Below are 56,674 nucleotides of genomic sequence, written 5' to 3' on the forward strand. Positions count from 1 at the left end.
CCGCCCCCAGATCCACCGGTACGCCGTCCGCGGCGCGCGTCGCCGACGCCTGCGCCCGCGCCAACCGCCGCCCCGCGTACCCGACGAGTTCGCGGAGGGGCTGGGCGATGGCGCGGCAGGCGGCCAACTCCGGGCACGTGCCCACGACCACCGCCGTACCAGCATCGCGGAGCCGGGTGATCGCCGCCGACAGCTCCGCCGCGGCCTGGCTCGGCGCCGTCGCGTGCACCACGTCCGCGCCGCCGACCAGGATGACCGCGAGATCCGGCGGCTCCACCAGCAACGTACGGGCCACCTGCGGGTCCAGGTCGCCGCTGCCCGAACCGGAGACCGCGGCGCTGGTCAGCTCCACCCGTACGCCGGTGGCGGCCAGCCGCTCCGCCAGGTGCCCGCCGACCGTGTCCTCGACCCGGTCCACGCCCACCCCGGCTGCGGTGGAATCACCCAACATGGCCAGTCTGAGTACGGGTGCGTGCGTCGGCCCGAACGTCGCCCGCATGCCCGGACCGACCGCGGGCTGCCCGTACCGTCGGCCGAGGGCCATCGCGGTCTCGACCGCCAGGATGCCGGCGGTGACGAGCACGGACGCCGCCGTCGACACCAGGACACCCCTGCCGACGATCCTGGCCACCCGTACAGCCTTCATCCCGCACTCCCGTCTGTCGCACCGGGCGGCGGGGGCGCCGGATCCGTCAGGTCTGCTCCGCCGCCGGCTCGCTGACCATTGTCGCCGGTTTCCGCGGATCGGTGGGCCGGGCGGCGAGCAACCTGACCCGCCTGCGCAGCTGCGCCCACCGTCCGCCGACCGGGGCCTCACTCGCCGCACTCACCTCCGTACCGGCGCGGTCGGCGGCCGCGACCGCCGCCTCCGGCAGCGAGTGCAGCATCCGCACCGGCTCCGGCCCGACCGGCTCGCCCAGCCCGCCGACCACGGACGCCACCGTCGGCAGGATCGCCGCCACGGCCTTCGCGTACCCGGCGGGGGAGGGGTGGAAGTGGTCGGCGGAGAACATCTCGTCCGGCGCGGCGAGGAAGTCGGGGCCGAGCAGGTCACCGAGCGACACGGTGCGCGCACCCGCCTGTACGGCGCCGATCGTCTGCGCGGCGGCCAGCTCCCGGCTCCACCGCCGGCAGATCCAGCGCAGCGGCTGCCGGATCGGCCGGATCGTGCCGAGGTCCGGGCAGGTGCCGACGACGACCTGGGCGCCCGCCCCGCGCAGCCGTTCCACCACCCGGGACAGGTGCCGCACCGCCACCGGCGGCCGGGTCATGTGCGTGACGTCGTTGCCGCCGACGAGCACCACCGCCACGTCCGGCCGTACGTCGAGGGCCTGGTCGAGTTGCGGGTGCAGGTCGGCGCTGAGCGCGCCGACGACGGCGAAGCAGTGCAGGCGGACCGGCCGGTGCAGGATGTCGGCGAGCCCGCTGGCCAGCAGCGCGCCCGGCGTCTGCCGGGGCAGCTCGGCGCCCATCCCGGCGGCGCTGGAGTCGCCGAGCACCGCCATCGTCAGCGGCGCCCCCTCGTACTCCGTGCCGTAGTCGCCGTCGCACTCGGGGACCGGATCCTCCGGGATCCGGATCGCCCAGCGGGCCAGCTTCGCCTCGCCGATCAGCACGCCGGTCGCCGCCGCACCGAGCAGACCGAGACCGCCGCCACCATAGGCTGCGGCGACGGCGATCCTGCGGGCCCGGGACGCTCGACTCACACCCACCACCTCGCTCCGGTACGCCTCAGTCGATCTCTCTCAACGCTAACCGGAAGGTGCGACAACGTCCTGTCAGTTGGCTCTCAAAGCGGACGTCAGCCCTGCCGGTCCGGCCCGGCCGACTCCAGCGTCACGCGGACGACGACCCGGCGCTGGTCGCGCATCGCCTGCCGGTACTCGTCCCAGTCCGGGTGCTCGCCGGAGATGCCGCGGTAGTACTCGACCAGCGGTTCCATCGCGTCGGGCAGCGACACGACCTCGGCCGTACCGGAGACCTGGATCCAGCGTCCGCCGTAGAAGCCGTCCGGCAGGACGCACAGGAACACCCGCGGGTCGCGCCGCAGGTTCCGCGTCTTGAACGCCGTCTCCCGGGTACTGATCACCGCGTGGCCGGCCGCGTCGACGCCGACGGTGACCGGGCTCAGCTGCGGGGTGCCGTCCGCCTTCACGGTGGCGAGTACGGCGTGGTGCTGCTCGCGCAGGACGGCGCGTGCCTCGTCGAGATCCATACCGTCCACATTGCCTCGCGGCGGGTCGGATGTGCGAGGTGTTCACGATTCGGAGGTGCCAAGAGGTGCACGGACCGGGCACCATGGGTACTCCCGACCCGGGAGGTGGCCGATGACGACAGGCGCGCAACCGAAACGCAACGGTTTCGTGGCGCTGGGCAGGGCGCTGTTCGCGCGGGGCGGCCCCGGCATGGGGCGCCGGCTCGGCGCGATGCCCCGCATGTTCGGTGCCCGGTTCCGCGGGCGGTACCAGGGGATGAGCTGGGGGCGGTTCGCCGCGCTGATCGTCGCCGCGGTGTACATCGTGTCGCCGGTCGACCTCGTGCCGGAGGCGTTCCTGCTGGTGTTCGGACTGGCCGACGACGGTGTCGCGCTGGCCTGGCTGGCGGGTGCGCTGTTCGACGAGGCGGAGCGGTTCCTGGCGTGGGAGGACTCCCAGGCCAGGACGTACGGGGGTCCGGGTGCCGGCCAGCAGCACCCCGGCCACGGCGCGCCCGGCCCGCAGCACGCGCCCGGCCCGCAGTACGCGCCGGGCCCGCAGTACGCGGCACGGGAGCCGCACATGTCCGGCGGCCCGATGCCGGGGTTCAGCGCCGAGACCCCGTGAGTTCGGCGCGGTCGTCCTGCTCCACCGGTACGAAGAAGCCCTTGGGGGCGGGGCCGGCCGCGCCCACCCGGTTCATCCGTTTCGGCACCGCCCACCCGCGGTAGGGGAGGGCGGTGCCGTCGGTGAGCGGCTGGTGCACCTCGGCGAACCGCCCGTTCGGCAGCCGGGTGATGATGCCGGTCTCGATGCCGTGCGCCAGCACCTCCCGGTCGTGTTGCTGGAGGCCGAGGCAGATCCGGTGCGCCAGCAGGTACGCCAGCGGCGGCAGGACGAGGATGCCGATGCGGCCGGCCCAGGTCATCGCGTTCAGGCTGACGTCGAACTTCTGCGCGATCACGTCGTTGCCCCCGGACACCGTGAGGACCAGCCAGAACGTCACGGCCATCGCGCCGAGCCCGGTCCTGGCCGGTACGTCGCGGGGCCGCTGGAGCAGGTGGTGTGCCGCCCGGTCGCGGCCGAACCGCTGCTCCAGGAACGGGTAGAGCAGCCCGCCGAGCACCATCGCGGTGGGCACCGGTACGGCGGCGAAGAACACCGCGGGCACCGTGTACCCGTGGCCGAGCAGGCCGAAGCGCAGCTCCCAGGCGGGGAACAGCCGTACGAGCCCGTCGAGGAACATCACGTACCAGTCGGGCTGCGACGCCGACGACACCACCGCCGCCCGGTACGGGCCGAACAGCCATACCGGGTTGATCTGGACGAGCCCGGCGAGCAGGGCCAGTACGCCGAAGACCATGGCGAAGAAGCCGCCGCCGCGTGCCGCGAACCCGGGGAACATCCGGTGTCCGACCACGTTGTGCTCGGTCCGGCCGGGCCCCGCGAACTGCGTGTGCTTCTGCCGTACGAGCAGGGCCAGGTGCAGCGCGACGAGCGCGAGGACGACGCCGGGCAGTACGAACACGTGCAGGATGTAGAACCGGCCGAGGATCACGTCACCCGGGAACTCGCCGCCGAACAGCGCGAACGACGTCCACGTACCGACGAGCGGGATCGACGTGACGATCGCGTCGATGATCCGCAGGCCGGTGCCGGACAGCGCGTCGTCGGGCAGCGAGTAGCCGAGGAGCCCCTCCGCGAAGCCGATCCAGAACAGCAGGAACCCGACCATCCAGTTGAGTTCGCGGGGCCGCCGGAACGCGCCGGTGAAGAACACCCGCAGCATGTGCACCACGATCGCGGCCATGAACAGCAGCGCCGACCAGTGGTGCAACTGCCGCAGGACCAGCCCGCCGCGTACGTCGAAGGACAGGTCCAGGGTCGACGCGTACGCGCCGGACATCCGTACGCCGGACAGCGGCACGTACGAGCCGTGGTAGACGACCTCGGTCGACGACGGGCTGAAGAAGAACGCGAGGAACGTGCCGCTCAGCAGCAGGACGAGGAACGAGTACAGGGCGATCTCGCCGAGCATGAACGACCAGTGGTCGGGGAAGACCTTGGTGAGGATCCGGCGGTACGGGCCGGCGAGGGCGAGCCGTCGGTCCGCCCAGTCGGCCGCGCGTCCCGGGGTCGGGCGGTGCCGATCTTCTATCACGCGTAGAAGTTACTACGAAATGTAGAAGAAAGGAACACCGGTCCCCGCTCGGGCGCCCCGAGCGCTCGTTAAGCTCAGACCTGTCACCGGCGGCGGCCGGATTCCCGGCACGATGAAGGAGCACAACGGCGTGCGGTACTACGAGTCGGTCGTCGACCTGATCGGCGACACCCCGCTGGTCCGACTGCGCAACGTGATCAGCGAGCGCACCCGGGCCACGGTGCTGGCGAAGGTGGAGTACTTCAACCCCGGCGGCAGCGTCAAGGACCGCATCGCGGTCCGGATGATCGAGGCGGCCGAGGCATCGGGCGAGCTGAAGCCCGGCGGCACGATCGTCGAGCCGACCAGCGGAAACACCGGCGTTGGGCTGGCCATCGTCGCGCAGCAGCGCGGCTACCGGTGCGTCTTCGTCTGCCCGGACAAGGTCAGCGAGGACAAGATCAACGTCCTCCGGGCGTACGGGGCGCGCGTCGAGGTCTGCCCGACCGCCGTCGCCCCCGAGGACCCCCGGTCGTACTACAACGTCTCCGACCGCCTGGTCCGCGAGATCCCCAACGCGTGGAAGCCCGACCAGTACTCCAACCCGAACAACCCGCGCTCGCACTACGAGACGACGGGCCCGGAGCTGTGGGCGCAGACCGACGGCCGGATCACCCACTTCGTCGCGGGCATCGGCACCGGCGGCACCATCTCCGGCACCGGCCGGTACCTCAAGGAGATCTCGAACGGCGTGGTGAAGGTCGTCGGCGCCGACCCCGAGGGCTCGGTCTACTCCGGCGGCACCGGCCGGCCGTACCTGGTCGAGGGGGTCGGCGAGGACTTCTGGCCGGACGCGTACGACCGGGCGGTGTGCGACGAGATCATCGCCGTCTCCGACTCCGACTCGTTCGAGCTGACCCGGCGGCTGGCCCGCGAGGAAGGGCTGCTCGTCGGCGGTTCCTGCGGGATGGCGGCGGTGGCCGCGTTGCGGGTGGCCGAGCAGGCCGGGCCGGACGACGTGGTCGTCGTCCTGCTGCCCGACGGCGGCCGCGGCTACCTGTCGAAGATCTTCAACGACGGCTGGATGTCGCACTACGGCTTCCTCAGTACGGGTGGCGGGTCGGCGACGGTCGGCGACGCGCTCGCCGGCAAGAGCGGCCGGCTGCCCGAACTGGTGCACGTACACCCGACCGAGACGCTGCGCGACGCGATCGACGTGATGCGGGAGTACGGGGTCAGCCAGATGCCGGTCGTGAAGGCGGAGCCGCCGGTCGTCACCGCCGAGGTCGTCGGCTCCGTCAAGGAGCGCGACCTGCTCGACGCGGTGTTCACCGGCGCCGCGCACCTGCACGACCCGGTCGAGGGCCACATGTCGTCGCCGCTGCCGCTGGTCGGCGCCGGCCAGCCGGTCGGCGCGGCGATCGCGCTGCTGGAGGCCGACGACGCCGCGCTGGTCCTGGTCGACGGCAAGCCGAAGGGCGTGCTCACCCGCCAGGACCTGCTGACGTACCTGTCGACTGCGTGACGGGTCCGTTCACCGCGGCCGAGCTGTCCGCGCTGTCGGCCACGCTCGGCCGCGACATCACCGGTACCCGCCCGCTGACCGGCGGGTACCGGAACGTCACCGTGCTCGCCGAGACCGCCGGCCCCGACCGGTACGTGCTGCGCCGGTGCACGGACGCGGCGGTGTGCGCGGTCGAGGCGGCGCTCGCCGACCGGCTCCGCGCCACCGCCGTACCGGTGCCGGAGCTGGTGTTCGCCGACCCGGCCGGCGCGCTGCTCGGCACACCGTTGCTGGTCAGCCGCTTCGCCCCCGGTACGCCGGGGGACCGGGTGCCCGCCGCCGACGCGCCCGGACTGGCCCGCGCGATGGGGGAGACGCTCGCCGCGATCGGCGCGGCGGTCCCGTTCGAGGAGCCCGGCCTGCTCGGCCCCGACCTGGTACCCACCGGCGGACCGCTCGCCACCGACCTCGTCGCGTACGCGGACCGAACGCTGGCCGCGTCGCACGCCAGCACCGCGTTCGACGGTACGGAACTGGCGGCGTTGCGCGCACTGGTGGCGCGGGAGGCGCCGCTGGTGGAGTCGGTCGCGGCGGACGCCGGGCTGGTGCACGGCGACTACAACCCGAAGAACGTCCTGGCCGAGCCGTACCGCGGCGGTTGGCGGCTCACCGCGGTCCTCGACTGGGAGTTCGCGCTGTCCGGCACGCCGCTGTTCGACGTGGGCAACGCGCTGCGGTTCGCCGCGCCCGCCGTCGCCACCGCCTTCACCACCGGGTACGTCGACGCCGGTGGCGTACTGCCGGCGGACTGGCGCCCGGTCAGTCGCGCGCTGGATCTGTTCGCGCTGCTGGACTTCCTGACCCGTCCACCGGATCACCGGTACTTCCGGAAGTCGGTGTCGCTGCTGCGGGATCGGCTGTGACGTCGAGCCGGTAGCCGACCTCAGCCGGGTACGGCGGGTGGTGCGCCCGGCCGGTCGAACCGTCCGGCATCCAGCCGCGCCGCTCGTACAGGGCGCGGGCGGTGGGGTTCGCCTCCAGTACCCAGAGCCGCGCCACCGCGTGCCCCTGCTGCCGGACCAGGTCGACGGCCGCGTCGAGCAGCCGCCCACCGTACCCGCGGCGCCAGTGCTCGGGCCGCACGTACAGCTGGTCGATCCGGTCGCCCTTGACGGTCACGAAGCCGACCGGCTCGTCGTCCCCGACCGCCACCAGCACCTGGTACGCCTTGTCGGTGAGGATGCGCCAGCACTGCGCGGCGACCTGCTGCTCGGGGAACGGGTACCGGTCGGGCGGGAACAGCTCCCCGTACGCGGCGGTCGACGCGGCATGCTGGATCGCGTACAGGTCCTGGGAGTCGGCGGGTTCACCGGCGCGCAGCCACATGCGCCGAGACTACTGCCTGCGCGACACCACCCCGCCGGGCGCGCCCGGGTGCCGCGACCCGCCGGCGCGCCGGCCACCGACCGGGGGCCGCGACCATGGCCACGGCCGCCGTGCCCGTCGACCGCGTCACCGGTGTCCGGCCGCCCGGACCGCCGGCCGGACACGGCGAACGGGCCGACCCGTGCGGGTCGACCCGTTCGATGAATCCCACCCCGGTGCCCCCGGGAACCCGTGCTCAGGCGTTGAGGTACGGGTTGCTGTCGTCCGAGTAGTTGACCTCGTGGTACTGGCCGTCGGAGCCCTCCGCGACGGCGGTGTCGTACGACCCGTCGCCGTTGGTGTCGGCCGCCGCGTACTCGACGTTGCCGCTGGAGTCGTAGCTCACCGCCACGTCGGCGGTGCCGTCGTGGTTGGTGTCGGCCTCGCCGTAGTCGACGGTGCCGTCGTTGTTCGAGTCCTCGAACTGGTAGTCGGCCTGGCCGTCGTGGTTGGTGTCCACGAGGTACTCGGTGCCGTGGTCGGTCTGCTCGACCTGGATGTCGTCCGCCTGGCCGTCGCCGTCCACATCAGCCTGGTACTCGTCGCTCACGGGGTTCCTCCCTGAATCACTGCTCTGCTTGTGGGCCTTGCTTTTCGTACTGGTTCTGCTTGGTCTTGCCTGCCCCTGTGCTGCCGTTGAGAAGAACCGTACCTTCCGGTCACCACACTGCTCATCCCGTCTTCGTGCCACGCGTTCCGGGCCGGTGGTGACCCTCCGGGCCGGTCACGTCACCCGACGGGCGGGCGGTTGACAAAGCGTGATGCCCCGACATCGTCGGGGCATCACGCCTGGTGGGAACCGCCCAGGGACCGCGGAACCGGGCGCCGGGTCCACTGTGGACGGTCAGTCGGCGCGGGCCACGCCGATCGGGCAGGACAGCCCGTTGGGCCCGTGGTTGCAGTAGCCGTACGGGTTCTTCGCGTCCGACAGGTACTGCTGGTGGTAGTCCTCGGCGTAGTAGAAGTCGGTCAGCGGCGCGATCTCGGTGGTGATCTCGCCCAGCCCGGCGCCGGTCACCGCGGGCTGGAACGCCGCCCGCGTACGCTCCGCGGCCTCGGCCTGCTGCGGCGTCGTCGTCAGCACCACCGACCGGTACTGCGAGCCCACGTCGTTGCCCTGCCGCATGCCCTGCGTCGGGTCGTGGTTCTCCCAGAACGCCTTCAGCAGCTCCTCGTACGACACCGTGGTCGGGTCGTACACGACCTGGACGACCTCGGCGTGCCCGGTGCCACCCGAACACACCTCCTCGTACGTCGGGTTCGGCGTGCTGCCGCCCGCGTACCCGGCCGCCGTGGAGTACACGCCGGGGATCCGCCAGAAGATCCGCTCGGCGCCCCAGAAGCAGCCCATCCCGAACACGGCCGTCTCGTACCCGGTGGGCCAGGGGCCGCGCATCGGGGTGTCGAGGACAACGTGCCGGTCGGCGACGGGCAACGCGTCGGCGCGGCCGGGTAGGGCCTCCTCCGGGGTGGGCAGTGTGGTGGAACGACGGAACAGCGACATGGTGCACCCTCCTCTGTCCCGCTCAACGGGTCACGGCCGGTCGGTGTTCCCGTCCACCAGCGCGGTACGGATGCGGTCGGCGTAGTCGGCCGCTTCGGTGTCGTCCGCGTACTTCGTCCGGGGCCAGAAGAAGCCGCGCAGCCCGTCCTTCCGGTTCCGCGGTACGACGTGCACGTGCAGGTGCGGCACGCTCTGGCTGACGCGGTTGTTCAGCGCCACGAACGAGCCGGCCGAGCCCATCGCCCGCTCCACCGCCGCCGTCACCCGCTGTACCGTCGCGAAGAACCCGCCGAGCGCGTCGGCGGGCATATCGGTCAGGGTCTCCCGGTGCTCCCGCGGTACCACCAGGACATGGCCCTTGAACAGGGGTCGGGCGTCGAGGAAGCCGACCGCGTCCGGGTCGTCGAGGACGTGCTGGGCCGGTACGTCGCCGGCCACGATCGAGCAGAAGAGACAGTCCGCCACGGCCCAAGACTACGGGCCGTTAGGCTCGGTCCATGACGTACAGCTTCGAGACTCTTGCCATCCACGCCGGGCAGGAGCCGGATCCCCGCACCGGCGCGGTGATCCCCCCGATCTACGCCACCTCCACGTACGCCCAGGACGGCGTCGGTGGCACCCGCGAGGGCTACGAGTACTCGCGGACGAAGAACCCGACGCGGCTGGCGCTGGAGGAGTGCCTGACGGCGCTGGAGGGCGGTCGGCGCGGGTTCGCGTTCGCGTCCGGCATGGCGGCCGAGGACACCCTGCTGCGTACGGTGTGCCAGCCCGGCGACCACGTGGTGATCCCGGACGACGCGTACGGCGGCACGTTCCGGTTGTTCAGCAAGGTGGCGGCGCGCTGGGGCCTGTCCTGGACGGCGGCCCGTCTGTCCGATGTGGACAGTGTACGGGCGGCGATGACGCCGCAGACCAAGCTCGTCTGGTGCGAGACGCCGACCAACCCGCTGCTGTCCATCGCCGACATCCCGTCGCTGGCCGCGGTCGCGCACGAGCGCGGCGCCCGGCTCGTCGTCGACAACACGTTCGCCTCGCCGTACCTGCAGCAGCCGCTGACGCTGGGCGCCGACGTGATCGTCCACTCGACCACCAAGTACCTGGGTGGGCACTCGGACGTGGTCGGCGGCGCGCTGATCGTCACCGACCCCGGGCTCGCCGACGAGATCGCCTTCCACCAGAACTCGATGGGCGCGGTGGCCGGCCCGTTCGACTCCTGGCTGACGTTGCGCGGCACCAAGACCCTCGCCGTACGCATGGAGCGGCACTGCGACAACGCCGAGCGGATCGCCGCGTACCTGACGGGGCACCGGTCGGTGTCCGCGGTGCTGTACCCGGGGCTGCCCGAGCACCCGGGGCACGAGGTGGCCGCCAAGCAGATGCGCCGGTTCGGCGGCATGATCAGCTTCCGGCACGCCGGTGGCCGCGACGCCGCCGTACGGGTCTGCAACAACGCGAAGCTGTTCACGCTGGCCGAGTCGCTCGGCGGCATCGAGTCGCTGATCGAGCACCCGGGGCAGATGACGCACGCGAGCGCGGCCGGCTCGCCGCTGGAGGTACCGGACGACCTGGTGCGGCTGTCCGTCGGCATCGAGCACGTCGACGACCTGCTCGCCGACCTGGACCAGGCCCTGTCCTGACCGGAGTGCGCGGGCGGCCCGGCCGCCCGCGCGTCACTCCCGCGGTCGCCGTACGAGGACGAGCGCGGCCACCGCGAGCGTGCCGATCCCGGCCGGTACCACCACGGTGCGCAGGCCGCCGGCCCCGGCGTACAGGGTGCCGAAGAGGGCGACGCCGAGGACGCTGCCGGCCTGCCGGAGCGTGGTGAACGCCCCGGACGCGACGCCGGACCGGGACGCGTCCACACCGTCCAGCACGGTGCCCGTCAGCGCCGGTACGAGCAGGCCCAGTCCACCGCCCAGCGCCACGAGCTGCGCGGCCATCGCCGGGTAGCCGGCGTCCCCGGTGACGACGAGCCCCACGTACCCGAGGGTCATGACGAGTGCGCCCGCGGCGACGAGCCGGGCCGGGCCGACGCGGTGCGCGAGCCGGGCGGCCGTCACGTTGCCGACCATGATCGCCGCCATCATCGGTACGAACGCCAGCCCGGTCGCCGACGGCGTGAGGTGCCGCTGGAGGTACAGGCCCAGGACGAAGACGAGGCCGTAGAAGCCGACGTTGACGAGCAGGCCGCCGAGCATCGCCGCCCGCACCGGCCGTACCCGGAACACCGGTGCCAGCGCGGCGTCCCGCGTCGCCCGCCGACCGAACACCACCGCCGCCGGTACGCCGGCCGCGACGAGCGCGAGTACGAGGGGATCGGTGCCGCCGCGGGTGCCCGCCTCGATCGTGCCGGCGGCCAGGCAGGTCAGCGCCACCACCGCCGCCACCTGCCCGTACGGGTCGAGCCGGGTCGCGGAGCGCGGCGACGGCCGGGCGTACCGGGCGACGAGCCAGCCGCCGACCGCGCCGACCGGGACCGTGCACAGGAACACCGAACGCCAGCCGAACGCGTCGGTGAGCAGGCCGCCGAGTACCGGACCGCCGGCGAGGGTGGTGCTGGCGCCGGCCGCCCACAGCGCCACGGCGCGGGCCCGCTCCCGCGGCTCCGGGTACGCGTGGTGCAGCAGGCTCAGCGCGCAGCCGCCGAGCAGCGCGCCGCCGACCCCCTGCGCGGCGCGGCCGGCGATCAGCGGGCCGAGCCCGGGTGCGAGCGCGCAGCCGAGCGACGCCGCGGCGAACACCGCGAACCCGGCCAGTACCATCCGCCGCGCCCCGTACCGGTCGCCGAGGGCGCCCGCGGTCAGCATCAGCGCCGCGAACACCACCGTGTACGCGTCGACCACCCACTGCCCGCCCGGTACGCCGCCGCCGAGTTCGGCGGTGATCGGGCGGACCGCCACGTTCACCACGCTCACGTCGAGCTGGATCACGCCGAACGCCATGCTCGCGGCGACGAGTACCGGCCAGCGGCGCTCGCCGCCGTGCCGCCGGGACACCTGACTGGCCGGTACGGTCGTGGTCATGCCGGCGACCCTAGGGCCGCAACGGTTCGGCGCCGGCCGAACGGACGCCCACCGTACGGGAATGCGGTGTTCCGCATGGTGGGCCGTGGTTACCGTCGCCGGATGGACATCGAAGAGGCGCAACGGTTCGCGGCCGACTGGGAAGCCCGCTGGAACTCCCACGATCTGGACCGCGTACTGGAGCACTACGCCGACGACGTGGTCTTCCGCTCGCCGTACGCGGTGGCCGTGATCGGTACCGACACCGTGCGCGGCAAGGCCGCCCTCCGCGAGTACTGGACGGAGGGGTTGAGGCGGTTGTCGGACCTGCGGTTCACCGTGCAGAGCGTGCAGGTCTGCCTGGACACCGTGGTCATCAACTACCGCAACCAGACCGGCCAGCTCGTCAGCGAGGTACTGACGCTGCGCGACGGTGCCGTGGTGAGCGGTTTCGGCGCGTATTCGTAGCCGACGGACGCTCCGGTCCTGTCCCGGTCTGACCGGGTTGTCCGCGACCTGAATGTCCGTGCCCGGGCCGGGACTGGCACGATGGATCCGCTGCCGGGAGGGGGCGGATCATGGTGTGGGTCGGTGCGACGGCATCCGGGATCGCCAACGCGGTGCGCCGGGGGGACGCGACCGCCGGCGAGGTGGTCGACGCGCACCTGCGCGCGCTCGCCCCGGCCGACGACCGGCTGCGCGCGTTCCGCGAGGTGCGCACGGTGCCCGCGCTCGGCGAGGCCGGCATCGTCGACGACCTGCCCGACCTGGGTGGTCTCGCGCTCGCCGGCGTACCGGTCGCGGTCAAGGAGAACACCCCGATCGCCGGCGAGACCCGCTGGTACGGTTCGGCCGCGGCCAGCCTGCCGCCCGCCGAAGCCGACCACGAGGTCGTACGGCGGCTCCGCGGTGCCGGCGCCGTCGTGCTCGGGAGTACGCGGATGCCGGAGTTGGGGCTGTTCGCGGTGACCGACGACGGGACCGGCATCACCCGTAACCCGTGGGACGAGGAGCGTACGCCGGGCGGGTCGTCCGGCGGGTCGGCCGCCGCCGTCGCCGCCGGCATGGTGCCGCTGGCGCACGGCAACGACGGTCTCGGCTCGCTGCGCATCCCGGCCGCCTGCTGCGGGCTGCTCGGCTTCAAGCCCGGTCACGGCGTGGTGCCGGCCGACATCGGCGAGACCGACTGGTTCGGCATGGTGGAGAACGGCGTGCTCGCCACCACCGTCGACGACGCCGCGCTCGGCTTCGCGGTGCTCGCCGACCAGGTCGGCCGCCGGTACACGACGCCGCCGCGGCTGTCGGTCGCCGTCTCCCTGCGCAGCCCGGTCGCCGGCGTCTTCCCCGACACCGCCGTACGGGACGCGGTCGGCCGGGTCGCCCGGCTGCTCGTCGGCGCCGGCCACGACGCGCGCCGCGCCGACCCGCGGTACCCGGTGGGTCTGGTGAAGGCGACGCTCGCCCGCTGGTTCGCCGGGGCGTACGCGGACGCGGCGCCGTTCGAGCGGGCCGAGTTGCAGCGGCGGACCCGGTGGCACGCCGCGATCGGTTCCGTCGCGTTCGGCCGCGGCATGGTCCGCGAGCAGGACGCGACCCGGTGGTACGACGAGTGTCTCGGCTTCTTCGAGCGGCACGACCTGCTGCTCACCCCGGTACTCGCCGGCCCGCCGCCGCCCGCCCGCCGCTGGTCCGAGCGCGGCTGGCTGGCCAACGTCATCACCTCGACGCGGTACGCGCCGTACGCCGCGCCGTGGAACGTGGCGGGGTTGCCGGCGCTGACCGTACCGGCGGGGACGCGGCCGGACGGGCTGCCCGCCGCCGTGCAGCTGGTGGCGCCGCCGGGCGGCGAGTGGCTGCTGCTCGCCGTCGCCGCCCAGATCGAGGCCGCCGCCCCGTGGCCGCGGCACGCCCCCGGCTGGCCCCTCGACCCCGCCTGACCGTACTGCCGGCCGGCGCCGCGGACAGGTCGCCGGAGGTGCCGACCCGGTCGCCGGTACGCCGAACCCGGCACCCACGCGGGCACCGGGTTCGGCTCAACCACAACGGATTCGGGTGCCGGCCCCGTGGCCGGCGGGACGGCGGTCAGCTGAAGGGCTTGGTCACCATCAGCACGATGATCGCGATGAACAGCAGCGCGACGAGGCCGCCGATGGCGCTGACCCGGGCACGTACGGAACTGAGGCGGGCGTGCTCGGCCAGCTCGGACGCGGTCGCGCTGACCGTCTCCTCCGGCTCGTCGCCCTTCGCCGGCTTCGGCGCGTCCGGTACGCCGGCGGTCAGCAGCTTCGCCGCCCGCCGCAGGTCCGGTACGAGGACGGCGAGCACGAGGACCAGGGCGATCACGTACAGCGTCATGGAGATCGTGATCCAGGGGTCACCGAGGCTGAACCGGTTGCTCTTGCTGCCGGCCACGCCGAAGCCGAGCAGGAACACCACGATCGAGGCGAGCCCGTAGACGGTGGTCTGGCGGGCGGCGTCGCCGACGGCGGACGCGTCCCGCTTGCGGATCGAGCGCATCGCCGTCATCGGGATCATCGCCAGCGGCCCGATCAGGAAGATCGCCAGAAGCACGTGCAAGGTCAGCAGCAGCGTGAACATGGCATAGAGCGTACGTGCCCGACATCGCGGACGGGTGCGCCGGACGGCAGCGGCGGGGCGTGTTAGCGAACCGCTAGCGGCGGGTCGGGCGCCGTTAGGGATCCGTCAGCGGATCTGGCCGCCGCCCGGCGCCGGCGGAACCGTGGGATCCGTGTTGGACATCCTCTTCATCGCGCTGACCGTCGCGTTCTTCGGTCTCCTCGCGCTCGTGGCCAAGGGGGTCGAACGGCTGTGAAGGCTGAGGACCTCGTCGGCCTCGTCATCGTGGTCGCGCTGATCGGTTTCCTGGTCCGCGCCCTCCTCTTCCCGGAGAAGTAACCCCCCATGAATCCCACCCTCGCGGCGGTGCTCTCGGTGGGGCTGCTGGTCGCGGCCCTCGTCGTCGTGCACCGACCCCTCGGTTCCTACCTGGCCCGGGTGTACTCGGGCACCACCCACCTCAGAGTCGAGAGGCTGCTGTACCGGCTGTCCGGTGTGGACGGTGACGGCGAGCAGCGCTGGCCGGCGTACCTGCGCAGCGTGCTGGCGTTCTCGGCGGTCTCCGTCCTCCTGCTGTACGGGCTCCAGCGCGTGCAGCACTGGCTGCCGCTGTCGCTCGGTCGGCAGAACGTCGCACCGGACATGTCCTGGAACACGGCCGCCAGCTTCGTCACGAACACCAACTGGCAGTCGTACTCGGGCGAGCAGGTGATGGGTCACCTGGTCCAGATGGCCGGCCTGGCGGTGCAGAACTTCGTGTCGGCGGCGGTCGGCCTGGCCGTGGCGGTCGCGCTGATCCGCGGACTGGCGCGCAGCCGTACCGACCGGCTCGGCAACTTCTGGGTCGACCTCACGCGCGGCTCGCTGCGGGTGCTGCTGCCGCTGGCGTTCGTGGCGGCGGTCGTACTGGTCGGCTTCGGCGCGGTGCAGAACTTCACGCACGGGTTCGACGCGCACACCGTGCAGGGCGCGACCCAGCACATCCCGGGCGGGCCGGTGGCGAGCCAGGAGTCCATCAAGGAACTCGGCACCAACGGCGGCGGCTTCTACAACGCCAACTCGGCGCACCCGTTCGAGAACCCGACCTCGTTCACGAACCTGTTCGAGGTGTTCCTGATCCTGCTCATCCCGTTCTCCCTGCCGTACGCGTTCGGCCGGATGGTCGGCGACCGGCGCCAGGGGTACGCGGTGGTGGCGGCGATGGCGGTCATCTGCCTGGGCGCGGTCGTCGCGTCCGGTGTGGTGGAGGCGCACCATCCGGGTGCGGCCCCGACCGCGGCCGGCGCGTCGATGGAGGGCAAGGAGACCCGCTTCGGCGTCCTCGCCTCGTCCCTGTTCTCCGTCGGTACGACGATGACGTCGACGGGTGCGGTGGACTCGTGGCACGACTCGTACACGGCGCTGGGTGGCGGGGTCACGCTGTTCGACATGCACCTGGGCGAGGTCACGCCCGGTGGCGTCGGATCCGGCCTGTACGGCGCGCTCGTGCTCGCCGTCCTCGCCGTGTTCCTCGCCGGGCTGATGGTCGGCCGGACCCCGGAGTACCTGGGGAAGCGGATCGGCGCGCGGGAGATGAAGCTCGTCGGGCTGTACATCCTCGTCATGCCGGCGACGGTGCTGGTGTTCACCGGCATCGCGGTCGTCACGAAAATGGGCACCTCGTCGATCCTCAACCCGGGACCGCACGGCCTCTCCGAGATCCTGTACGCGTACACGTCGGCGGCGAACAACAACGGCTCGGCGTTCGGCGGCCTGTCCGCGAACACCATGTTCTACAACGTGACGACCGGGCTGTCCGTCCTCATCGGACGGTTCGTGCCGATCGTGTTCGTCCTGGCGCTCGCCGGTTCGTTGGCGAAGCAGCAGAAGGTCCCGGCGTCGGCGGGCACCATGCCGACCCACACGCCGCTGTTCACCGTGCTGTTCGTCGGCGTGATCCTGATCGTCGCCGGCCTCACGTTCCTGCCGGCACTGGCGCTCGGCCCGCTCGCCGAGGGGCTGGCATGAGTACGGACCCGAGCGTCGCCGGGCGACGCGCACCGGTACCCGGTGACCGGCGCGGGACGGGCCCGGTCGACACCAAGGAGAACGAGTCGATGTCTACAGTGGACGTTCACAGTGGACGGTCCACATCGGACGGTCCGGCCACCCCGGGCGGACCGCACGGACCCCGCCGTACGACGGGAAGGGCCGGCGGGTTGCTGGATCCGGCGACGCTGGCGCGCTCGCTGCCGGCGGCGCTGGCGAAGCTCGACCCGCGGCACATGGTCCGCAACCCGGTCATGTTCGTGGTGGAGGTCGGTTCGGTCGTCACGACCGTACTGGCGGTCGTCGACCCGTCCGTGTTCGCCTGGGTGATCGCCGTCTGGCTGTGGATCACCGCCATCTTCGCGAACCTGGCGGAGGCGGTGGCGGAGAGCCGAGGCAAGGCGCAGGCGGACTCGCTGCGCCGGGCCCGTACGGACGTGACGGCGCGGCTGCTGGTGGACGACACCGCCGGCGAGCGGGCCGTACCGGGTACCGAGCTGACGGTCGGGGACCGGGTCGTCTGCGAGGCCGGGGACACGATCCCGGGCGACGGCGAGGTGGTCGAGGGCGTCGCGAGCGTCGACGAGTCGGCCATCACCGGCGAGTCCGCACCGGTGATCCGGGAGGCCGGCGGCGACCGGTCGGCGGTGACCGGCGGCACCCGCGTCCTGTCCGACCGGATCGTCGTACGGATCACGACGAGGCCCGGGGAAACGTTCCTGGACAAGATGATCGGCCTCGTCGAGGGCGCGTCCCGGCAGAAGACGCCGAACGAGATCGCGCTGAACATCCTGCTCGCCGGACTCACGATCGTGTTCCTGCTGACGATCGCGGCGTTGCAGCCGATGGCGGTCTACTCGCACGCCCGGCAGTCCGTCATCGTGCTGTGCGCGCTGCTGGTCTGCCTCATCCCGACCACGATCGGCGCACTGTTGAGCGCGATCGGCATCGCCGGGATGGACCGCCTGGTGCAGCGCAACGTCCTCGCGCTGTCCGGCCGGGCGGTCGAGGCGGCCGGCGACGTGTCCACGCTGCTGCTGGACAAGACCGGCACGATCACCATGGGCGCCCGGCAGGCGTCGGAGTTCGTCCCGGTCGGCGGCTGCGACCCCGAGCGGCTAGCGTCCGCCGCGCAGCTCGCCAGCCTCGCCGACGAGACCCCCGAGGGCCGCTCCGTCGTCGTGTACGCCAAGGAGAGGTACGGGCTGCGCGGGCGCGAGGTCACCGACGCGCACTTCGTACCGTTCTCGGCGGAGACCCGGATGTCGGGCGTCGACCTGCCCGACGGCACCCAGGTACGCAAGGGTGCCGCGGCCGCGGTCATGCACTGGGTACGGCAGGGCGGCGGCGAGGTGCCCGACGGTACGTCGGCGGCGGTGGACGCGGTGTCCGGCACCGGCGGTACGCCACTGCTGGTGGCGACGCGGCCGGCGGGCGGCACAGCCGAGGTGCAGGGCGTCATCCACCTCAAGGACGTCGTCAAGGAGGGCATGGCCGACCGCTTCGGCGAGCTGCGCCGGATGGGCATCCGTACCGTGATGATCACCGGTGACAACCCGCTGACCGCGGCGGCCATCGCCGAGGAGGCCGGCGTCGACGACTACCTCGCCGAGGCGAAGCCGGAGGACAAGCTCGCCCTGATCCGCAAGGAACAGGAGGGCGGCCACCTCGTCGCCATGACCGGCGACGGTACGAACGACGCGCCCGCGCTGGCGCAGGCGGACGTCGGCGTGGCCATGAACACCGGGACCATGGCGGCGAAGGAGGCCGGCAACATGGTCGACCTCGACTCCAACCCGACGAAGCTCATCGAGATCGTGGAGATCGGCAAGCAGCTGCTGATCACCCGGGGCGCGCTGACCACCTTCTCGGTGGCCAACGACGTGGCGAAGTACTTCGCGATCATCCCGGCCATGTTCGCCTCGGTGTTCCCGGGCCTGGACCGGCTCAACGTCATGCAGCTGCACAGTTCCACGTCGGCCATCGCGTCGGCGGTCATCTTCAACGCGATCATCATCGTGCTGCTGGTACCGCTGGCGATGCGGGGCGTGAAGTACCGGGCGCGGTCGGCGGCCTCGCTGCTGCGCCGCAACGTCCTGATCTACGGGCTGGGCGGCATCGTCGTCCCGTTCGTCGGCATCAAGCTCATCGACCTGCTCGTCTCGCACATCCCGGGATTGGGGTGACCATCGTGCGTACCGGATGGATCCGCCAGCATGTGGCGGCGCTTCGGATCCTGGTCGTGCTGACCGTGATCCTCGGCCTCGGGTACCCGGTGGCCACGTGGGCGGTCGGCCAGGTGCTGTTCCGGAACCACGCGCAGGGCTCGCCCGTCGAGTCCGACGGCCGGGTCGTCGGCTCCCGCCTGATCGGGCAGAACTTCACCGGCGCGGCGTGGTTCCACCCGCGCGCCTCCCTCGCCGGCGCGAAGGGGTACGCGGCCGGCGGTGACGGCGCCGACGGCAGCGGCGGCTCCAACCTCGGGCCGTCCAACCCCGAGCTGGTCAAGGCGATCCGGGCCCGCCGGGCCGCCGTGGCCAGGGAGAACGGCGTCGCCCCGACCCAGGTACCGCCGGACGCGGTGACGGCGTCGGCGTCCGGGCTCGACCCGGACATCTCCCCGGAGTACGCCGCGATCCAGGTCAACCGGGTCGCGAAGGCCCGGAACGTGCCGGCGGCGGACGTACGCCGGCTGGTCGAGCGGTACACGTACGGGCGGCAGCTCGGGGTGCTCGGCGACCCGCACGTCAACGTACTGGAGCTGAACCTCGCCGTGGCGAAGCTCGGGTGACGCGGCCCCGGCGGTGTGCCGTGACCACGTGTCGCGCCACACCGCCGGTACGGGTGCCGGGCCGGGAACGGGAAGACAGGGCACGATGGACGACGTGGCACGCGGACGGCTGCGGATCTACCTGGGCATGGCGCCCGGCGTCGGCAAGACGTACGCCATGCTCTCCGAGGGGCAGCGCGGCCTGGCCCGCGGCAAGGACGTGGTGGTCGGCGTCGTCGAGACGCACGGCCGGGCGGCCACCGCGAAGCTCCTCGACGGGTTCGAGGTGGTGCCGCGCCGGACCCTCGTGTACCGGGGCGCGGAGTTCACCGAGATGGACCTGGACGCGGTGCTCGCCCGGCGCCCGCAGCTGGCGCTGGTCGACGAGCTGGCGCACAGCAACGTCCCCGGCAGCCGGCACGCGAAGCGCTGGGAGGACGTCGAGGAACTGCTCGCCGCCGGCATCGACGTCATCACCACCGTCAACATCCAGCACCTCGAATCCCTGAACGACGTCATCGAGCGGATCACCGGCGTCGTCCAGCAGGAACGCATCCCCGACGAGGTCGTACGCCGGGCCGAGGCCATCGAACTGGTGGACATGTCCCCCGAGGCGCTGCGGCGCCGGATGGCGCACGGCAACGTGTACCCGTCGGACCGGATCGACGCCGCCCTCGCCCACTACTTCCGCCCCGGAAACCTGATCGCACTGCGCGAACTGGCGCTGCTGTGGGTCGCCGGCCGCGTCGACGAGGCGCTCCAGCGGTACCGGCACGAGCACAGCATCGACACCCCGTGGGAGACCACCGAACGCATCGTCGTCGGGCTGACCGGCGGACCCGAGGGCGACACCCTGATCCGGCGCGGCGCCCGGATCGCGGCCCGGGTCGGCGGCGGCGAACTGCTCGCCGTACATGTGACCCGGTCGGACGGGCTGTCCGGGGCCAGCCCGAAGCAGCTCGCCCGGCAGCGGCTCCTGGTCGAACAGCTCGGCGGCGGGTTCCACCAGGTCGTCGGCGACGATCCGGCGACCGCCATGCTGGACTTCGCCCGCGCCGAGAACGCCACCCAGGTCGTCGTCGGCGCCAGCCGCCGCGGCCGGCTCACCACGTTCCTCACCGGGGAGGGCGTCTCCGCCCGGGTGGTCCGCGAGTCCGGACCGATCGACGTGCACATCGTCACGCACGAGAAGGCCGGCCGGCGCGGCGGTCCCGCGCTGCCCGCCATGTCCGGCGGCCTCACCGTCGCCCGGCAGCTCCGCGCCTCCATCGCCGGAGTCGTACTGCTGGTGGCGCTCACCGCGGTACTCGTACCGCTGAAGGGGCCGCTCAACCTCACCACCGAACTCCTGCTGTACCTGGTGGCCGTGGTCGCGATCGCCCTGATGGGCGGGATGTGGCCGGCACTCGGCGCCGCGGTCGTCGGCACCCTGCTGGCGAACTTCTTCTTCACCCCACCGCTGCACACGCTGACCATCAACGAACGCAACAACATCATCGCGCTCGGCGTGTTCCTCGCGGTCGCGGTGATGGTGAGCCTCGCCGTGCACCGCGCCGCGGAACGTACCCGGCGGGCGGCGCGCGCGGCGGCCGAGGCGCAGACCCTCGCCCGACTCGCCGGCAGCGTACTGCGGGGCGATCACGGGCTGCCGGCGCTGCTGGACCAGATCCGCGAGACGTTCGCGCTGTCCGGGGTGGCGCTCACCGAACGCGACGCCGACGGCGGCTGGCACACCGTACGGTCGACCGGCGAGGTGCCGGACAACCCGGAGGTCCGCGTCCAGGTCGGGGAACGCTTCCTGCTCGTCGGCGCCGGCCGCCTGCTCCCCGCCTCCGACCGCCGCGTACTCGACGCCTTCGCGGTGCACGCCGCCGCCGCCCTCGAACGCGGCCGCCTCGCCGAACGCGCCGCCGAGGCCACCGGGCTCGCCGCCACCGACCGGCTGCGTACCGCGCTGCTCCGGGCCGTCGGGCACGACCTGCGCTCCCCGCTCGCCTCCGCCAAGGCCGCCGTGTCCAGCCTGCGCGGGCACGACGTCGCGTGGAGCGAGGAGGAACGCGACGAACTGCTCGCCACCGCCGACGAATCCCTCGACCGGCTGCACCGCCTCGTCGACAACCTGCTCGACATGAGCCGACTCCAGGCCGGCGTACTGTCCGTCGCGCCCGCCGCCACCGGCGTCGACGAGATCGCCGTACGCGCCGTCGACTCGCTCGGCCCGCTCGCCGCCCACGTCGACGTACGGATCCCCGACGCGCTGCCCGCCGCCCTCGCCGACCCCGTACTCGCCGAACGGGTCGTCGCCAACCTCGTCGGCAACGCCGTCAAGCACAGCCCGCGCGACCGCCCGCCGCTCGTCACCGCCAGCTGCCTCGGCGAAGCCCTCCAGCTGCGCGTCGTCGACCACGGCCCCGGCGTACCACCGGCCGAATGGGACCGGATCTTCACACCGTTCCAGCGGCTCGGCGACCGCGGCACCGGAGTCGGCCTCGGCCTCGCCCTGTCCCGCGGACTCGCCGAAGCCATGGATGGCACCCTGGTACCGGAAGAAACCCCCGGCGGCGGGCTCACCATGGTGTTCACCCTGCCGGCGGTCGCACCCGGCCGGGTTCCCGGGCCCTACCCGTCGGACCCGTTGAGCTAGAAGGCGGACATGCGGGTACTGGTGGTCGACGACGAGCCGCAGATCGTCCGCGCCCTGCGGATCAACCTCACCGCACGCGGGTACGAGGTGGCCGTCGCGCCGGACGGGCGGACCGCGCTCACCGTCGCCGCGCGTACCCGGCCCGACCTGGTCGTACTCGACCTCGGACTCCCCGACATGGAAGGCACCGACGTACTCGCCGGGCTGCGCGGCTGGACCGACGCACCCGTCATCGTGCTGTCCGGGCGCACCGACTCCCTCGACAAGGTCGAAGCCCTCGACGCCGGCGCCGACGACTACGTGACCAAACCGTTCGGCATGGACGAGCTGCTCGCCCGGATGCGCGCCGTCACCCGCCGCTCCGCCCCCGCCACCGCCGAACCCCGCATCCCGATCGGCGAGTACGTCGTCGACCTCGCCGCCCGCCGCGTCGTCGCCGCCGACGAGTCCACATCGGACGGACGACCCGTCGACCTGCGCCTCACCCCCACCGAATGGCGCATGCTCGAAGTCCTCATCCGCCACCCCGGCCAGCTCGTCACCAAACGCACCCTCCTCGCCGAAGTCTGGGGCCCCGGCTACGAACGCGAGGACAACTACCTCCGGCTGTACATGACGCAGCTGCGGCGCAAGCTCGAACCCGACCCGCACCATCCGAGGCATCTGCTGACCGAACCCGGCATGGGCTACCGCTTCCAACCTTGAGGGTTTTGGTCGCGCGGCGGCCCCGTTCGCCCGCTCGCGGCGCCGATCCCAGGCTTGTGTGCTGACGCACACGGCGCCTGTGCTCGGCTTGCGAGCGAACGAACGGGGCTCGCCGCGCTCCTGTCCCCACACATCACCGTTACCGCTTTTCTGGCACGGGGCGCCGATCCGCGGCTTGTGTGCTGACGCACATGGCGCCTGTGCTCGGCTTGCGAGCGAACGAACGGGGCTCGCCGCGCTCCTGTCCCCACACATCACCGTTACTGCTTCCTGGCACGGGGCGCCGATCCGCTTCATGACCCCTGCCACTCCTTCTGGTACGGGGTGGGCGGGGCGGCGAGAATCGTTGGGGTGACACGGTATGTGGGGCCTGCGGGGTACGAGTTCGACGACGCCGTCGGGCGGGTGGACCGGGACGCACTGTGGGCGTTCCTGTCGACGGAGGCGTACTGGGGGCGGACCCGGACGCGGGCGGTGGTGGACGGTCAGGTCGACGGGTCGTGGCGGGTCGTCGGGGCGTACGAGACGGCGTCGGGGCGGATGGTCGGGTTCGCGCGGGCGTTGTCCGACGGCGTGTCCCTGGCGTACCTGGCGGACGTGTACGTGCTGGCCGAGTGTCGCGGGCGCGGGCTCGGGGTGGGGCTGGTCGACGCGATGATCGAGCGGGGTCCGGGCGCGCACCTGCGCTGGATGCTGCACACCGACGACGCGCACGGCCTGTACCGCCGGTTCGGCTTCGCTGAGCCGGATTCCCGCTACCTCGAACGGCCGAAGAACTACCGCGAGTAGGACCAGGCCGTCATCTGTCCATTGTGGAACGGCATGACGAGGTGGAACGGTACCGGATCGGCGTCGAACACCATCGGCAGGAAGAGGCTGTCGCTGGGCCACATCGGCACCGGGTCGGCGGGCGGCCGCGCCGGGTCGACCGGCAACCGGTCCAGCGGTACCCATTCGAGGGTGCCCTCGTCGTTGCCGGCGTGCGGATCGCCGTGCCAGCGCGGGATCCGGAACAGGAAGCCGAACCAGTCCTCGCCGCCCTTGCCGAAGCCGGGCCAGGAGATCGTGCCGCGCAGCGACATCTCGTCGACCACGAGGCCCGACTCCTCGCGGATCTCGCGCCGCATCCCGGCCGCGACGTCCTCGTCCGGTTCGAGCTTGCCGCCGAGACCGTTGTAGTACCCGCGGTGCACGTCGTCGGGGCGCTTGTTGCGGTGGATCATCAGCACCCGGCGTCCGTCCGTGACGTACCCGAGGGTGGCGAGGATGGGGCGCAGCACGCGGAGGATTCTGCCACGGCGCCCCGGCGCGTCCGGATCGCCGTGCCCCATGCTGGGACCGCCCCCGCCCGCCGCCGGCCCCGCCCGCCGCGCCTGCGACGATGCGGACGTGTCAGACAAGACCGTACTGGTCGGCCACGACGAGGTGGCCGCCGCCGCAGCGGAGATGGCCGGCGTCCTGCGTACCACTCCGCTCCAGCCGGTCCGCCCGCTCGCCGAGGCCATCGGCGGCCCGGCGTACCTGAAGTGCGAGCAGTTGCAGCACGGCGGCTCGTTCAAGGTACGCGGCGCGCTGTGCCGGATCGCCCGCCTGACGCCGGCCGAGCGGGCTCGCGGTGTGGTCGCGGCCAGCGCCGGCAACCACGCGCAGGGCGTCGCCCTCGCCGCCGAACGCCTCGGCGCCCGCGCCACCGTCTTCATGCCGGCCGGCGCGCCGCTGCCGAAGGTCGCCGCCACCCAGGGGTACGGCGCCACCGTCGAACTCGTCGGCGCCACGGTCGAGGACGCGCTCACCGCCGCCCGGGCGTACGCGGAACGGACCGGCGCGGTGTTCGTGCACCCGTTCGACCATCCGGACGTGATCGCCGGGCAGGGCACGATCGGCCTGGAGATCCTCGCCCAGTACCCGGAGGTGCGCACGATCCTCGTCGCGGTCGGCGGCGGCGGGCTGCTGTCCGGGGTGGCCGCGGCGGTCAAGCCGGTCCGGCCGGACGTCAAGGTGTTCGGGGTGCAGGCCGCGGGCGCCGCCGCGTACCCGCCGTCGCTGGCCGCCGGCACTCCCGTCAGCCTCGACCGGTACGCCACGATCGCCGACGGCATCGCGGTCGGCCGCCCCGGCGACCTCACGTTCCAGCACGTCCGGACGTACGCCGACGGCGTGGTCACGGTGTCCGACGAGGACATCTCCCGGACCCTGCTGCTGTTGCTCGAACGCAGCAAGATCGTCGCCGAGCCGGCCGGCGCCGCCGGGGTCGCCGCGCTCCAGGCGTTCCCGCACGGCTTCGAGCCGCCCGTCGTCGCGGTGCTGTCCGGTGGCAACATCGACCCGCTGCTGCTCGTCAAGCAGATCGAGTACGGGCTCACCGCCGCCGGCCGGTACCTGCGGTTCACCGTGCTGTTCCCGGACCGGCCCGGCGTCCTCGCCTCGATGCTCGACATCGTCGCCGCGCAGCGCGCCAACATCCTCGACGTACTGCACCAGCGGCGCGACCCGCGGCTCGCGCTCGGCGAGGTCGCCGTCGACTTCTCCGTCGAGACGCGCGGCCCCGACCACGCCCGCGACCTGCTCGCCACGCTGCGGTCCGCCGGCTACCGCATCACCACCACCCGCGGCCCCGCCACCTGACCCGCCCCACGCCCCGCCGCCGTCCGATACACCGCGCGCCCGAATCGGTCGCCTCACCCGCCGCCGCCGTCGTCGTCGTCCGGATCCCGGGTACACCGCGCCCCCGGAACCGGCCGCCGCTGATCCGGCTCATGCCTGGCTGTCGTCGGGATCGGGGCCTGTGTACACGGCGCGCGGCCGGAACCGGAACCGGTGCCGGTACTCCTCGACCGTGTGCCCGATCAGCCCCGCCACCCGGCCGAGCGTGAACACCGCCTCCGCGGTTCCCGGAGCGAGCCGGAACTCGGCCGCGAGTACGCCCAGGGCCAGGTCGCTGGTGGGAGCCGGGCCGCCGTGCCGGCCGACGACCTCGACCAGTTCGTCGAGCAGCCCGCCCAGCGGCGGTCCGCCGGCCGCGTCGGTGACCAGCCGCAGCAGCGCCACCGCGCGCGGATCGGTCCCGGTGTACACCGCGTGCCCGAAGCCCGGAACCGACTCGCCGGCGGCCAACCGTTCGCCGACCAGTTCGGCGACGCCGCGGCCACCGGGTGCGAGGTCGGTGAGTACCGACTCGACGGCGCCGACGACCCCGCCGTGCAGCGCGCCGCCCAGCGTGGCCAGCCCCGCCAGCACCGCCAGGTACGGGTCGGCCCGGACCGACGCGGCGACCCGGGTGGCCAGCGCCGACGCGGCAAGTTCGTGGTCGGCGGACAGCACGAGCGCGGCGTCGAACGCGCGCAGCTCCGGCACCGTCGGCGCCCGGTCCGTACTCGCCGCCCACAGCCGCGCCGCCACCGTCCCGTCGTGCGGCGCGGCCCGGCGCGGCAGCGTGTCGACGAGCGCGGCGATGAGCGCCCGCCCGGTCGCGGCCACCGCCGCGGGCCGCCTGTCGTACCGGAGCGGGTCGGTGGCGGCGACGGCCGCGGCGGTCACCCGGAACCGGTCCGCCGGCCGTACCGCCGCGGGCAGTCCGGTCTGCGCGGCGCGGCCGGCGATCAGCGCCTCCGTCGAGGCCGTCCACTCGGGCGCCGTGTCCGGCAGCGTGCCGGTCCACAGCAGCTCCGCGACCTGCTCGAACCCGGCGCTGCCGGCGAGCCGGGTCGCGTCGCGGCCCCGGTAGTACAGGGCGCCGGCGGGGTCGAGCAGGGACAGTTCGGTGTCGAGGACGACGTCCAGCGCGCCCGCCCGACCGCCGCGCCGGGCCCGCGCCGCCAGCCGCTGCACCTCCGCCCGGTCGAACCTTGACGTACGCGGATCGGCGCCGGGATGCCGGGTGAGCTGCCCCCGGCTGACGTACGCGTACACGGTGGCGGGTTTGACGCCGAGCAGCTGCGCCGTCTGCGCGGTGCTCAGCCAACGGGACTGGTCGGCCATCGGGCGATCATATGTTGATGCGATCAATATTGACAATGTGCCCGCGCCGGACGGAGCCTGACAGGCATGACCGTCGACCTGGCCCGCCGCTTCTCGTACGGGGAGCAGGAGTTCGCGACCTCGCCGCTCTACCAGCGGCTCTCCGGCATCGTCGCCGCCGACGACCGGCTGCTCGCGATCGCGGCGCACTGCCGCGCCGGCCAGCAGCCCACCAACCTCGTCTTCGCCGCCGTCCACTACCTGCTGCTCGGCGCCGACGACGCCCCCGGCCTCGCCGGCTGGTACCCGTCGCTCGGCGGCACCCGTACCCCGGACGACCCGGCGCTGACGGGCGAGTTCACCGACTTCTGCCTGGCGTACCGGGAGGAGTTGACGGCGCTGGTCGCGCGCCGGCTGGTGCAGACGAACGTGGTGAAGCGCTCCGCCGCGCTGCGCGTCGGGCTCGCCGCGATCGACGAACCGGGCCCGGTCACGCTGCTGGAGGTCGGCGCCAGCGGGGGCATCCACCTGGCCTTCGACGCGTACCGCTGCCGCATCGGCGACACCGACCTCGGCCCCGCCGACTCACCCGTGGTGATCACGACGGAGTGGCGCTCGACGCGTCCGGTGCCGACCCGCATCCCGCTCGTCGGCGACCGGCTCGGCGTCGACCTCAACCCGATCGACCTAGCCGACGAGACCGAGCGCCGCTGGCTGCGCGCCCTCGTCTGGCCCGAGAACCTCCCGCAGTACGGGCTGCTCACCGCGGCCACCGCCGTGGTCGCCGACCGCCGCCCGCGGATCGTGGCCGGCGACGCCGTCACCGTCCTGCCCACCCTCGATGCCGTACTGCCCACCGACCGTCCGCTGGTGGTGTGGCACGCCGCCACCCGCGCACACGTACCGGCCGAGCGCCGCGCCGCGTTCGACGCCGCGGTGCAGGCGCTCGGCCGGCGCCGCCCCCTGTACACCGTGTCCCTCGAAACCCCCGAGGACGCGGCTGACTGGCATGCCCGACACGGCCTGTGCTACGCGCTCGAACTGCGCGCCAGCGGAGCCCCCGCCCGCCGGATCGCCGCCGTGGACGGACACGCCAACTGGATCGAACCGCTCTGACTCAGACCGGCCGGTACGAGTAGCTGTCCTCGTTCGGCATCAGCAGCCAGAGCAGCGCGTACACGAGGACCTGGCTGCCGGGCAGGATGACCGACACGACGAACAGCAGCCGGACCAGGCCGACGGACAGACCGAACCGCCGGGCCAGACCCGCGCAGACCCCGGCGATCATGCGCCCTTCGCGCGGACGACTCAGCGCCATCGAAACGTCACCCCTCACCGTCCCCGGCACGCCCTCGGCGCCGGTCGACACGTCCCACGCTACGGAGCGCGCCGGCCCGGGACATCCGCTCCGGGACCGATCCGCGTACCCCCGGCCCCTACGTGCCCTCACCGGGCCGACTCAGGGCACGACCCCGGATCCGACGCCCCCGTACCCAGCGCCGCAACCCCCGGACCAGCGACGAGACGGCCGTGGATCCGACGGCGGAGAGGGCCCGGACCCCGTGCCGCGCCGGTCTCGCACCCCGCGCGGTGAGGGCCTCGGCCTAGCGCCGTTACGGCCCCGGACCCCGCGCCGCAACGGCCCCGGCCCCAGCGCCGTGACGGTCTCGGCCCAGCGACGAGACGGCCCCGGGCAAGCGACGAGACGGCCGTGGCCCGGCGGCGAAGAAGGTCCGGACACGACGACGCCCGCCCGCGGTGGTCGCGGACGGGCGTCGGAACGCCGGACTCAGCCCTGGAACGGCTCGAAGTCGACGATCGTCACGCTGATCTCGGCACCGCTCGGCGCCGTGTAGCTGACCGTGTCGCCGGCCTTGTGCTTCAGGATCGCCTGGCCGAGCGCGGACTCCGGGCTGTACACGGTGAGGTCCGTGGTCGCGGCGATCTCCCGCGAACCGAGCAGGAACTTCTCCGTGTCGTTCGGGTCGCCGTCGAACTGGATCGTCACGACCGTGCCCGGCGCGATCACCGTACTCTTCGGCGCCTCGCCGACGCGCGCCCCGCGCAGCAGTTCCTGCAGGTAGAGGATGCGGCCCTCCATCTTGCCCTGCTCCTCGCGGGCGGCGTGGTATCCGCCGTTCTCGCGCAGATCGCCCTCTTCGCGGCGCTCGTTGATCTCGGCGGCGATCTCGGGCCGCTTGGCGATGAGCTCGTCAAGCTCGCCCTTGAGCCGGTCATGGGCGTCCTGGGACAGCCAGGTCACAGGTGCCTCGCGGTCGGTCGTCGACACGTGGGTACTCCTTCGTTGCGATCCTCGCCGGCGTACCGGCGTTGACTGCGAATTTTCAAAGCTAGCAGCGGAGTACACCGGAGGGTGTACCCCGGACTCACGGATTGCGTTCGGGCTGCGCGCGACGGGACGGTCAGTGCCCGGGGCCGCAGCCCACGACTTCGGCTGTGTACGCCTGCCGCGACGTGTGCAGCACGTACGACACGTCGACGGTGGTCCGGCCGGCCGGTACGCGGACCTCGCCGCGACCCACCTCGGCGCCGTCCTGGGCGCGGGACCGGACCGTACAGACCGTCGGTTTGCCGTCCGGTCGGGTGACCCGCAGGGTCATCGGCGCCGCCGACGGACCCTTCGCCGAGTCCCAGCCCACCACGTCCGCCTGGTACTCCGGCGGACCGAACCGCTGGTAGTAGCCGAACGCCACGGCCAGCCCGGCGAGTACGACACCGCTGAGCAGTACGCCACGGGCCAGGCGCGAGGCAGCACGCCGCTCCCGCCGGTGGCCGTAGCGGCCCGGCGGGAATGTCGGCGTTGTCACGCCGCTCCGCGTGCTGGTCACGATCGAGGTCCTCGCTGTGTTGAATCTCTGCAGCAGTGCTGACTCGGGTTGTCACAGGTGTCGGTCAGAATGCCTGCCGACACTCCATGATGACAGCGGTTTCGCCGCGGCGCCGGTGCCCCCCGGCCGGCGCGTCGGATCCGTCGGCACTCGGTATGGGCTTTGTCACACCATGAGCTTGAGGAGCATTCGTGTCCGGTGACCTTCGCCTGATGGCGGTGCACGCGCACCCCGACGACGAGTCCAGCAAGGGCGCCGCCGCCATGGCCCGGTACGTCCACGAGGGCGTACAGGTCATGGTCGCCACCTGTACCGGTGGGGAACGCGGCGACGTGCTGAACGAGAAGCTGGACCGGCCCGAGATCTGGCGCGACCTGCCGGCGATCCGCAGCCGCGAGATGGCCGCCGCGCGCGAGATCCTCGGCGTGCAGCAGTCCTGGTTGGGCTTCGTCGACTCCGGCTACCTGGAGAACTACACGACCGACCGGGTCGAGGAGCTGCCGGAGGACTCGTTCGCCCGGGAGCCGCTGGAGGTCGCCGCCGCCCCGCTCGTACGGTTGATCCGCGAGTTCCGCCCGCAGGTGATCACGACGTACGACGAGGAGGGCGGCTACCCGCACGCGGACCACATCATGTGCCACCGGATCACGGTCGAGGCGTTCGAGGCGGCCGGCGATCCCGAGCGGTACAAGGAGTTCGGCGAGCCGTGGCAGCCGTCGAAGCTCTACTACAACATGGGCTTCAACAAGGAGCGCATGCTCGCCATCCACGAGGCGATGCTCGCCGCCGGCCTCGACTCGCCGTACGCGGAGGCCATCGAGAAGTGGGACTGGAGCCGCGACAAGAGCGCCCGGGTCACCACCCGCGTCCCCTGCGGCGAGTTCTTCGGCGTACGAGACGACGCGCTGCGCGCGCACGCCACGCAGGTGGACCCGGACGGGTTCTGGTTCCGCATCCCGCTGGACATCCAGCAGAAGACGTGGCCGACCGACGACTTCGAGCTGGCCCGGTCGACGATCGAGACGTCCCTGCCGGAGGACGACCTGTTCGCCGGTCTGCGCTGATCGTCGGCGGTGTCCCCGGCCGGTCCGGGGACACCGCCGGGTGCGTCCGTACCGGAGCGGGCCGGGGCGTACCGTTGGGTTCGCCGGCGAGGCGTCGGTGTGGCCGTGACCTGGACGCGAGCGCGGAGAGATGGTGTCGACGATGTCGGTTCTCGCTGCCGGGCTGCCGTTGGCTCAGAACAACTTCGGTGACACCGAGGCCGGCGGGTTGGCCGGTCCGCTCGGTCTCGTGGTGATCGTGTTCCTGGCGATCGCGACCGTTCTGCTGATCCGGAACATGAACCGTCGGCTACGACGGCTACCCGATCGGTTCGATTCGACAAGCACACCCGACGGGGGACTCCCACAGACGGACGATTCACGGCAGGATCACTCGGGCGAGGACCATTCGGACCAGGGTGAGGCAGTCGGTGACGTCAGCGCGGAGAGCCGGTCGGAGTCGGCCGACCAGGATCGCTGACCGCCGTGCGCGCCGTGGTCACGCGCGGCGCGTTCTTCTTCACTCTGCGGACATTTTTTCTGGTCCCGCCTTATTGCGATATGCGTGCTTCGATGCTTTAGTACCATCGATCGGGTCACATCAGCCAGTCTCCCAATTCCCATTGATACCGGACATCCCTACGCTCATTCCGGGGAGGTGCGGCTTCCTTTCTCCCTCACGAGGGGAGGAGGTGGGTTCGCAATGCGCGAGTGGTGCTGGGGCTGAGTTCCAGTCCGATTCCCGGGGCAGGTGGGAGGAGGTCAGCGAGTGACGTCTGTCCATGCTGCCCCGGCATCCATGCCGGTACGATTGCGCGTCCTGATCGGCCTGTGCAGCGTACTGGCGGTCGCCGTCGCCGGCGCCGAGATCGCCACCGCCGAACACCCGCCCGGACCGTACCGTTTCCTCGCCACGATCGGCCTGTTCGGGCTGTCCCAGGCGATCGGGTTGTGGATCACGATCGGCAGCCAGCGGATCGGCCTGCCGTGGGGCGAGGCCGCACTGCTGGTCGGCATGTGCCTGCTGCCGGCGCACTGGCTCGTACCGGTGGCGCCGATCGGTGCGCTGGTCGGCCTGCTGGTCGCGGGGGTGGCGCCGGTCAAGGCGCTGTACAACGCGGCGGCGTACACGATCGCGGCGGCGCTGGCCTGCGGGGTGGCGGCGCTGTTCGGTGGGGTGGGCGAGGTGCCGCCGCTGCACCCGGCGACGGCGACGGCGCTGGCCGCCGCAGCCGTGACGTACTGGCTGGTCACCGCGCTGTTCGCGGTGACGGCGGTGGCGTTCGCCCGCGGTGGTTCGGTGCGCGAGCTGGTGCTGGGCAACTTCGGCGCCAAGATCATCATGCTGGTCGGCAACATCGCGGTCGGGCTGCTCGCCGTCGGACTCGGCCTCGCCGACTTCCGCTACCTGGCGGCCGCCCCGCCGCTGCTCTGGCTGCTGTACGAGGTGTACAAGGCGCGGATGCGGGCCGGTGACGAGCGGCGCGCCTGGCAGGAGCTGGCCACCGCGGTGCACGCGCTCAACCGGCTCGACGTGGCGAGCGTGGTGGACGCGGCGGTCGTCGGCGTCCGCCGGCTGTTCTCGCCCGACTCCGTCGAGATCACCGTGCGCGGCGCCGGTCACCCCGTCCGGACGTACCAGGGGCGGGCTGGGTCGGACGCGGTGAGCGTGGTCGAACCGGCCCTCGACGAACCCGCCGGGAACGGCCCCGGGCTGCTGCACCACCGGCTCGTCGTCGGCGAGGAACACGTCGGTGACCTGCGCGTACGGCACGGGGCGGCGACCGCGTTCAGTGAGCGGGACCGGCTGGCGCTGTCCGCGTTCGCCGACGCGCTCGGCGCCTCGCTGCACAACGCCGCCTCGCACGACCGGCTCCGCGAGATGGCCGAACGCAAGGCGTACGAGGCGGAGCACGACACGCTGACCGGCCTCGCCAACCGTACCCGCCTGATGGAACGCGGCGACGCGATGCTCCGGGTCCGGCCCGGCGAGGAGCCGCACGAGGTCGCGTTGCTGCTGCTCGACCTCGACCACTTCAAGGACGTCAACGACACGCTCGGGCACGCCGCCGGCGACCAGCTGCTGCGCGCGATCGCCGCGACGCTGTCCGCGCGTACCGAGTCCGACGAGCTGCTCGTACGGCTGGGCGGTGACGAGTTCGCGCTGCTCATCGGGGCACCGCCGGCCCGCCGCCAGGCCGTCGAGTACGCGGTGGAGCGGGCGCGCGAGCTGTCCGCGGCGCTCGCCGTACCGGTGGAGATCGCCGGGGTGGCGCTGTCGGTGGAGGCGTCGATCGGCGTCGCCGCGGTGCTGGCCGGCGGTTGCGTGATGGCCGAGCTGCTGCGCCGCGCCGACGTCGCCATGTACCAGGCGAAGCGCGCCGGCCGCTCGATCGGCCGGTACGAGCCGGCCCGGGACGAGGCGAGCACCGACCGGCTGGCGCTGCTGGCCGAGTTCCGCGAGGCGCTGTCCGCCGACGATCAGCTCGTGCTGCACCTCCAGCCCGCGATCGACCTGGAGTCCGGCGAGCCGACCGGCACCGAGGCGCTGGTCCGCTGGCAGCATCCGCGCCGGGGACTGCTCGGGCCGGGCGAGTTCGTCGGCGTGGTCGAGAAGAGCGACCTCGTCGGCCCCTTCACGCGGTACGTGCTGAACCTGGCGCTCGGCGTGATGGCCCGCTGGGGTGCCGACGGGCTCGACGTACCGGTGGCGGTGAACATGTCGGCGCGGAGCCTGCTCGACCGCAAGCTGCCGGCCGATGTCGCCGAACTGCTCGGCCGCCACCAGGTCCCGCCGGAGCGGCTCGTCCTGGAGATCACCGAGACCGTGATGATGACCGAGCTGGAGGTCGTCGACGACGTACTCGCCGGTCTCCGTTCCCTCGGCGTACGCCTGTCCGTGGACGACTTCGGCACCGGCTACTCGTCGCTGACGTTCCTGGCGCGTTTCGCGGTGGACGAGGTCAAGGTGGACCAGGAGTTCGTCGGGCGGATGGGTGACGCGCCGGAGGCGGAGGCCATCGTACGCAGCACGGTCGAACTGGGTCGCGCGCTCGGCCTGCGGGTCGTCGCCGAGGGCGTGGAGACCGCCGAGCAGAAGGCCGCGCTGCGCGCGATGGGCTGCGAGGCCGGGCAGGGCTACCACTTCTCGCCGCCGATGCCGGCGGACAAGACCGCCGAGGTGCTGTGGTCGATGCGCGGCGCCGCCGAGGACCGCGGCGCGCGGGTCATCCCGCTGTCGGCCCGCGTCGCGCAGCCCGGCCAGGAGTAGTTCCCGGCCGGGCGGGACCGTCGGGGGTCAGGACAGCGGCCACGGGTGCGCGGTGGCGCCCAGCCGGTTCCAGGCGTTGATCACGGTGATCGACCAGACCAGTTCGGCCAGCTCGACCTCCCCGAACTGGTCGGCCGCGGCGGCGAACGTCGCGTCGTCGACCGGCGCTTCGGACAGCCGGGTCATCGCCTCGGTGAGCGCCAGCGCGGCGCGTTCCCGCGCGGTGAAGAACGGCGTCTCCCGCCACACCGGCAGCGTGTACAGCCGGCGTACGTCCTCGCCGCCCTTCTCCGCGTCCCGGGTGTGCATGTCCACGCAGTACGCGCAGCCGTTGAGCTGGGACGCGCGGGCGCGGACGAGTTCGAGGAGCGGGGCTTCGAGGGTGGTCTTGCGGGACGCGGCGTCCAGCGCGTTCATGGCCTTGTTGATGTGCGGGGCCAGCTCGTCGACGGCGAGCCGGCCGGGAATCTCTACGTTGGTCATGTCTCGACGGTAGGACCGCATTGGCTCCGTGCTAAGGTCCAATTCCGTGCCGATAGATTGGGCCGATTTCGGCGTCGACCTGCACCTCGACCTGGACTCCGGCGCCGGCCGCCGCGCCGCGCTGGAAGCCGCACTGCGCACCGCGATCCGGTCCGGCCGCGTCGCCCCCGACACGCGGCTGCCGTCCAGCCGCAGCCTCGCCGCCGAACTCGGACTCGCCCGCAACACCGTCGCCGCCGCGTACGACCAGCTCGTCGCGGAGGGGTACCTGAGCGCTCGGACCGGCGCCGGTACCACCGTCGTCGGGCTCCCCGGCGGACGCGCGCCGACCGGCACCCCGCCCGCCACCCCCGCCCCGCGGTACGACCTGCGGCCCGGCAGCCCCGACGTCGGCACCTTCCCGGTCGACGCCTGGCTGCGGGCCACCCGACGCGCGCTCGCGTCCGCCCCCGCCTCCGCGTACGACTACGGCGACCCGCGCGGCCGCATCGAGCTGCGCACCGCCCTGGCCGGGTACCTGGGGCGGGCCCGCGGGGTGCTCGCCGACCCCGCCCGCATCGTCGTCACCTCCGGGTACGTGCAGGCGTTGGCGCTGCTCACCCGGGTACTCGGCGGGCCGGTCGCGATGGAGGACCCGGGGCTGCCGTTCCACCGCGACGTCGTCCGGTACGCCGGCGCCGAGGTCGTACCGCTGCCCGTCGACGGTCACGGCGCCCGTACGGACCTGCTCGACGCGACGTCGCCGCGCACGGTGGTGTTGACGCCGGCGCACCAGTACCCGACGGGCGTGACGCTGCACCCGACGCGCCGGCACGCCGCCGTGGCCTGGGCGAGCGGCGGCGACCGGCTGCTCGTCGAGGACGACTACGACGGCGAGTTCCGGTACGACCGGCAGCCGGTCGGCGCGCTCCAGGGCACCGCGCCGGAGCACGTCGCGTACGTCGGGACCGCGGCGAAGACCCTCGGCCCCGCCCTCCGCCTCGCCTGGCTGGTACTCCCGGAACGGCTCGTCGAGCCGGTCGTGACCGCGAAGCGGTTCACCGACCTGCACACCGGGTCGGTCGGCCAGCTCGCGCTCGCCGCACTCATCGACGACCACGGGTACGACCGGCACGTCCGGTCCTGCCGGCTGCGCTACCGCAAGCGCCGTGACCTGCTCGTCGACCGGATCGGCCGGCGCCACCCGCCGCTCGGCATCGCCGCCGGCATGCACGCGTACCTGCCGCTGTCCGCCGCCGACGAGACCCGCGTACTCGACCGCGCCGAGGCGTACGGGCTGGCGCTGGGTGCCCTCGGTACGCACTGGCACGGCGCGCCGGCCGGGCACGGCGTCATCGTCGGCTACACCACGCCCGCCCAGTCCGCGTACCCGGCGGCGATCGACGCGCTGGCCCGCGTCCTCAGTCCGATACCCTCGGCGCCGTGACCGCCGACATCGCCCGCGACCTCGCCCCGACCGGCGTCCTGCGGGTCGCCGTCAACCTCGGCAACCCCGTCCTGGCGCAGGGCACGCCGGACGCGCCCGCCGGCGTCACCGTCGACATCGCCGCCGAGATCGCCGCCCGCCTCGGCCTTCCGCTGGAGTACGGGTGCTTCGACGCGGCGCGGACGTCGTACGAGGCGATGGCGTCGGGGCGGGCGGACCTCTGCTTCCTGGCCGTCGAGCCCGCCCGCGAGGCCGACGTCGCCTTCACCGCGCCGTACGTGGTGATCGAAGGGGTGTACGCGGTGCCCCGCGACTCGCCGCTGCACACCGTGTCCGACGTCGACACCGACGGCGTCCGCATCGGCGTGAAACGCGGCTCCGCGTACGACCTGTACCTGACGCGGACGTTGCGGCACGCCACCGTCGTCCGCGGTACCGACGGGGTCGACGCGTTCCGCACGGACGGCCTGGACGTCGCCGCCGGCATCCGCCAACCCCTGACCGCGTACGTGACCGCGCACCCCGACCTGCGGCTCATCGACGGGCGGTTCATGCAGATCCGGCAGGCCGTCGGCACCACCCGCACCCGCCGCCCCGAGACCGTCCGGTACCTGGCGGGCGTCGTCGAGGAACTCAGGGCCACCGGGTTCGTCGCCGCCGCCCTGCGCCGTTCCGGCCAGTCCGACACGCTGGTCGCCCCGCCTGCCTGACCGCCGCCGCGTACGTGCGAGGGTGGAGGGGTGAACCGGCTGTCCGGCGCGACGTCGCCCTACCTCCTCCAACACGCCGCCAACCCCGTGGACTGGTGGGAGTGGGGCGAGGACGCGGTCGCGGAGGCGCGCCGCCGGGACGTCCCGCTGCTGATCTCCGTCGGCTACGCGGCCTGTCACTGGTGCCATGTGATGGCGCACGAGTCGTTCGAGGATCCGGCGGTGGCCGCGGTGGTGAACGAGTGCGTCGTACCGGTGAAGGTCGACCGGGAGGAACGGCCGGACGTCGACGCGGTGTACATGACGGCGACGCAGGCGATGACCGGTCAGGGCGGCTGGCCGATGACGGTGTTCGCGACGCCGGACGGCGCGCCGTTCTGGTGCGGGACGTACCTGCCGGCGGCGCAGTTCACGCGGCTGGTGCGGGCGGTGGCGGAGGCGTGGCGGGAGCGCCGGGACGAGGTGGTCGGGCAGGGCGACGCGGTGGTCGACGCGCTGCGCCGGGCCGCCGCGCCGGTACGGCCGACGCAGCCGTTGGACGCGTCGATGCTGGCGGCCGCCGTGTCGCGGCTGGCGGCGGACCACGACGCCGCGAACGGCGGATTCGGTACGGCGCCGAAGTTTCCGCCGTCGATGGTGCTGGAGTTCCTGCTGCGGCACCATTCCCGTACGGGGGACGCGCGGGCGCTGGAGCTGGCCCGGAGTACCTGTGACGCGATGGCCCGGGGCGGCATCTACGACCAGCTCGCCGGCGGCTTCGCCCGCTACTCGGTGGACGCCACGTGGACCGTGCCGCACTTCGAGAAGATGTTGTACGACAACGCGTTGCTGCTGCGGGCGTACGCGCATCTGTGGCGGGCGACGGGGGACGTGACGGCGCGGCGGGTGGCGGCGGAGACAACCGGTTTCCTGTTACACGACCTGCGGGTGGGTGCGGCGTTCGCGGCGTCGTTGGACGCGGACGCGGCCGGCACCGAGGGCAGCACGTACGTGTGGACGCCGGCGGAGCTGCGCGCCGTACTGGGGGACGCCGACGGCGCGTGGGCGGCGGAGGTGTTCGGCGTGACGGACGCGGGGACGTTCGAGCACGGGGCGAGCGTGCTGCGGCTGCCGGCCGATCCGGCGGACACCGCGCGCTGGTCGACGGTACGGGAGCGGCTGCTGGCGTACCGGGCGACGCGGCCGCAGCCGGCGCGGGACGACAAGGTCGTGGCGGCGTGGAACGGGCTGGCGATCACCGCGCTGGTCGAGTACGCGAACCTGGCGGGGGACGCGGACGCGGGTGACGCGGCGGTGGCGGCGGGGCGGTTCCTGGCCGCGGAGCACCTGGTGGACGGGCGGCTGCGGCGGGTCTCGCGGGACGGCCGGGTCGGTGCGCCGGCCGGGATCCTGGAGGACCACGGCGCGGTGGCGCAGGCGTTCTGCGCGCTGCACCAGCACACCGCCGACCCGTACTGGTTGGGGCGGGCGCGGGTCGTGCTGGACGCCGCGCTGGCGCACTTCCGTACGGACGGGGCGTGGTTCGACACGGCGGACGACGCGGAACGGTTGGTGAGCCGGCCGACGGATCCGACGGACAACGCGACGCCGTCGGGGCTGGCGAGCGTGGCCGAGGCGCTGGTGACGTACGCGGCGTTGACCGGTGAGGCGGCGTACCGGGAGGCGGGGGAGTCGGCGCTCGCGGTGCTGTCGCCGATCGTGGCGGAGTACCCGCGGTTCGCGGGGCACGCGCTGGCGGTGGGCGAGGCGGTGGCGGCTGGGCCGTACCAGATCGCGGTGGTGGGCGACGATCCGGCGCTCCGGGCGGCGGCGTGGGCGGTGGACTCGCCGGGCGCGGTGGTGGTGGCGGGCGCGCCGGACGCGCCGGGCGTACCGCTGTTGGCGGGGCGGCCGCTGGTGTCGGGGCGGTCGGCGGCGTACCCGTGTCGCGGGTTCGTGTGCGACCTGCCGGTGACGACGGCGGACGCGCTGCGCGCCGCGGTGGGTGCGGCCGGAGAGTAACCGCAAGATTTCTGAGAGTCACCCATTCGGTACGATCGGTCGTCCCCCGGTTGATGGAGATGACCAGTCATGGCAGGACTTGCCGCCTATTTCGGCACCAGGGTGGGGATGGTGGCCGCGATCGCCCGCGGCCTCGCCCCGCGCGGCGACGAGGTCGCCGAGTGGCACGGCACCGACCGCGCCACGCCGCTCGCCCTCGCGGTACGCGCCGGCATCCCCCAGGTGCACCGCGGGCCCCGCGGCAGCGCCGTCGTCGTCGACGGCGTCGCCGAACCCAGCACCCTCCTCATCCGGTACGCCGACGGCGGTGCCGGCGCGGTGCTCGCCGACCGGGACGCCGAGCCGTACGCGGCGGTCCTCGCCGACCCCGACCGGGGCGTACTCGTGTTGTGCCGCAACGGGGACGGCCCCTCGCTGTACTACGCGCGGCACGGCGCCGAGGTGCTCGTGGCGTCCGAACCGGTCGCGCTGCTGGACGGCGGGCTACCGGCCGAACCGGACCCGGCGGCCGTCCGCGCGTTCCTCGACGACGGCCACTGCGACTCCGAGGCCCGCACCTTCCTCGCCGGCGTACGACGGGTGCTGCCCGGCCAGGTGCTGGAGGTGGCCGCCGCCGGCGTACGCCTGGTGCCGTCCGTACGGGCGGGCCGTGCCGACGGGTCGTCGACCGCGCAGATCCTCCAGCGCGCCAGCCGCACCGGCAGCGTCGGCGTACGCCTCGGCGACACGGTCGGCGCGGCCGCGCTGCTCGGCGTCACCCTGGTCGGCCGCGGCCTCGACGGGACCGAGCCGCCCGGCCCGCTGCCCGTCTACACCACCTCCGTACCGGGCGCCGACGACCATCCGTACCTGGCGCCGGTCCTCGGCGCGCTCCGGCCCGGCAGCGTACGGACCGAGGCGGTGCCGGTCACCGTCGCCGACGTGGACGACATGCTGACCGGACTCGGCGAGCCCGTACCGGACCCGGGCGCGCTGTACACCTGGTGTGCGGCAAGGAAAGCGGCCGGCGAGGTGGACGCGCTGCTCGACCCGGTCGGTGCCGAGGCGCTGCTCGCCGGACGTCCGGTGCCGGGCCACCTGTCGCGGGTGGCGGACCGGATCGCCACCCGCTTCGGCGTGGCGCTGCGCATGCCGTACCGGGAGGTGTCGGGGACCGGGGGTGCGCTGCGCTGCGAACTGGCGGCGCTGTGTCGGCGCGGCCTGCCGCCCGAGGCCGCCACGTACGCGGACCGCCGGGTCGCGGTCGACGACACCGGCGCCCTGCTGCGCGCGCTCCGCGCCGAGCTGTACGCGACGTTCCTGTCGTCGGCGTTCGCCGGTCGGCCGTGGCACGACGCGCGCGAGGTGGTGGAGGGCTTCGGCGACCTGCTCGCCGGCCGCCGTACGGACGCGGACCGGTTCTGGCGGGCGTACCTGGTGGAGCGCTGGCTGCGGCTGCTCGCCGCGCGCGGTGCCGCCGCCCCCGCCGCCGACGCCGGCCGCGAGCTCGTCACCACGGTCGAGGGCGCGCGCTGGCTGCGCGTCCCGGTCCGCACCCGCACCCTCCGCGCCGGCGACCCCTTCGCCGAGACCATCGCCTGGTACGTCGGCGAGCACGTGGCCGCCGCCGGCGCCGAGGACCGGCTGCGCCGCCGCTTCCGCCGCTCCTGGTACCTGGTGGTGGCCGCGAAGCCGCTCGCGGTCGCGCAGGGCCGCGTACGGCCGCTCTGGGACGTACGGCCGAGCTGGTGGGCGCGGCGGGTGTCCACGTTCGTCCGGGACCGTTCGTGGCAGAGCCTGGGCAACCCGTGGACGATGCAGCTCGCCATCGAGGAGGTCGGCCTCCGCCGCGTACTGCTCGCCGCGGCGGCCGGCGCGGGCGGTCGGCTGGTCCGCCGCCGTGGCGTGTTCGACCGGGTGGCCGGCGAACCGGTCCGGCAGGTCACCGGCCCCGTCGAGGTCTCCGTCTACCCGGCGAACGTCGCGGTCGCCGCCGCCCCGCGCGAACCGCAGCGCGCGATCGAGGACCTGGTCTCCGCCGTACGTGCCGGCCTGCGCGGCGAGCTGGCCGGCGGGCTGGCCGGTGGCGCGGTCGTGGCGACCGACCGGGCCGGCGGCGGGTGCCGAGTACTGGCCGTCACCGGCGACCGGCCCGCCAGCTTCTTCGCCGCGGCCTGCGCCGACGACCCACTCGGCCGCCTCGCCAGTACGCCGGCGGCGGTGGTCGTCCTCGCGCCACCCGCGACGTCGGCGGCGTCGGGCCGGGCCCGACCGAACGGCCGGCGTACCGCTGCGGCACGTCGCTAGTCATCGCCCGTTGGCAACCCCCGTTACGCGTGTAATGCTGTAATCAACAGCAGACGTTCGGGGAGGAACGATGCACGGAAAGGGGCCCTGGGGGCCGTACCGGGGATGGGGTCGCGGGCGCGGCGGGCAGCAGCCCGAGCCGCCGGCGGCCGACGACGCGGCGGCGTGGGTGGCCGGTCGCGTACCGGACGAGTGGTTCACCGAGCCGCCGACGGTGACGGTGGACCGGGACGAGGTGGTGATCGTCGGCACGATCGCGCCGCCGGAGCTGGCGGCCGACGCGTCCGACGCCGACCGGGCGGCCGCCGAGCAGGGCCGGATCTCGCGCTTCCGCGAGCAGACCCGCGACGCCCGGATCGGCATCGCCCAGCAGATCGAGCACCGGTACCGCCGGCACGCGGCCTGGGGCGCGAGTTGCGGCACCAGCAGCGAACTGTTCACGACCATGTCCGTACCGGTGATGACGCGGCTGAGGCAGCCGGAGCGCAAGGTGCTCGACACGCTCGTCGACTCGGGCGTGGCCAAGTCGCGTTCCGAGGCGCTGGCCTGGTGCGTACGGCTGGTCGGGCAGCACGCCGACGCCTGGCTCGGTGAGCTGCGCGAGGCCATGTCCGAGGTGGACAAGCTGCGCCGGCAGGGCCCGGACCTCGGCTGACCGCGACGCTCCCGCCGGGGTACGGCCGGCCCGGCGGGAGTGCGCGACCCTGGCGTCCCGTACCGGCTGACGGGTGTGGTCCGGGGTCGGTGCGCCGGGAGTACCGGGCACGCGCGGGCTGCGCCGTTCGTCGGTACCGGGCGCGGTACGTTGCTTGCGTCGCCGCCGGGTCGGCGTACTGTGCCAGCCGTGAGCCTGCGCAATCTCGTCTACAGCCTGTACGAGCGACGGCTCCGCGCGGGCCTTGCCGGAAAGCAACTGCCGCACCACGTCGCCGTGATCATCGACGGCAACCGGCGCTGGGCCAAGGCGATGGGCTTCGACGACCCGAGCCGAGGGCACCAGGTCGGCGGGCAGAAGATCGAGGAACTCCTGCACTGGTGCGACGACCTCGGCATCGGGCACGTCACGATCTACATGCTGTCCACGGACAACCTCAACCGCCCGGTCGAGCAGCTCGAACCGCTGCTCCAGGTGATCGAGACGGTCGTGACCGAGCTGTCCGCGGACGGCCGGCCGTGGCGGGTGCACGTGGCGGGCGCGCTCGACATCCTGCCGACGCGTACGGCCGAGGTGTTGAAGACGGCGGAGGAGCGCACCGTCGACCGTACGGGCGGGGCCCGGGTCAACGTCGCCGTCGGGTACGGCGGGCGCCGGGAGATCGCCGACGCGGTCCGGTCGCTGTTGCAGCAGCATGCCCGCGCCGGTACGACGATCGAGGAACTGGCCGAGGTGCTGGACGTCGACCACATCGCCGAGCACCTGTACACGCGGGGCCAGCCGGACCCCGACCTGATCATCCGTACCAGCGGCGAGCAGCGCCTCTCCGGCTTCCTGACCTGGCAGTCGGCGCATTCGGAGTTTTATTTCTGCGAGGCGCACTGGCCGGACTTCCGGCGCACCGACTTCCTGCGCGCACTCCGCTCGTACGCGAACCGGCAGCGCCGGTACGGGGCATGACGGACGCGTGACATCGGCGTGACACGCGCAGTGCGTGACCGTCCGCTACTGGCCGTACCCGGAATTGATCGCTAACGTCTGAATCGTGGCGCGGGGACGACCCGCCTACCCGGGAGGCCCGGATGCGACGTGTGTTGTCACTCGGGCCGGCACCCGGCCCGAGTGCGGGCGGGTACCGGCAGACGTCCGAGCGAAGGGCGCGGTGCACGCCCACGGAGCACGCCTGTGAGCACTCGTCGTCGTAGCAGCAAGGCCCCCGTCCCCGGTCGGCGTACCTACGTCCTCGACACGTCGGTGCTGCTGTCCGACCCGTCAGCGTTCCGGAGGTTCGCGGAGCACGCGGTCGTGCTCCCGCTCGTCGTGATCGGCGAGCTGGAAGGCAAGCGGCACCACCCCGAGCTGGGCTGGTTCGCGCGTGAGGCACTTCGTCTGCTCGACGACCTGCGGCTCACGCACGGCCGGCTGGACGAGCCGATGCCGGTCAACGACGCCGGCGGCACCGTCCTGGTCGAGCTGAACCATTCCGACCAGGCCGTCCTGCCGCCCGGTTTCCGTACCGACACGAACGATGCGCGGATCCTCGCCGTCGCGCTCGCCCTGCGGGCCGAGGGCCAGGACGTCACCCTCGTCACGAAGGACATGCCGCTGCGCGTCAAGGCGGCGTCGGTCAGCCTGGCCGCCGACGAGTACCGGCACGGGCAGGCGCAGGATCCGAGCTGGTCCGGGATGGCCGAGGCGGACCTGACCGAGGAGGAGATCGGCGCCCTGTACAACGGGGAGACCGTCGACCTCGCCGCCGCGCGCGAGCTGCCCACCCACACCGGTCTGGTACTCAGTTCGCCGCGCGGGTCGGCGCTGGGCCGGGTACGTCCGGACAAGCACGTACAGCTGGTGCGGGGCGACCGGGAGGCGTTCGGGCTGCACGGCCGGTCGGCGGAGCAGCGGATCGCGCTGGACCTGTTGCTGGACAACGAGGTCGGCATCGTGTCGATGGGTGGCCGCGCCGGCACCGGGAAGTCGGCGCTGGCGTTGTGCGCGGGCCTGGAACTGGTGATGGAACGCCAGGCGCACAAGAAGGTCGTCGTCTTCCGCCCGCTGTACGCGGTGGGTGGCCAGGAGCTGGGCTACCTGCCGGGCAGCGAGGCCGAGAAGATGTCGCCGTGGGCGCAGGCGGTCTTCGACACGCTGGGCGCCGTCTCGTCGAAGAACGTGATCGACGAGGTGGTGGACCGCGGGCTGCTGGAAGTGCTGCCGTTGACGCACATCCGGGGCCGGTCGCTGCACGACTCGTTCGTGATCGTGGACGAGGCGCAGTCGTTGGAGCGCGGCGTACTGCTCACGGTGCTGTCCCGGATCGGGCAGGGGTCACGCGTCGTACTCACGCACGACGTCGCCCAGCGCGACAACCTCCGCGTCGGCCGGTACGACGGGGTCACGGCGGTGATCGAGACGTTGAAGGGCCATCCGCTGTTCGCCCACGTCACGTTGACGCGTTCGGAACGTTCCCGGATCGCCGAAGTGGTAACGGATCTGCTGGAGGATTTGACCCCCTGAATCCCCCTCGTACGGGGGAACCCGAGTGACCGTACGCCCCGATCGCCCGTTGTTCCGCGCATGGAGCAACGGGCGATCGGCCGTCCGTACGATGACTCTCCGTCGTTGGACGGGTCTGGCCGGGTCACGTCGTTTGCCACTGCCGGTGACGACTACCACTTTCTGTGGAGTCCAGCCTGGCGTGTCGTGTTCCGGTGCGTCAGGGTGGTACGCCGAGCCGCGGCCACGCGGTGTCGCGCGTCGCCGGACCCTCGGCGGCCCGGCGCCGGCCGCACTCACTTCCCCTGTCCCCGGCGAAGGGAAACCGCGTGAACCGGGCTGCGACGAAGATGTCCGTTCGGCTCGTCGCCGTTTTCGTGCTGGTCGTCGGCCTCGTCGCCGGCGCGTACCTCGGGATCAACCGCCCTGGCGCGGCCAACACCACCGAGGTGGCACAGCAACAGGTCGTCGGCGACCCGGCGGACCCGATCGAGGAGCAGCAGCAACAGCACGCTGCGACCGACGGGTACCGGCAGCAGCAGATGCGCGACGAGGCCAGCCGTAGCGCCTCCCGCGACGCCCGGCGCAAGGCCGCGGCCGGCGGCGAGCACGCCGCGACGGTCGCGCAGGACGCCGACGCCGCCAAGCAGGACGAGCAGAAGAAGTCCAGCAGCAGCGGCAGCGGCAGCACCGTCAACGTCGGCCCCATCCCGACCTCCTGCAAGGAGTACTCGGGCAACAAGGCCACCGGCTGCACGCTGATGCTGCAGGCGGGCTACCAGATCGACCAGATGGCGTGCCTGTCCAAGCTCTGGGACCGGGAGAGCGGGTGGAACGTCCACGCGCAGAACCCGTCCGGGGCGTACGGAATCCCGCAGGCGCTGCCCGGCGACAAGATGGCGCAGTACGGCTCGGACTGGCAGGACAACGCCGCCGTGCAGATCAAGTGGGGTCTCGGGTACATCAAGGACCGGTACTCCTCGCCCTGCGGCGCCTGGCAGCACTCCGAGAGCACCGGCTGGTACTAGCCGATCCGCCGTCGCCCATCGGGGATGTCCCCGATGGGCGACGTGGCGTCTGCCTGGTACCAAGGTAAGAGTGACCGAGCTGACGCAGGTACGTGACGACGACCCGATGCGCTTCGGGACGACCTCGTTCTACGCGTCGATCGGCCGGGCGTTCCTGGCGATGTGCGCGTTCATCCCGGTGCTGTGGGCGATCGAGGGGCTGGACACCCTCCTCGGCGGCGCGCTCGACCAGGACGGCGGGATCCGGCCGCGGTCGCTGGCCGGCGTCGACGGCATCGTCTTCGCGCCGTTCCTGCACGCCAGCTTCACGCACGTACTGGCCAACAGCGTGCCGCTGCTGCTGCTCGGCACGTTCGTGCTGGCCGGTCAGTTCAAGCGGTTCCTCTGGATCACCGCGTTCATCGCCCTGATCAGCGGGTTGACCGTGTGGCTGTTCAGCCCCGGCAACACGCTGACCGTCGGCGCCAGCGGCGTCATCTTCGGCTACCTGGGCTACCTGCTGCTGCGCGGGTTCGTGGAGCGGCGCTGGTGGAGCATCGGGGTCAGCCTGCTGATGGGCCTGCTGTTCGGCTGGCAGCTCATCGGCGTACTGCCCGGCGAGGCGCACGTCTCGTGGCAGGGCCACCTCGGCGGGTTCATCGCCGGACTGGTGGCGGCGATCCTGTTCCGGCGGCCGCGGCCGAAGCGGCCGAAGCCGGCGGAGTCGGCCAAGGACCCGACGCTCACCCTGCCCGGGAGCCTGTCGGACACCGCGACCGATCTCGGCACGACCGTCCAGCTCCCGGGCAGGACGGGCTAGTCCTCCTCGATCGGCGCTCCGTCGAAGTCGACCATGGCGTACTGGCTGAGCTTGGCGAGCTTGTGGTAGCCGTCGATCATGCGGATCGTGCCGCTCTTGGAGCGCATGACGATCGACTGCGTGGTGACCCCGCCCGAGCGGTACCGGACGCCGCGCAGCAGGCTGCCGTCGGTGACCCCGGTCGCCGCGAAGAACGCGTTGTCGCCGGCGACGAGGTCGTCGGTGGTGAGTACGCGGGACAGGTCGTGGCCGGCGTCGATCGCCTTCTGCCGCTCGGCGTCGTCCTTCGGCCACAGCTTCGCCTGGATGGCGCCGCCGAGGCACTTGAGGGCGCAGGCGGTGATGATCCCCTCGGGCGTGCCGCCGATGCCCATGAGTACGTCGACGCCGGACTGCTCGCGCGCGGCCGAGATCGCGCCGGCCACGTCGCCGTCGGAGATGAAGTGGATCCGCGCCCCGGTCTCGCGTACCTCGGCGACCAGCCGGTCGTGCCGCGGGCGCTGGAGTACGCAGACGGTGACGTCGGAGATGCTGGTGCGCTTGGACTTCGCGATCCGGCGCAGGTTCTCGCGTACCGGGGCCTCGATGTCGATGCAGTCCGCGCAGTCCGGGCCGACGGCGAGCTTGTCCATGTAGAACACGGCGGACGGGTCGAACATCGCGCCGCGCTCGGCGACCGCGAGTACGGCGAGGGCATTGGGCATGCCGGCGGCCATCAGCGTGGTGCCGTCGATCGGGTCGACCGCCACGTCGACCTCGGGGCCGGTGCCGTCGCCGACCTGCTCGCCGTTGTAGAGCATGGGGGCGTTGTCCTTCTCGCCCTCGCCGATGACCACGACACCGCGCATCTGGATCGAGTTGATGAGCTGGCGCATCGCGTCCACGGCGGCGCCGTCGCCGCCCTCCTTGTCGCCGCGGCCGACCCAGCGGCCCGCCGCCATCGCCGCCGCCTCCGTCACCCGGACGAGCTCCAACGCCAGGTTCCGGTCCAGTACCTCTCGGGATCGTTCGGACATGCTGTCCCCCTCGCCAGTTCGCAGCCTCTGGCGCTGATCCTGGCAGACCCGTACGGCTGGTGTCCGGGCGCCGCCGCACTGTGTCGCCTGGCGGTACCTCCGGGCGGTGCGGTGCGGCACGGCGCGCGGCCCCGGTGGTGGCGGTACCGCACCGATCGGCCACCATGGAGGCGTGGCGGCAGCTCTGTACACCGACGACGGCGGTAGCGCGGCGCCGAAGGCACGGCGGCGTGGCGGCACCTGGCGCGACATGGTCATCTCGATGGCCGTGCTGCTGGTGCCGATCATCATCGCCCTCGCCGTCTGGCGGTACGTGAGTTCCGGCAACGAGGTCAACACGGTCGATCCGACCTCGACCATCCAGCAGGCGCGGCAGACCGGGCACTTTCCCGTCGCCGTACCGACCGGGCTCGGTGCCGACTGGAAGGTCACCAGCGCCGCGAACGACGTGTCCGGCACCACCCAGACCCTCCGCCTGGGGTACGTCACGCCCGACGGCGGGTTCGCGCAGGTCGTCGAGAGCAACCAGGACGCCGCGAAGCTGCTCGCCGGTTCCGTACCGGAGGGGGCTCGGCCGACCGGGGCGGTGCGGATCGGCGGACACGACTGGTCCCGGTACACGGGGCAGAAGAGTCGGGCGGTGCTCGCCCTGCTCGAACCGAAGCGCACGATCCTGGTGGTGGGCCAGACCAGCGACGCCGAGCTGCGTACGTTGGCCGGCTCGCTGCGCTGACGCCCGCTGCCGCTCACCGCTACCCCGCGGATGCGGGCCCGGTCAGGTTGCAGGCGTCAGCGGCGGTGGCGCGGGCGGCGGGCCGTCAGGACTGGTCGGCGCGGGCGGCGCGGGCCGCGTCGAGACGTTCGCGGGCGCCGTCGAGCCAGCGCTGGCACACGTCGGCCAGCTTCTCGCCGCGCTCCCACAGCGCCAGCGACTCCTCCAACGAGGTGCCGCCGGCCTCCAGCTTCTCGACCACCGTGGCGAGTTCGGCGCGGGCCTGCTCGTAGCTGAGGGAGCCTTCGTCGGTCACCCGGCTCACTCTACGGTGGCGGCGAGCTCGCCGTCCGCGAGGCGTACCCGGAGGCGGTCGCCGGTGGTCACCTCGTCCGGGGTGCGGAGGACGGCGTCGTCGGCGGCGCGCTGCACGATCGCGTACCCGCGCTGCATGGTGGACAGCGGCGAGAGGCTGCGCAGCCGGGCGAGGGTGTGGGTCAGGTCGTTGCCGGCGACGTCGAGGCGGTGGGTGAGGCAGCGGGCGGCCCGGTCGCGCAGCCCGTCGACCTCCTCGCGCCGGCCGTTGAGCAGCGTCTCCGGTTTGGCCAGCGCCGGCCGGGACCGGACGTTCGTGAGCCAGCGGCGTTCGGCGTCCAGGAAGTGGCCGACCGCCCGGTCCAGCCGGTACCGGGCCTGGTCGATGAGGCGGCGTTCCTCGGCGAGGTCCGGTACGACCCGCTTGCCGGCGTCGGTCGGCGTCGAGCACCGTACGTCGGCGACGAAGTCGACCAGCGGCGTGTCCGTCTCGTGCCCGATCGCGGACAGCACCGGCGTACGGCAGGCGAACACGGCGCGGCACAGCGCCTCGTCGGAGAACGGCAGGAGGTCCTCGACGCTGCCGCCGCCGCGGGCCAGCACGATCACGTCGACCTCGGGGTCGCGGTCCAGGTCGGCGAGCGCGTCGAGGATCTGCGGCACCGCCGTCGGCCCCTGTACCGCCACCGTACGGAGCTCGAACGCCACGGCCGGCCACCGCGCCGCCGCGTTCTCCCGTACGTCCCGCTCGGCGGCGCTGGCGCGGCCGGTGACCAGGCCGACCTTGCGGGGCAGGAACGGCGGGCGCCGCTTGCGGTCCGCGGCGAACAGACCCTCCGCGGCAAGCGCTTTCTTGAGCCGTTCGAGCCGGGCCAGCAGCTCGCCCAGGCCCACGTGCCGCAGCTCGTCGGCGCGCAGCGACAGGCTCCCGCGGCCGGCGTAGAACTCGGGCTTGGCGTGGACGACGACCCGGGAACCCTCGCGCAGCGGCGGATCGCACGCCTCGAACGTGTCCCGGTAGCACGTCACCGACAGGCTCATCTCCGCCGACGGGTCACGCAGCGTCAGGAACACCAGGTTCGCGCCCGGCCGCCGGCTGACCTGCGCGACCTGCCCGTCCACCCACACCCAGCCCAGCCGGGCGATCCACGCGGAGATCTTCTGGCTCACCACCCGGACCGGCCAGGGCTCCTCCGGACTCGTACGCACCTCGTGTTCTGCCACCCCGCGAGCCTAGGCCGTGGCGTACGCGATGGTGGTGTCCGGCGGTCCGGTCGGGGCGTCCCGTGCGGTTGTGCACGTCCTGTGGAGGAACTCACGCGAACCGGTCGGTGCCCCGGGGGCCGAACTAGGATGGCGGCATGAGCGCAGACCGCAGCCAGCCGGCCGGTACGACGGCACCCACGGGCGACCGGGCCAAGCGGGTCCTGCTCGCCAAGCCGCGGGGATACTGCGCGGGCGTGGACCGGGCGGTGGAGACCGTCGAGCGCGCCCTGGAGCTGTACGGCGCGCCCATCTACGTACGGAAGCAGATCGTGCACAACCGGCACGTGGTCGAGACGCTGGAGCGGCGCGGCGCGATCTTCGTCGAGGAGAACGCCGAGGTCCCCGAGGGCGCCACGGTCATCTTCTCCGCCCACGGCGTCGCCCCCGAGGTGTACGAGCAGGCCAAGCAGCGCAACCTGCGCGCCATCGACGCCACCTGCCCGCTGGTCACGAAGGTGCACCAGGAGGCCCGGCGGTACGCGAAGGACGACTACGACATCCTGCTCATCGGCCACGAGGGGCACGAGGAGGTCGTCGGCACCAGCGGCGAGGCGCCCGAGCACGTGACGCTCGTCGACGGGCCCGACTCGGTCGACGACGTGACCGTGCGCGACGAGTCCAAGGTGGTGTGGCTGTCGCAGACCACGCTGTCGGTGGACGAGACGCTGGAGACCGTCGAGCGGCTGCGCACCAAGTTCCCCGGGTTGCAGTCCCCGCCGTCCGACGACATCTGCTACGCCACGCAGAACCGCCAGCAGGTCGTCAAGCAGATCGCCGCCGACTGCGACGTGCTGCTCGTCGTCGGCTCCCGCAACTCCTCCAATTCGGTACGCCTGCGCGAGGTCGCGCTGGAGGCCGGCTCGCGCTCCGCGTACCTGGTGGACTTCGCGGCGGAGATCGACGACGCCTGGTTCGACGGCGCCACGACCGTCGGCCTCACCTCCGGCGCCTCCGTACCGGAGGAGCTGGTCCAGCAGGTCCTCGCGCACCTGGCCGAGCGCGGCTTCACCGACGTGGACGAGGTGACCACGGTCGAGGAGCGGCTCACGTTCGCGCTGCCCCGCGAGATCAAGAAGGACCTCGCCGCCCGCAACGCCTGACCTCTCACCCCGCGCCGTCGCCGGCCGGATCCCTTGGTACTGCACGGAAAGCGGGGTCAGTCGTCGTCGTGGCGGGCGCCGGCGAGTGGTCGCTGCCGGTCGTACTCGGCGCGGCATCGCTCGGACGTGGCGGGGCCGGGAGCCCGCGGCGTGCGGAGTCCCGGCCCCGTCCGCGTCAGGAGACGTTGACGGCGGTGTCGTCGAGGACGAACGACGTCTGGAGCTTCGAGCCCTCGGTACCGGTGAAGCGCAACGTCACGGTCTTCCCCGCGTACGCGGCAAGGTTGACGGACTTCTGCGCGTACCCGGAGTTGGCGTTGAGGTTGGAGTACGTGGCGAGGTTGGTGGTGCCGGCCGAGGTGACCGCGTCGAGCTTGAGCGTGTCGTACGCGGTGGTGCCGGTCTCGGCGGTGTCGATGTGCAGCCAGTACGAGAAGGTGGCGGTGGTGCAGCCGGCGGGGACGGACACCTGCTGGGACAGCGTGTCGGTGTGCGCGGTGCCGTACCCGTCGAGCCACGCCTTGTACGAGCCGGTGTGCGCGGGCTCGCCCGGGTCGTTCGTGATGACACCGGAACTCGCGGTCCAGGTCGACGAGCCGCTCTCGAAGCCGGCGTTGCCGAGCAGCTGACCCTGCGTGCACGTGCCGGTGCCGCCACCGCCGCTGCTGGTCGCGCCGCCCAGCCAGGCGGTCGCGTTCAGGGCGAGGGCGGCGTTGCTGTTGGTGTTCCAGCCGTCGTACAGGGTGTTGCCGGACTGGCCGGTGCCGTCGTCGATCGTGGAGCTGTCACCCCAGACCGCGACCCGGCCGCTGCCGAACGTACTGGTGGCGAAGAACGATCCGGTGGTGCCGCCCGCCGTGGCGGTCGACTGGTAGACGAGGCCCTTGACGTTCGCGTTGTCGGCGGGCTTCAGCGTCTGCGTGGTCCCCGAGTTGATGCTGGACGACGTCACGTCACCGAAACTGCCGTGCAGCACCGGATTCGTACTGTCGGAGATCGCCTTCGGGGTGTCGCTGGTGATGTTCTTGACGTCGATCGCGAAGCCGAACGGGTCCGACGAGTCGACGCTGTTGTTCGTCATCAGGTCGTTGAGCACGCCGACCGAGTCGATGCCGTCGTTGTTGCGGTCGCTGGCGTTGTGGTCCGAGATCATGAACAGCCCGCCACCGGCCTGCACGAACTTCATCACCGCGGTCTTCTCGGCCGCGCTGAGCGCCACGTTCGGCTCCGGCAGGACGAACACGTCGAAGTTGGCGAGGTCGAGCGCGCCGCCCCCGCCGTACGTGATGGTGCCGGTCGACAGCGTCTTCAGGCTGTACCCGCCGGTCTTCTGCAGCGCGACACCCCAGGACGACAGGGCGCCCGTCCAGTCGGTCTCCGACTGCGGGTTCGCGTTCTGCCCCAACGGATCCGGCTGCGACGTACTGATGATCCAGTCGGCGTTGCCGGCGGTCTCCGCCTTCGTGTTGTCGAACAGCACCCGGACGGGGCTGCTGGCATCCGGGGCTGCGGCGTGCCGGGCCGGCGCGGCGCCGGCACCGGTGGCGCCGGCGAGCAGGCCGGCGACGAGGGCGGCACCGCCCAGCAGTGCGACGGTCCGCGGTCTGTTCGTCAAGCGCATGGGAACCTCCCTGGCCGTGAGGGGAACAGGCCAGGATAAGTGCACCCAGGCATCGACAACAGGGGTGAAAGTGACTGTTCACCCCGACGCGGTCGCACCGGTACCCACCGGTGGCAACCGCCCGGCTCGTGGCGCCTCGACGACTCAGTCGGTACGCCGGGTGAGGGCGACGACCGGGATCTCCCGCTCCGTCTTCGCCTCGTGCTCGGCGAAGAACGGGTACGTCTCCTTCAACATCTCCCACGTACGGGCCCGGTCGTCACCGGTCAGCGGCACCGCGGTCCCCTCGTACGTCTCGTCGGGCAGCTCCACGGTGACCCGCGGATCGGCGACCAGGTTCCGGTACCAGTCGGGGTGGTGCGGGGCGCCGACGTTCGACGCGATGACGAGGACGCGCTCGCCGTCCCGGTGGAACATCATCGGCGTGGTACGCCGCAGCCCGCTGCGCACCCCGGTCGTCGTCAGCAGGACGATCCGCTCGCGGTGCAACGGCGGATCCAGCTCGGCACCCGCCCGGTACTTCGCGATCACCTGACGGTTGATCTCCTTGACGTCCATCACGCCAATGTATTGCGCCCCTGTGACACCCGGCCGCCGTACTCGGAACCGAACGGCGTCAGGGGGAGCGGCGCGCCTCCGGTTCGGCGTCGTCGAGGCGGTGTCGCGGATCCGGCACCGACACGCTGTCGCGCGCGACACGCGGCAGCTCGTCGAACGCCACCAGCGCGGCGTGCTCGCTGGCCACCAGCTCCGGCGCCTGCACCTGCCGCGGCCCCAGCTCCACCTGCGGCGGCGCGCCCAGCGCCTCGGCCGTCTCCGCCTCGCTCGCCACCCCCAGGTCGGCGAACTTCCGGGCCGTCACCAGCACCCGGCTCTCCAACGACCCCACCGTCTTGTTGTACGCGGTGACCGCGCCGGACAGCGCCCCGCCGAGCTTCGCGACGTGGCTGCCCATCGTGGCGAGCCGCCCGTACAGCTCCTTGCCGAGGCGGTGCACCTCGGCGGCACCGGCGGCGAGCGCGTCCTGGCGCCACGCGTACGCCACGGTGCGGAGCAGCGCGATCAGGGTGGCCGGGGTGGCGATGACGACGTTGCGGGCGAAGCCGTGCTCCAGCAGGGTCGGGTCGCGTTGCAGCGCCGCGTCGAGGAACGTGTCCGCCGGGACGAACAGCACCACGAACTCCGGCGCCGTCTCGAACGCCGACCAGTACGCCTTGGCGGCGAGCTGGTCGACGTGCGCGCGCAGGTGCCGGGCGTGCGCGTCGAGCTTCGCCTTCCGGGCCGGCTCGTCCCGCGCCTCCATCGCCTCCAGGTATCCGGTGAACGGCGCCTTCGCGTCCACCACGACCTGCTTGCCACCGGACAGCCGCACCACCAGGTCCGGCCGTACGACGGCGTCGTCGGTGGTGGCCGTGACCTGCTCGCCGAAGTCGCAGTGCTCGACCATGCCGGCCGCCTCGACGATGCGGCGCAGCTGGTGCTCGCCCCACCGGCCGCGGACCTGCGGCGCCCGCAGCGCGGCGACGAGCTGCCCGGTTTGCGTGCGCAGCGCCTCCGACGACCCGGCGACCTCACGCAACTGCGTCCGCAGCTCCGCGTACGCCCCGACGCGGGCGCGCTCCATCTCGGCGAGCTGCGACTCGTACTTCGTCAGCGTGTCGCGGAGCGGGTCGACCAGCGTGGACAGGGTGTGGCTCTGCTCGCGGGCGGCGTCGTGGGTGAGCGACCGCAGCGACTGCTCCAGCCGCTGCTCCCCGTCGCGCGCGGCGGCCAGCCGCTCCTCCAGCCGGGCGGTGTCGGCGGCGGCCCGGGACCGGGCGAAGAGCACGCCGATCGCGGCGCCCGCGGCCAGGCAGATCAGCGCGACGAGGAGGGTGACGGCGACGTCCATGCCACGAGGATGCCTGTCGGGTACGACGATTTCACGCACCGGCGCACCGACGTGTCCGGGCAAACCGGTCGCCGCCACCGGCTCACAGGTAATGCCTGGGCAAACCCGGGTACCGTCGAATCATGGTGACGTTGGTTCTGGTCGTGGTACTCGTGGTCCTCGTGATCGGGGGCGTCGTGTGGTGGCAGCGGACCAGCAGGCGCCGCGCGGAGTCGGCTCTGGCGGACGCCCGCGCCGACGCCCAGCGGTGGTACGAGCGGCTCGGCGGCCAGGTGATGAACCTGACGGCGAACGACGACGCCGCCGTCAAGCAGGCGTTGGTGGACGCCGGCGAGCGGTACAACGCGGCCGGCAGCCAGCTGGACCAGGCGAAGACGACGAAGCAGTTCGAGCTCGCCGGCCACACCGCCCTGGAAGGGCTCTACTACGCGCGAGCCGCTCGCGTGGCCATGGACCTCGACCCGGGTCCGGAGCTGCCGCCCATGCCGGGCCAGCGCGCGGCCGGTGAGCTGACCAAGGACCGCGACGTCACCGTCGAGGGCAAGGAGTACCGGGCGCGCCCGCGGGCCAGCGACGACACGCCGTACTACTACCCCGGTGGCATGGTCGGCGGCCGCCCCGTCCCGTCCGGGTGGTACTCGGAGCCCTGGTGGAAGACGGCGCTCGTCGCGGGCGCGGCCGGAGTGGGCACGGCGCTGCTGTTCGACGCGTTCTTCAGCCCGGGCATCGGCTTCGGCGGCGGCGGGTACGACAGCGGTTTCGCGGACGGCGTCGACTACGCGGAGAGCCACGACGGCGGCGGTGACGCCGGCGACGGTGGTGACGGCGGCGACGGCGGGTTCGACTTCGGCGACTTCGGGGACTTCGGCGACTTCGGCGGCGACTGACCGCCGCGCGGAGCCGGTCAGGAGTGGTGGGGGCGGCGCACGTCGACGCCGCCCCAGAACGCGAAGCCGGTGATCCGCACACACGGCCCGGTGCCGTCGCCCGGCCCGCTGGCCGCGTCGTCGAAGCCGCCCATCAGGCCGACCCCGTCGATCCGGACGTCCATGCCCTCCGGTACGAGGATCTCGATGCCACCCATCACGGCGTACGCCTGGATGGTGGTCTCGTCGGCGGAGAACCGGGCGTGCCGCAGGTCGAGTACGACGCCGCCCATGAACGCGACGGCGATCTGCGTGCGCGGCACCAGCCAGTCGCCGCGGCGCGCCGGGCCGCTCCAGATGCCGAGGACGGCGCGTGTCGCGTCGTCCCCGTCGTACGCGTGGGCCGGGCGCCGGGGTGCGGTGACCCCGGGCAGGTCGGCGACGATCGGCGCCAGTTCCCCGTACGTCTTCGCCGAGTACGCGGAGTCGAGCCGGTCGCGGAGTTCGTCGAGGGAGAGGCGGCCCTCGCCGGCGGCCTCGTGCAGGGCCTGCGCGACCCGTTCCCGGTCGGCGTCGGAGGCGCGCATCGCCTGCCCGTCCGCCGGTACGGCCGGGGTCCGGTCCGCCTCCTCCGCCACGATCCGAGCGTATCGGTGGCCCCGGCCGGGCGAGGCCGGCTCAGCCGAAGTCCACGTCGCTGCACTGGTAGAAGGCGTTCGCGGTGTCGGCGATCGTCCACACCGCGAGGATCAGCTGCCGGCCGGACTTGCCGCCGGGCATGGTGCCGGTCTGGCTGACGTCCGCGGGCGGGACCGCGTCGCCGCCGTCGACGGTCAGGAACGGTTGCGGCTCCAGCATGTCCCGGGTCAGCGGCTTCGCCGGGTCGTACGCGTCGCTGGTGACGAAGTACTCCCACTTCGTCGTACGGTGCTGCGCCGTCAGGTGCCACCGGAACGTGTACGACTGGCCGCCGGTGACGTGGTTGACGGGCCAGCCGGTACCGCCGCGGGGGTCGTCGAGCTGGGCGAAGTCGGCGTGGTCGCCGGCGCAGATGTGCCCGTCGGACGGCCCGGCGGCCGGGAATCCCTTGGGCGCCTCCACACTCTGCGGCTCGTACTGGATCTCGCCGCAGTCGCCGACCGTGCCCTGCGCGCAGTACTCGGCGCGGCTGACGGGGGCGGTCGTGTAGCCGTGCGCGTACGAGGGGCTGGCGGCGAGGACGGCGAGTCCGGCGGCGGTGGCGCTCACGGCGCCGAGTCGGAGCACGTGTCTGATCCGCATGATGGCTCCTTTGCGAGGGGTCGCGGCGCGCCGGAGGGCTCGGCGTGCCGGTGGTCCGCCGCGGCGGCCGGCCCGCCGTCACGGCAAACAGGAAAGCTTCTTAAGAGAAGCACAACCCCCGCGAAAGGTCCAGACATCCGTCAACGCCGCAAACCAACCCAACCGGACACGGGCGACCGTGATGACGCGGATTCCCTTGCGGCACAAGGCTTCCAGCGCGACGGCGCGACGGCGCGACGGCGCGATGGCGCGACAGCGCGACGCGGTGACGGGGTGACGGCGCGACAGCGCGACGGGGTGACGGGGTGACGGCGGCGCGCCGGGTGGCCGGCGCGCCGCCGGTGGGTCAGAACGTGCAGGAGACGGTGAGCTCGGCCGCCGCGTCCGGATGGAACTCCAGCTTCTCGACGTGGCCGGCGGCGACGAGGTCGTCCGCGGCGAGCCGCAGCGCCTCGACCGTCGGTGCCGGGCCGGCGATCTCGACGAGCGGGATCTCGGCCCGCATCGACAGCTTCCGCTCCGACTTCGCCTTGCGGATCCGGCGCAGCGCCTCGCCCACGGCGGCGAGCCGCAGGTCCGTCGTCGCCGACCCGAGCACCGGGCGCAGCTCGTACCCGGTGGGCCAGGGGGCGCGGTGCACCGAGCCGTACCGCCACCACGACCAGACCTCGTCGGTGACGTACGGCAGGATCGGCGCGAACAGCCGCAGCTGCACCGACAGTGCCCAGCCGAGCGCCGCGCGGGCCGAGGTGGCGGCCGCCTCGCCGCGCTCGCCGTACGCGCGTGCCTTGACGAGTTCGAGGTAGTCGTCGCAGAACGTCCAGAAGAACCGTTCGGTGGCCTCCAGCGCCGCGGTGTGGTCGTACGAGCGGAACGCCGCGGTGGCCTGATCGACCACTGTGGACAGTTCGGTGAGCATGGCGACGTCGATCGGCTCGGTGACCACGGACCGCAGCGCGTCGGCGGACCCGAGGTTGAGCACGAACCGGCTGGCGTTGAGCAGCTTCGTGGCGAGCCGGCGGCCCACCTTCATCACGTTCTCGTCGAACGTGAAGTCGGCGCCGGGCCGGCCGCTCGCCGCCCAGTACCGCACGGCGTCCGGTCCGTACCG

Annotated in this window: 54 protein-coding genes (2 of these 54 running past the window's edge); 29 read left to right on the top strand and 25 right to left on the bottom strand. The window is 72.8% G+C overall.

All coding sequences use genetic code 11. The features are described from left to right. The 3 genes from Aru02nite_RS06365 to Aru02nite_RS06375 form a co-directional block, all read right to left on the bottom strand. On the bottom strand, window positions 1–646 hold the 5' portion of the coding sequence (locus Aru02nite_RS06365; protein WP_203655634.1) for an SGNH/GDSL hydrolase family protein. 134 nt of this gene lie to the left of the window's left edge; only the first 646 of its 780 coding nucleotides appear in the window; it begins with the start codon at window positions 644–646; its stop codon lies beyond the left edge, outside the window. A gap of 46 nt (window positions 647–692) precedes the next feature. Continuing rightward, window positions 693–1,706: an SGNH/GDSL hydrolase family protein gene (locus tag Aru02nite_RS06370; protein ID WP_373324848.1), complete on the bottom strand. Its 1,014-nt coding sequence runs from the start codon at window positions 1,704–1,706 to the stop codon at window positions 693–695. Between the two features lie 95 nt (window positions 1,707–1,801). Further along, complete coding sequence (locus tag Aru02nite_RS06375) at window positions 1,802–2,215, bottom strand: PPOX class F420-dependent oxidoreductase (RefSeq protein WP_203655636.1); 414 nt, start codon at window positions 2,213–2,215, stop codon at window positions 1,802–1,804. A 112-nt stretch (window positions 2,216–2,327) separates the two neighbouring features. On the opposite strand from Aru02nite_RS06375, the gene Aru02nite_RS06380 reads away from it, so the two are divergent. Next, window positions 2,328–2,822: a YkvA family protein gene (locus tag Aru02nite_RS06380; protein WP_203655637.1), complete on the top strand. Its 495-nt coding sequence runs from the start codon at window positions 2,328–2,330 to the stop codon at window positions 2,820–2,822. Here the strand turns inward: Aru02nite_RS06380 and qcrB are convergent. Then, window positions 2,803–4,356, bottom strand: a complete 1,554-nt coding sequence (gene qcrB, locus Aru02nite_RS06385; protein ID WP_373324849.1) for a cytochrome bc1 complex cytochrome b subunit — start codon at window positions 4,354–4,356, stop codon at window positions 2,803–2,805. The genes Aru02nite_RS06380 and qcrB overlap by 20 nt on opposite strands. Window positions 4,357–4,486: 130 nt before the next feature. Here qcrB and Aru02nite_RS06390 point away from each other — a divergent pair, with 130 nt between their 5' ends. Further along, window positions 4,487–5,860, top strand: coding sequence for a cystathionine beta-synthase (locus Aru02nite_RS06390; RefSeq protein WP_203655749.1), 1,374 nt, complete (start codon window positions 4,487–4,489; stop codon window positions 5,858–5,860). Beyond that, window positions 5,857–6,762: a phosphotransferase family protein gene (locus Aru02nite_RS06395; protein ID WP_203655638.1), complete on the top strand. Its 906-nt coding sequence runs from the start codon at window positions 5,857–5,859 to the stop codon at window positions 6,760–6,762. The genes Aru02nite_RS06390 and Aru02nite_RS06395 overlap by 4 nt, the downstream gene beginning before the upstream one ends. Here Aru02nite_RS06395 and Aru02nite_RS06400 read toward each other — a convergent pair. The 4 genes from Aru02nite_RS06400 to Aru02nite_RS06415 form a co-directional block, all read right to left on the bottom strand. Then, window positions 6,659–7,225, bottom strand: a complete 567-nt coding sequence (locus Aru02nite_RS06400) for a GNAT family N-acetyltransferase (protein WP_203655640.1) — start codon at window positions 7,223–7,225, stop codon at window positions 6,659–6,661. The two genes, Aru02nite_RS06395 and Aru02nite_RS06400, sit on opposite strands and share 104 nt — an antisense overlap. Window positions 7,226–7,460: 235 nt before the next feature. Then, complete coding sequence (locus Aru02nite_RS06405) at window positions 7,461–7,814, bottom strand: hypothetical protein (protein WP_203655642.1); 354 nt, start codon at window positions 7,812–7,814, stop codon at window positions 7,461–7,463. Window positions 7,815–8,108: 294 nt separating this feature from the next. Then, window positions 8,109–8,768 carry a peptide-methionine (S)-S-oxide reductase MsrA gene (gene msrA, locus Aru02nite_RS06410; protein ID WP_203655644.1) on the bottom strand — a complete coding sequence of 220 codons (660 nt, stop codon included), beginning with the start codon at window positions 8,766–8,768 and terminating at the stop codon, window positions 8,109–8,111. A gap of 30 nt (window positions 8,769–8,798) precedes the next feature. Beyond that, on the bottom strand, window positions 8,799–9,233 hold the full coding sequence (locus tag Aru02nite_RS06415; protein ID WP_203655646.1) for an HIT family protein: 435 nt from the start codon (window positions 9,231–9,233) through the stop codon (window positions 8,799–8,801). A gap of 32 nt (window positions 9,234–9,265) precedes the next feature. Between Aru02nite_RS06415 and Aru02nite_RS06420 the strand changes: the two genes are divergently transcribed. Then, window positions 9,266–10,405, top strand: a complete 1,140-nt coding sequence (locus Aru02nite_RS06420; protein WP_203655648.1) for a cystathionine gamma-synthase — start codon at window positions 9,266–9,268, stop codon at window positions 10,403–10,405. 33 nt (window positions 10,406–10,438) lie between these two features. Here Aru02nite_RS06420 and Aru02nite_RS06425 read toward each other — a convergent pair whose 3' ends face one another. After that, window positions 10,439–11,791 (bottom strand): MFS transporter, encoded by a 1,353-nt coding sequence (locus Aru02nite_RS06425; protein WP_203655650.1) that lies wholly within the window; start codon window positions 11,789–11,791, stop codon window positions 10,439–10,441. A 102-nt stretch (window positions 11,792–11,893) separates the two neighbouring features. Here Aru02nite_RS06425 and Aru02nite_RS06430 point away from each other — a divergent pair, with 102 nt between their 5' ends. Together Aru02nite_RS06430 and Aru02nite_RS06435 are read left to right on the top strand one after the other, a co-directional pair. Continuing rightward, on the top strand, window positions 11,894–12,238 hold the full coding sequence (locus Aru02nite_RS06430; protein ID WP_203655652.1) for a nuclear transport factor 2 family protein: 345 nt from the start codon (window positions 11,894–11,896) through the stop codon (window positions 12,236–12,238). Window positions 12,239–12,348: 110 nt separating this feature from the next. Beyond that, window positions 12,349–13,707: an amidase gene (locus Aru02nite_RS06435; RefSeq protein ID WP_203655654.1), complete on the top strand. Its 1,359-nt coding sequence runs from the start codon at window positions 12,349–12,351 to the stop codon at window positions 13,705–13,707. 145 nt (window positions 13,708–13,852) lie between these two features. Here the strand turns inward: Aru02nite_RS06435 and Aru02nite_RS06440 are convergent, their stop codons facing one another. Beyond that, window positions 13,853–14,368 (bottom strand): MFS transporter, encoded by a 516-nt coding sequence (locus Aru02nite_RS06440; RefSeq protein ID WP_203655656.1) that lies wholly within the window; start codon window positions 14,366–14,368, stop codon window positions 13,853–13,855. A gap of 324 nt (window positions 14,369–14,692) precedes the next feature. On the opposite strand from Aru02nite_RS06440, the gene kdpA reads away from it, so the two are divergent. The 6 genes from kdpA to Aru02nite_RS06470 all read left to right on the top strand — a co-directional run bounded on the left by kdpA (window position 14,693) and on the right by Aru02nite_RS06470 (window position 23,283). After that, window positions 14,693–16,354 (top strand): potassium-transporting ATPase subunit KdpA, encoded by a 1,662-nt coding sequence (kdpA, locus tag Aru02nite_RS06445; protein WP_203655658.1) that lies wholly within the window; start codon window positions 14,693–14,695, stop codon window positions 16,352–16,354. 89 nt (window positions 16,355–16,443) lie between these two features. Then, the gene (gene kdpB / locus Aru02nite_RS06450; protein ID WP_203655750.1) at window positions 16,444–18,561 is read left to right on the top strand and encodes a potassium-transporting ATPase subunit KdpB; all 2,118 of its coding nucleotides are present in this window, start codon (window positions 16,444–16,446) and stop codon (window positions 18,559–18,561) included. Window positions 18,562–18,566: 5 nt separating this feature from the next. Beyond that, complete coding sequence (kdpC, locus tag Aru02nite_RS06455) at window positions 18,567–19,166, top strand: potassium-transporting ATPase subunit KdpC (protein ID WP_373324850.1); 600 nt, start codon at window positions 18,567–18,569, stop codon at window positions 19,164–19,166. Window positions 19,167–19,260: 94 nt separating this feature from the next. Beyond that, window positions 19,261–21,789, top strand: coding sequence for a DUF4118 domain-containing protein (locus tag Aru02nite_RS06460; RefSeq protein WP_203655660.1), 2,529 nt, complete (start codon window positions 19,261–19,263; stop codon window positions 21,787–21,789). A 9-nt stretch (window positions 21,790–21,798) separates the two neighbouring features. Beyond that, a complete protein-coding gene (locus tag Aru02nite_RS06465; RefSeq protein ID WP_203655661.1) occupies window positions 21,799–22,494 on the top strand; it encodes a response regulator in 696 nt (231 codons plus the stop codon). A 351-nt stretch (window positions 22,495–22,845) separates the two neighbouring features. After that, window positions 22,846–23,283, top strand: a complete 438-nt coding sequence (locus tag Aru02nite_RS06470; protein WP_239076446.1) for a GNAT family N-acetyltransferase — start codon at window positions 22,846–22,848, stop codon at window positions 23,281–23,283. Here Aru02nite_RS06470 and Aru02nite_RS06475 read toward each other — a convergent pair. Continuing rightward, on the bottom strand, window positions 23,271–23,774 hold the full coding sequence (locus tag Aru02nite_RS06475; RefSeq protein WP_239076448.1) for an NUDIX hydrolase: 504 nt from the start codon (window positions 23,772–23,774) through the stop codon (window positions 23,271–23,273). The genes Aru02nite_RS06470 and Aru02nite_RS06475 overlap by 13 nt on opposite strands. A gap of 166 nt (window positions 23,775–23,940) precedes the next feature. Between Aru02nite_RS06475 and ilvA the strand changes: the two genes are divergently transcribed. Next, window positions 23,941–25,119 carry a threonine ammonia-lyase gene (ilvA, locus tag Aru02nite_RS06480; protein ID WP_239076459.1) on the top strand — a complete coding sequence of 393 codons (1,179 nt, stop codon included), beginning with the start codon at window positions 23,941–23,943 and terminating at the stop codon, window positions 25,117–25,119. Between the two features lie 129 nt (window positions 25,120–25,248). Here ilvA and Aru02nite_RS06485 read toward each other — a convergent pair whose 3' ends face one another. Continuing rightward, the gene (locus Aru02nite_RS06485) at window positions 25,249–26,472 is read right to left on the bottom strand and encodes a citrate/2-methylcitrate synthase (protein ID WP_203655664.1); all 1,224 of its coding nucleotides are present in this window, start codon (window positions 26,470–26,472) and stop codon (window positions 25,249–25,251) included. Window positions 26,473–26,538: 66 nt separating this feature from the next. Here Aru02nite_RS06485 and Aru02nite_RS06490 point away from each other — a divergent pair, with 66 nt between their 5' ends. After that, window positions 26,539–27,567, top strand: coding sequence for a DUF2332 domain-containing protein (locus Aru02nite_RS06490; protein ID WP_203655665.1), 1,029 nt, complete (start codon window positions 26,539–26,541; stop codon window positions 27,565–27,567). A gap of 1 nt (window position 27,568) precedes the next feature. On the opposite strand, the gene Aru02nite_RS06495 is transcribed toward Aru02nite_RS06490, so the two are convergent. The 3 genes from Aru02nite_RS06495 to Aru02nite_RS06505 form a co-directional block, all read right to left on the bottom strand. Further along, window positions 27,569–27,769, bottom strand: coding sequence for a PspC domain-containing protein (locus Aru02nite_RS06495; RefSeq protein ID WP_203655667.1), 201 nt, complete (start codon window positions 27,767–27,769; stop codon window positions 27,569–27,571). A gap of 471 nt (window positions 27,770–28,240) precedes the next feature. Continuing rightward, window positions 28,241–28,741, bottom strand: coding sequence for a transcription elongation factor GreA (greA, locus tag Aru02nite_RS06500; RefSeq protein ID WP_203655669.1), 501 nt, complete (start codon window positions 28,739–28,741; stop codon window positions 28,241–28,243). Window positions 28,742–28,874: 133 nt separating this feature from the next. Next, window positions 28,875–29,279 carry a DUF4307 domain-containing protein gene (locus Aru02nite_RS06505; protein WP_203655671.1) on the bottom strand — a complete coding sequence of 135 codons (405 nt, stop codon included), beginning with the start codon at window positions 29,277–29,279 and terminating at the stop codon, window positions 28,875–28,877. Between the two features lie 212 nt (window positions 29,280–29,491). Between Aru02nite_RS06505 and mca the strand changes: the two genes are divergently transcribed. The 3 genes from mca (at window position 29,492) to Aru02nite_RS06520 (ending at window position 33,614) form a co-directional block, all read left to right on the top strand. Next, the gene (gene mca / locus Aru02nite_RS06510; RefSeq protein WP_203655673.1) at window positions 29,492–30,364 is read left to right on the top strand and encodes a mycothiol conjugate amidase Mca; all 873 of its coding nucleotides are present in this window, start codon (window positions 29,492–29,494) and stop codon (window positions 30,362–30,364) included. 142 nt (window positions 30,365–30,506) lie between these two features. Next, entirely contained in the window at window positions 30,507–30,824 is a 318-nt protein-coding gene (locus Aru02nite_RS06515; RefSeq protein WP_373324852.1) for a hypothetical protein, read from the top strand. 318 nt (window positions 30,825–31,142) lie between these two features. Beyond that, window positions 31,143–33,614, top strand: coding sequence for a putative bifunctional diguanylate cyclase/phosphodiesterase (locus tag Aru02nite_RS06520; protein ID WP_203655677.1), 2,472 nt, complete (start codon window positions 31,143–31,145; stop codon window positions 33,612–33,614). 27 nt (window positions 33,615–33,641) lie between these two features. Here the strand turns inward: Aru02nite_RS06520 and Aru02nite_RS06525 are convergent, their stop codons facing one another. Beyond that, on the bottom strand, window positions 33,642–34,097 hold the full coding sequence (locus Aru02nite_RS06525) for a carboxymuconolactone decarboxylase family protein (protein WP_203655679.1): 456 nt from the start codon (window positions 34,095–34,097) through the stop codon (window positions 33,642–33,644). A 46-nt stretch (window positions 34,098–34,143) separates the two neighbouring features. On the opposite strand from Aru02nite_RS06525, the gene pdxR reads away from it, so the two are divergent. The 9 genes from pdxR (at window position 34,144) to Aru02nite_RS06570 (ending at window position 45,495) form a co-directional block, all read left to right on the top strand. Then, on the top strand, window positions 34,144–35,523 hold the full coding sequence (gene pdxR, locus Aru02nite_RS06530; protein WP_203655681.1) for a MocR-like pyridoxine biosynthesis transcription factor PdxR: 1,380 nt from the start codon (window positions 34,144–34,146) through the stop codon (window positions 35,521–35,523). Further along, complete coding sequence (locus Aru02nite_RS06535) at window positions 35,520–36,233, top strand: transporter substrate-binding domain-containing protein (RefSeq protein ID WP_203655683.1); 714 nt, start codon at window positions 35,520–35,522, stop codon at window positions 36,231–36,233. Before pdxR ends, Aru02nite_RS06535 begins: the two co-directional genes overlap by 4 nt. Window positions 36,234–36,263: 30 nt before the next feature. Then, window positions 36,264–38,234, top strand: a complete 1,971-nt coding sequence (locus tag Aru02nite_RS06540; RefSeq protein WP_203655685.1) for a thioredoxin domain-containing protein — start codon at window positions 36,264–36,266, stop codon at window positions 38,232–38,234. Window positions 38,235–38,303: 69 nt separating this feature from the next. Then, window positions 38,304–40,520 (top strand): asparagine synthetase B family protein, encoded by a 2,217-nt coding sequence (locus Aru02nite_RS06545; protein ID WP_203655687.1) that lies wholly within the window; start codon window positions 38,304–38,306, stop codon window positions 40,518–40,520. Window positions 40,521–40,590: 70 nt separating this feature from the next. Next, window positions 40,591–41,175, top strand: coding sequence for an ATP-binding transcription factor AbmR (abmR, locus tag Aru02nite_RS06550; RefSeq protein ID WP_203655689.1), 585 nt, complete (start codon window positions 40,591–40,593; stop codon window positions 41,173–41,175). Window positions 41,176–41,364: 189 nt separating this feature from the next. Then, on the top strand, window positions 41,365–42,135 hold the full coding sequence (locus tag Aru02nite_RS06555; RefSeq protein WP_203655691.1) for an isoprenyl transferase: 771 nt from the start codon (window positions 41,365–41,367) through the stop codon (window positions 42,133–42,135). 225 nt (window positions 42,136–42,360) lie between these two features. After that, window positions 42,361–43,689: an RNA 5'-3' helicase PhoH2 gene (gene phoH2, locus Aru02nite_RS06560; RefSeq protein WP_239076450.1), complete on the top strand. Its 1,329-nt coding sequence runs from the start codon at window positions 42,361–42,363 to the stop codon at window positions 43,687–43,689. 308 nt (window positions 43,690–43,997) lie between these two features. Next, window positions 43,998–44,696 carry an aggregation-promoting factor C-terminal-like domain-containing protein gene (locus Aru02nite_RS06565; RefSeq protein ID WP_203655695.1) on the top strand — a complete coding sequence of 233 codons (699 nt, stop codon included), beginning with the start codon at window positions 43,998–44,000 and terminating at the stop codon, window positions 44,694–44,696. 106 nt (window positions 44,697–44,802) lie between these two features. After that, a complete protein-coding gene (locus Aru02nite_RS06570) occupies window positions 44,803–45,495 on the top strand; it encodes a rhomboid family intramembrane serine protease (RefSeq protein WP_203655756.1) in 693 nt (230 codons plus the stop codon). Here the strand turns inward: Aru02nite_RS06570 and glpX are convergent. Further along, window positions 45,492–46,511: a class II fructose-bisphosphatase gene (glpX, locus tag Aru02nite_RS06575; RefSeq protein ID WP_203655697.1), complete on the bottom strand. Its 1,020-nt coding sequence runs from the start codon at window positions 46,509–46,511 to the stop codon at window positions 45,492–45,494. The genes Aru02nite_RS06570 and glpX overlap by 4 nt on opposite strands. A gap of 172 nt (window positions 46,512–46,683) precedes the next feature. Here glpX and Aru02nite_RS06580 point away from each other — a divergent pair, with 172 nt between their 5' ends. Next, complete coding sequence (locus tag Aru02nite_RS06580; RefSeq protein WP_203655699.1) at window positions 46,684–47,244, top strand: DUF4245 domain-containing protein; 561 nt, start codon at window positions 46,684–46,686, stop codon at window positions 47,242–47,244. Window positions 47,245–47,329: 85 nt separating this feature from the next. Here the strand turns inward: Aru02nite_RS06580 and Aru02nite_RS06585 are convergent, their stop codons facing one another. Further along, window positions 47,330–47,539 carry an exodeoxyribonuclease VII small subunit gene (locus tag Aru02nite_RS06585; protein ID WP_203655701.1) on the bottom strand — a complete coding sequence of 70 codons (210 nt, stop codon included), beginning with the start codon at window positions 47,537–47,539 and terminating at the stop codon, window positions 47,330–47,332. Between the two features lie 5 nt (window positions 47,540–47,544). Beyond that, window positions 47,545–48,762, bottom strand: a complete 1,218-nt coding sequence (gene xseA / locus Aru02nite_RS06590) for an exodeoxyribonuclease VII large subunit (protein WP_203655703.1) — start codon at window positions 48,760–48,762, stop codon at window positions 47,545–47,547. Window positions 48,763–48,899: 137 nt separating this feature from the next. Between xseA and Aru02nite_RS06595 the strand changes: the two genes are divergently transcribed. Then, window positions 48,900–49,904: a 4-hydroxy-3-methylbut-2-enyl diphosphate reductase gene (locus Aru02nite_RS06595; RefSeq protein WP_203655705.1), complete on the top strand. Its 1,005-nt coding sequence runs from the start codon at window positions 48,900–48,902 to the stop codon at window positions 49,902–49,904. 175 nt (window positions 49,905–50,079) lie between these two features. Here the strand turns inward: Aru02nite_RS06595 and Aru02nite_RS06600 are convergent, their stop codons facing one another. The 3 genes from Aru02nite_RS06600 to Aru02nite_RS06610 form a co-directional block, all read right to left on the bottom strand. Continuing rightward, complete coding sequence (locus Aru02nite_RS06600) at window positions 50,080–51,525, bottom strand: M6 family metallopeptidase (protein WP_203655707.1); 1,446 nt, start codon at window positions 51,523–51,525, stop codon at window positions 50,080–50,082. 144 nt (window positions 51,526–51,669) lie between these two features. Then, window positions 51,670–52,083: a nitroreductase family deazaflavin-dependent oxidoreductase gene (locus tag Aru02nite_RS06605; RefSeq protein ID WP_203655709.1), complete on the bottom strand. Its 414-nt coding sequence runs from the start codon at window positions 52,081–52,083 to the stop codon at window positions 51,670–51,672. Between the two features lie 58 nt (window positions 52,084–52,141). Continuing rightward, complete coding sequence (locus tag Aru02nite_RS06610; protein ID WP_203655711.1) at window positions 52,142–53,416, bottom strand: DNA recombination protein RmuC; 1,275 nt, start codon at window positions 53,414–53,416, stop codon at window positions 52,142–52,144. Between the two features lie 122 nt (window positions 53,417–53,538). On the opposite strand from Aru02nite_RS06610, the gene Aru02nite_RS06615 reads away from it, so the two are divergent. Beyond that, entirely contained in the window at window positions 53,539–54,303 is a 765-nt protein-coding gene (locus Aru02nite_RS06615) for a hypothetical protein (RefSeq protein WP_203655713.1), read from the top strand. 17 nt (window positions 54,304–54,320) lie between these two features. Here Aru02nite_RS06615 and Aru02nite_RS06620 read toward each other — a convergent pair whose 3' ends face one another. The 3 genes from Aru02nite_RS06620 to valS all read right to left on the bottom strand — a co-directional run. Continuing rightward, complete coding sequence (locus Aru02nite_RS06620; protein WP_203655715.1) at window positions 54,321–54,920, bottom strand: DUF1707 SHOCT-like domain-containing protein; 600 nt, start codon at window positions 54,918–54,920, stop codon at window positions 54,321–54,323. A 40-nt stretch (window positions 54,921–54,960) separates the two neighbouring features. Further along, window positions 54,961–55,563, bottom strand: coding sequence for a lytic polysaccharide monooxygenase auxiliary activity family 9 protein (locus Aru02nite_RS06625; RefSeq protein WP_203655717.1), 603 nt, complete (start codon window positions 55,561–55,563; stop codon window positions 54,961–54,963). 346 nt (window positions 55,564–55,909) lie between these two features. Further along, the coding region annotated (valS, locus tag Aru02nite_RS06630) for a valine--tRNA ligase (RefSeq protein WP_203655719.1) crosses the window boundary (this coding region is incomplete at its 5' end): on the bottom strand, window positions 55,910–56,674 show 765 of its 2,231 nt. The annotated region continues 1,466 nt past the right edge of the window.

Origin of the sequence: Actinocatenispora rupis (assembly GCF_016861975.1) — a bacterium.
Taxonomy (GTDB): domain Bacteria; phylum Actinomycetota; class Actinomycetes; order Mycobacteriales; family Micromonosporaceae; genus Actinocatenispora; species Actinocatenispora rupis.

Excerpts from the sequence above, each read along its gene's own strand:
- Aru02nite_RS06375 (WP_203655636.1), bottom strand. The coding sequence starts at position 2,215 with ATGGATCTCGACGAGGCACGCGCCGTCCTGCGCGAGCAGCACCACGCC.
- Aru02nite_RS06380 (WP_203655637.1), top strand. The coding sequence starts at position 2,328 with ATGACGACAGGCGCGCAACCGAAACGCAACGGTTTCGTGGCGCTGGGC.
- Aru02nite_RS06400 (WP_203655640.1), bottom strand. The coding sequence starts at position 7,225 with ATGTGGCTGCGCGCCGGTGAACCCGCCGACTCCCAGGACCTGTACGCG.
- msrA (WP_203655644.1), bottom strand. The coding sequence starts at position 8,768 with ATGTCGCTGTTCCGTCGTTCCACCACACTGCCCACCCCGGAGGAGGCC.
- Aru02nite_RS06420 (WP_203655648.1), top strand. The coding sequence starts at position 9,266 with ATGACGTACAGCTTCGAGACTCTTGCCATCCACGCCGGGCAGGAGCCG.
- Aru02nite_RS06425 (WP_203655650.1), bottom strand. The coding sequence starts at position 11,791 with ATGACCACGACCGTACCGGCCAGTCAGGTGTCCCGGCGGCACGGCGGC.
- Aru02nite_RS06430 (WP_203655652.1), top strand. The coding sequence starts at position 11,894 with ATGGACATCGAAGAGGCGCAACGGTTCGCGGCCGACTGGGAAGCCCGC.
- Aru02nite_RS06435 (WP_203655654.1), top strand. The coding sequence starts at position 12,349 with ATGGTGTGGGTCGGTGCGACGGCATCCGGGATCGCCAACGCGGTGCGC.
- Aru02nite_RS06440 (WP_203655656.1), bottom strand. The coding sequence starts at position 14,368 with ATGTTCACGCTGCTGCTGACCTTGCACGTGCTTCTGGCGATCTTCCTG.
- kdpA (WP_203655658.1), top strand. The coding sequence starts at position 14,693 with ATGAATCCCACCCTCGCGGCGGTGCTCTCGGTGGGGCTGCTGGTCGCG.
- kdpB (WP_203655750.1), top strand. The coding sequence starts at position 16,444 with ATGTCTACAGTGGACGTTCACAGTGGACGGTCCACATCGGACGGTCCG.
- Aru02nite_RS06465 (WP_203655661.1), top strand. The coding sequence starts at position 21,799 with ATGCGGGTACTGGTGGTCGACGACGAGCCGCAGATCGTCCGCGCCCTG.
- ilvA (WP_239076459.1), top strand. The coding sequence starts at position 23,941 with ATGGCCGGCGTCCTGCGTACCACTCCGCTCCAGCCGGTCCGCCCGCTC.
- Aru02nite_RS06485 (WP_203655664.1), bottom strand. The coding sequence starts at position 26,472 with ATGGCCGACCAGTCCCGTTGGCTGAGCACCGCGCAGACGGCGCAGCTG.
- Aru02nite_RS06490 (WP_203655665.1), top strand. The coding sequence starts at position 26,539 with ATGACCGTCGACCTGGCCCGCCGCTTCTCGTACGGGGAGCAGGAGTTC.
- Aru02nite_RS06495 (WP_203655667.1), bottom strand. The coding sequence starts at position 27,769 with ATGGCGCTGAGTCGTCCGCGCGAAGGGCGCATGATCGCCGGGGTCTGC.
- Aru02nite_RS06515 (WP_373324852.1), top strand. The coding sequence starts at position 30,507 with ATGTCGGTTCTCGCTGCCGGGCTGCCGTTGGCTCAGAACAACTTCGGT.
- Aru02nite_RS06520 (WP_203655677.1), top strand. The coding sequence starts at position 31,143 with ATGCCGGTACGATTGCGCGTCCTGATCGGCCTGTGCAGCGTACTGGCG.
- Aru02nite_RS06525 (WP_203655679.1), bottom strand. The coding sequence starts at position 34,097 with ATGACCAACGTAGAGATTCCCGGCCGGCTCGCCGTCGACGAGCTGGCC.
- Aru02nite_RS06545 (WP_203655687.1), top strand. The coding sequence starts at position 38,304 with ATGGCAGGACTTGCCGCCTATTTCGGCACCAGGGTGGGGATGGTGGCC.
- abmR (WP_203655689.1), top strand. The coding sequence starts at position 40,591 with ATGCACGGAAAGGGGCCCTGGGGGCCGTACCGGGGATGGGGTCGCGGG.
- Aru02nite_RS06570 (WP_203655756.1), top strand. The coding sequence starts at position 44,803 with ATGCGCTTCGGGACGACCTCGTTCTACGCGTCGATCGGCCGGGCGTTC.
- glpX (WP_203655697.1), bottom strand. The coding sequence starts at position 46,511 with ATGTCCGAACGATCCCGAGAGGTACTGGACCGGAACCTGGCGTTGGAG.
- Aru02nite_RS06595 (WP_203655705.1), top strand. The coding sequence starts at position 48,900 with ATGAGCGCAGACCGCAGCCAGCCGGCCGGTACGACGGCACCCACGGGC.
- Aru02nite_RS06600 (WP_203655707.1), bottom strand. The coding sequence starts at position 51,525 with ATGCGCTTGACGAACAGACCGCGGACCGTCGCACTGCTGGGCGGTGCC.
- Aru02nite_RS06605 (WP_203655709.1), bottom strand. The coding sequence starts at position 52,083 with ATGGACGTCAAGGAGATCAACCGTCAGGTGATCGCGAAGTACCGGGCG.
- Aru02nite_RS06610 (WP_203655711.1), bottom strand. The coding sequence starts at position 53,416 with ATGGACGTCGCCGTCACCCTCCTCGTCGCGCTGATCTGCCTGGCCGCG.
- Aru02nite_RS06615 (WP_203655713.1), top strand. The coding sequence starts at position 53,539 with ATGGTGACGTTGGTTCTGGTCGTGGTACTCGTGGTCCTCGTGATCGGG.
- Aru02nite_RS06625 (WP_203655717.1), bottom strand. The coding sequence starts at position 55,563 with ATGCGGATCAGACACGTGCTCCGACTCGGCGCCGTGAGCGCCACCGCC.